The 57671-nt window shown below is 67.5% G+C and carries 46 protein-coding genes, 2 tRNA genes and 1 pseudogene (1 of these 49 running past the window's edge); 16 read left to right on the forward strand and 33 right to left on the reverse strand.

Annotation, left to right across the window (positions count from 1 at the left end):
- Positions 1-59: 59 nt before the first annotated feature.
- The 4 genes from RWX87_RS00950 to RWX87_RS00965 form a co-directional block, all read right to left on the reverse strand.
- Positions 60-962 (reverse strand): Nif3-like dinuclear metal center hexameric protein, encoded by a 903-nt coding sequence (locus tag RWX87_RS00950; RefSeq protein WP_314685933.1) that lies wholly within the window; start codon positions 960-962, stop codon positions 60-62.
- Positions 963-1006: 44 nt separating this feature from the next.
- The gene (gene polA / locus RWX87_RS00955) at positions 1007-3931 is read right to left on the reverse strand and encodes a DNA polymerase I (protein ID WP_314685935.1); all 2925 of its coding nucleotides are present in this window, start codon (positions 3929-3931) and stop codon (positions 1007-1009) included.
- Complete coding sequence (locus tag RWX87_RS00960; protein ID WP_314685937.1) at positions 3921-4736, reverse strand: response regulator; 816 nt, start codon at positions 4734-4736, stop codon at positions 3921-3923. Before RWX87_RS00960 ends, polA begins: the two co-directional genes overlap by 11 nt.
- An 80-nt stretch (positions 4737-4816) precedes the next feature.
- Positions 4817-4890: transfer RNA gene (locus RWX87_RS00965), tRNA-Leu, on the reverse strand.
- 192 nt (positions 4891-5082) lie between these two features.
- Between RWX87_RS00965 and RWX87_RS00970 the strand changes: the two genes are divergently transcribed.
- On the forward strand, positions 5083-5685 hold the full coding sequence (locus RWX87_RS00970; RefSeq protein ID WP_314685938.1) for an NUDIX hydrolase: 603 nt from the start codon (positions 5083-5085) through the stop codon (positions 5683-5685).
- 138 nt (positions 5686-5823) lie between these two features.
- Here RWX87_RS00970 and pyk read toward each other — a convergent pair whose 3' ends face one another.
- The 6 genes from pyk to RWX87_RS01000 form a co-directional block, all read right to left on the reverse strand.
- Positions 5824-7269 (reverse strand): pyruvate kinase, encoded by a 1446-nt coding sequence (gene pyk / locus RWX87_RS00975; protein WP_314685940.1) that lies wholly within the window; start codon positions 7267-7269, stop codon positions 5824-5826.
- 258 nt (positions 7270-7527) lie between these two features.
- Positions 7528-8562, reverse strand: a complete 1035-nt coding sequence (locus RWX87_RS00980) for a TerC family protein (protein WP_314685942.1) — start codon at positions 8560-8562, stop codon at positions 7528-7530.
- 36 nt (positions 8563-8598) lie between these two features.
- Positions 8599-10710: an excinuclease ABC subunit UvrB gene (uvrB, locus tag RWX87_RS00985; protein ID WP_314685945.1), complete on the reverse strand. Its 2112-nt coding sequence runs from the start codon at positions 10708-10710 to the stop codon at positions 8599-8601.
- A 54-nt stretch (positions 10711-10764) separates the two neighbouring features.
- The gene (gene coaE / locus RWX87_RS00990) at positions 10765-11403 is read right to left on the reverse strand and encodes a dephospho-CoA kinase (protein WP_314686039.1); all 639 of its coding nucleotides are present in this window, start codon (positions 11401-11403) and stop codon (positions 10765-10767) included.
- A gap of 196 nt (positions 11404-11599) precedes the next feature.
- Complete coding sequence (gene rpsA / locus RWX87_RS00995; protein WP_314685947.1) at positions 11600-13078, reverse strand: 30S ribosomal protein S1; 1479 nt, start codon at positions 13076-13078, stop codon at positions 11600-11602.
- Between the two features lie 183 nt (positions 13079-13261).
- Entirely contained in the window at positions 13262-14149 is an 888-nt protein-coding gene (locus RWX87_RS01000) for a bifunctional methylenetetrahydrofolate dehydrogenase/methenyltetrahydrofolate cyclohydrolase (RefSeq protein WP_314685949.1), read from the reverse strand.
- 163 nt (positions 14150-14312) lie between these two features.
- On the opposite strand from RWX87_RS01000, the gene RWX87_RS01005 reads away from it, so the two are divergent.
- From RWX87_RS01005 to RWX87_RS01015, 3 genes are all read left to right on the forward strand, one after another.
- Positions 14313-15353 carry a metal ABC transporter solute-binding protein, Zn/Mn family gene (locus RWX87_RS01005; RefSeq protein ID WP_314685951.1) on the forward strand — a complete coding sequence of 347 codons (1041 nt, stop codon included), beginning with the start codon at positions 14313-14315 and terminating at the stop codon, positions 15351-15353.
- A 143-nt stretch (positions 15354-15496) separates the two neighbouring features.
- On the forward strand, positions 15497-16459 hold the full coding sequence (locus tag RWX87_RS01010) for an ABC transporter ATP-binding protein (RefSeq protein ID WP_314685954.1): 963 nt from the start codon (positions 15497-15499) through the stop codon (positions 16457-16459).
- Positions 16456-17331: a metal ABC transporter permease gene (locus RWX87_RS01015; RefSeq protein ID WP_314685956.1), complete on the forward strand. Its 876-nt coding sequence runs from the start codon at positions 16456-16458 to the stop codon at positions 17329-17331. Before RWX87_RS01010 ends, RWX87_RS01015 begins: the two co-directional genes overlap by 4 nt.
- Here the strand turns inward: RWX87_RS01015 and RWX87_RS01020 are convergent.
- Both RWX87_RS01020 and RWX87_RS01025 read right to left on the reverse strand, forming a co-directional pair.
- On the reverse strand, positions 17270-17734 hold the full coding sequence (locus RWX87_RS01020) for a 2-C-methyl-D-erythritol 2,4-cyclodiphosphate synthase (protein WP_314685959.1): 465 nt from the start codon (positions 17732-17734) through the stop codon (positions 17270-17272). The genes RWX87_RS01015 and RWX87_RS01020 overlap by 62 nt on opposite strands.
- Positions 17735-17835: 101 nt before the next feature.
- On the reverse strand, positions 17836-18432 hold the full coding sequence (locus RWX87_RS01025) for a CarD family transcriptional regulator (RefSeq protein WP_314685962.1): 597 nt from the start codon (positions 18430-18432) through the stop codon (positions 17836-17838).
- 137 nt (positions 18433-18569) lie between these two features.
- Between RWX87_RS01025 and glgB the strand changes: the two genes are divergently transcribed.
- The 5 genes from glgB (at position 18570) to RWX87_RS01050 (ending at position 24832) form a co-directional block, all read left to right on the forward strand.
- Entirely contained in the window at positions 18570-20846 is a 2277-nt protein-coding gene (gene glgB, locus RWX87_RS01030) for a 1,4-alpha-glucan branching protein GlgB (RefSeq protein WP_314685965.1), read from the forward strand.
- Between the two features lie 15 nt (positions 20847-20861).
- Entirely contained in the window at positions 20862-21629 is a 768-nt protein-coding gene (locus RWX87_RS01035; RefSeq protein WP_314685968.1) for a response regulator transcription factor, read from the forward strand.
- A gap of 116 nt (positions 21630-21745) precedes the next feature.
- Positions 21746-22738: a HAMP domain-containing sensor histidine kinase gene (locus RWX87_RS01040; protein WP_314685970.1), complete on the forward strand. Its 993-nt coding sequence runs from the start codon at positions 21746-21748 to the stop codon at positions 22736-22738.
- 127 nt (positions 22739-22865) lie between these two features.
- Positions 22866-23489: a S24 family peptidase gene (locus RWX87_RS01045; RefSeq protein ID WP_314685971.1), complete on the forward strand. Its 624-nt coding sequence runs from the start codon at positions 22866-22868 to the stop codon at positions 23487-23489.
- Positions 23486-24832, forward strand: a complete 1347-nt coding sequence (locus tag RWX87_RS01050) for a Y-family DNA polymerase (RefSeq protein ID WP_314685973.1) — start codon at positions 23486-23488, stop codon at positions 24830-24832. Before RWX87_RS01045 ends, RWX87_RS01050 begins: the two co-directional genes overlap by 4 nt.
- Here the strand turns inward: RWX87_RS01050 and RWX87_RS01055 are convergent.
- On the reverse strand, positions 24829-25623 hold the full coding sequence (locus RWX87_RS01055) for a ComF family protein (protein ID WP_314685975.1): 795 nt from the start codon (positions 25621-25623) through the stop codon (positions 24829-24831). The genes RWX87_RS01050 and RWX87_RS01055 overlap by 4 nt on opposite strands.
- A gap of 123 nt (positions 25624-25746) precedes the next feature.
- Complete coding sequence (locus tag RWX87_RS01060; RefSeq protein WP_314685977.1) at positions 25747-26583, reverse strand: HAD-IIB family hydrolase; 837 nt, start codon at positions 26581-26583, stop codon at positions 25747-25749.
- Positions 26584-26648: 65 nt separating this feature from the next.
- Between RWX87_RS01060 and RWX87_RS01065 the strand changes: the two genes are divergently transcribed.
- Positions 26649-27092 carry a metallopeptidase family protein gene (locus RWX87_RS01065; protein ID WP_314685980.1) on the forward strand — a complete coding sequence of 148 codons (444 nt, stop codon included), beginning with the start codon at positions 26649-26651 and terminating at the stop codon, positions 27090-27092.
- 95 nt (positions 27093-27187) lie between these two features.
- Here the strand turns inward: RWX87_RS01065 and RWX87_RS01070 are convergent, their stop codons facing one another.
- The gene (locus tag RWX87_RS01070; protein WP_314685982.1) at positions 27188-28690 is read right to left on the reverse strand and encodes a DUF5719 family protein; all 1503 of its coding nucleotides are present in this window, start codon (positions 28688-28690) and stop codon (positions 27188-27190) included.
- A complete protein-coding gene (locus tag RWX87_RS01075) occupies positions 28690-31806 on the reverse strand; it encodes a glycosyltransferase family 2 protein (RefSeq protein ID WP_314685984.1) in 3117 nt (1038 codons plus the stop codon). The genes RWX87_RS01070 and RWX87_RS01075 overlap by 1 nt, the downstream gene beginning before the upstream one ends.
- A 264-nt stretch (positions 31807-32070) precedes the next feature.
- Between RWX87_RS01075 and RWX87_RS01080 the strand changes: the two genes are divergently transcribed.
- The 4 genes from RWX87_RS01080 (at position 32071) to RWX87_RS01095 (ending at position 37175) form a co-directional block, all read left to right on the forward strand.
- Positions 32071-33396 (forward strand): LCP family protein, encoded by a 1326-nt coding sequence (locus tag RWX87_RS01080; RefSeq protein WP_314685986.1) that lies wholly within the window; start codon positions 32071-32073, stop codon positions 33394-33396.
- Positions 33397-33465: 69 nt separating this feature from the next.
- A complete protein-coding gene (locus RWX87_RS01085) occupies positions 33466-34830 on the forward strand; it encodes an LCP family protein (protein WP_314685988.1) in 1365 nt (454 codons plus the stop codon).
- Positions 34831-34940: 110 nt separating this feature from the next.
- Positions 34941-36815 carry an FtsK/SpoIIIE domain-containing protein gene (locus RWX87_RS01090; RefSeq protein ID WP_314685990.1) on the forward strand — a complete coding sequence of 625 codons (1875 nt, stop codon included), beginning with the start codon at positions 34941-34943 and terminating at the stop codon, positions 36813-36815.
- 81 nt (positions 36816-36896) lie between these two features.
- Positions 36897-37175, forward strand: a complete 279-nt coding sequence (locus RWX87_RS01095; RefSeq protein ID WP_314685992.1) for a WhiB family transcriptional regulator — start codon at positions 36897-36899, stop codon at positions 37173-37175.
- Between the two features lie 274 nt (positions 37176-37449).
- Here the strand turns inward: RWX87_RS01095 and RWX87_RS01100 are convergent, their stop codons facing one another.
- Positions 37450-38943 carry a histidine kinase N-terminal domain-containing protein gene (locus tag RWX87_RS01100; RefSeq protein ID WP_314685995.1) on the reverse strand — a complete coding sequence of 498 codons (1494 nt, stop codon included), beginning with the start codon at positions 38941-38943 and terminating at the stop codon, positions 37450-37452.
- Between the two features lie 290 nt (positions 38944-39233).
- Between RWX87_RS01100 and RWX87_RS01105 the strand changes: the two genes are divergently transcribed.
- Positions 39234-40124, forward strand: a complete 891-nt coding sequence (locus RWX87_RS01105) for a hemolysin III family protein (RefSeq protein WP_314686042.1) — start codon at positions 39234-39236, stop codon at positions 40122-40124.
- 270 nt (positions 40125-40394) lie between these two features.
- On the opposite strand, the gene RWX87_RS01110 is transcribed toward RWX87_RS01105, so the two are convergent.
- The 14 genes from RWX87_RS01110 to RWX87_RS01175 form a co-directional block, all read right to left on the reverse strand.
- The gene (locus RWX87_RS01110) at positions 40395-40874 is read right to left on the reverse strand and encodes a transcription elongation factor GreA (RefSeq protein ID WP_314685998.1); all 480 of its coding nucleotides are present in this window, start codon (positions 40872-40874) and stop codon (positions 40395-40397) included.
- Positions 40875-40985: 111 nt separating this feature from the next.
- Positions 40986-41393 (reverse strand): FKBP-type peptidyl-prolyl cis-trans isomerase, encoded by a 408-nt coding sequence (locus RWX87_RS01115; RefSeq protein ID WP_314685999.1) that lies wholly within the window; start codon positions 41391-41393, stop codon positions 40986-40988.
- Between the two features lie 109 nt (positions 41394-41502).
- On the reverse strand, positions 41503-42078 hold the full coding sequence (locus RWX87_RS01120; protein ID WP_314686001.1) for a cadmium transporter: 576 nt from the start codon (positions 42076-42078) through the stop codon (positions 41503-41505).
- A gap of 123 nt (positions 42079-42201) precedes the next feature.
- Positions 42202-42283 (reverse strand) — tRNA-Leu (locus RWX87_RS01125).
- Between the two features lie 101 nt (positions 42284-42384).
- A complete protein-coding gene (locus RWX87_RS01130; RefSeq protein WP_314686003.1) occupies positions 42385-43392 on the reverse strand; it encodes a Ppx/GppA family phosphatase in 1008 nt (335 codons plus the stop codon).
- Between the two features lie 80 nt (positions 43393-43472).
- Positions 43473-44066 carry a DUF501 domain-containing protein gene (locus tag RWX87_RS01135; RefSeq protein WP_314686004.1) on the reverse strand — a complete coding sequence of 198 codons (594 nt, stop codon included), beginning with the start codon at positions 44064-44066 and terminating at the stop codon, positions 43473-43475.
- Positions 44067-44072: 6 nt separating this feature from the next.
- Positions 44073-44585, reverse strand: a complete 513-nt coding sequence (locus RWX87_RS01140; RefSeq protein ID WP_314686006.1) for a septum formation initiator family protein — start codon at positions 44583-44585, stop codon at positions 44073-44075.
- A gap of 81 nt (positions 44586-44666) precedes the next feature.
- Positions 44667-45962 carry a phosphopyruvate hydratase gene (eno, locus tag RWX87_RS01145; protein WP_314686008.1) on the reverse strand — a complete coding sequence of 432 codons (1296 nt, stop codon included), beginning with the start codon at positions 45960-45962 and terminating at the stop codon, positions 44667-44669.
- 165 nt (positions 45963-46127) lie between these two features.
- Positions 46128-46811 (reverse strand): hypothetical protein, encoded by a 684-nt coding sequence (locus tag RWX87_RS01150; RefSeq protein ID WP_314686010.1) that lies wholly within the window; start codon positions 46809-46811, stop codon positions 46128-46130.
- A 70-nt stretch (positions 46812-46881) separates the two neighbouring features.
- Positions 46882-50508, reverse strand: coding sequence for a transcription-repair coupling factor (gene mfd / locus RWX87_RS01155; protein ID WP_314686012.1), 3627 nt, complete (start codon positions 50506-50508; stop codon positions 46882-46884).
- On the reverse strand, positions 50498-51097 hold the full coding sequence (pth, locus tag RWX87_RS01160; RefSeq protein WP_314686013.1) for an aminoacyl-tRNA hydrolase: 600 nt from the start codon (positions 51095-51097) through the stop codon (positions 50498-50500). The genes mfd and pth overlap by 11 nt, the downstream gene beginning before the upstream one ends.
- Positions 51098-51226: 129 nt before the next feature.
- Positions 51227-51781, reverse strand: a complete 555-nt coding sequence (locus tag RWX87_RS01165; protein WP_314686045.1) for a GNAT family N-acetyltransferase — start codon at positions 51779-51781, stop codon at positions 51227-51229.
- Positions 51782-51867: 86 nt separating this feature from the next.
- On the reverse strand, positions 51868-54993 hold the full coding sequence (locus tag RWX87_RS01170) for a UPF0182 family protein (protein ID WP_314686046.1): 3126 nt from the start codon (positions 54991-54993) through the stop codon (positions 51868-51870).
- Between the two features lie 292 nt (positions 54994-55285).
- Positions 55286-55558 (reverse strand): hypothetical protein, encoded by a 273-nt coding sequence (locus tag RWX87_RS01175; protein WP_314686014.1) that lies wholly within the window; start codon positions 55556-55558, stop codon positions 55286-55288.
- Positions 55559-55587: 29 nt separating this feature from the next.
- Between RWX87_RS01175 and RWX87_RS01180 the strand changes: the two are divergent.
- Positions 55588-56075: pseudogene (locus RWX87_RS01180) on the forward strand (glycoside hydrolase family 3 N-terminal domain-containing protein); the annotation flags it as partial.
- 76 nt (positions 56076-56151) lie between these two features.
- Here RWX87_RS01180 and RWX87_RS01185 read toward each other — a convergent pair.
- Positions 56152-57429 carry a solute carrier family 23 protein gene (locus RWX87_RS01185; protein WP_314686017.1) on the reverse strand — a complete coding sequence of 426 codons (1278 nt, stop codon included), beginning with the start codon at positions 57427-57429 and terminating at the stop codon, positions 56152-56154.
- Positions 57430-57595: 166 nt separating this feature from the next.
- A protein-coding gene (locus tag RWX87_RS01190) for a histidine phosphatase family protein (protein WP_314686018.1) crosses the window boundary here: on the reverse strand, positions 57596-57671 show its 3' portion. It continues 752 nt past the right edge of the window; only the last 76 of its 828 coding nucleotides appear in the window; its start codon lies off the right edge, out of view — the gene reads right to left on this strand; it ends in the stop codon at positions 57596-57598.

Consider the following 57671-nt stretch of genomic DNA (forward strand, 5'->3'; position numbering starts at 1 on the left):
GGTTCCGCGACATGGGTTCCATGACGTCGGTTCCACGAATGGCCTTCAGCGGATGTCCTTCAGCGGATGGCGAGCGTCCAGGGGTCGGTGACCTGGTCGATGCGCAGCGTCCGGGGACGGACCCCCGTCATCGCCTCGACGCGGTCCGGCACGTCCCGGACCGCATAGCGGAGCCACAGCGATTCGATGGCCGAATGGGGGGTGTCCACCAGCAGGGGACGGGCGGTCGCCGCATGGCCCGCAGGGTCCGCAGGGTCCGCGCCGGCGAGCGAGGCCTCGTAGCGGGCGCGTTCACGAGCGTCGAGGGCGGGATGATGCCGCAGATCGCTCGTCACGTAGACGTCCGCGCCCGATGCCCGGACCTCGTCGAACAGGGAGTCTCCGGAGCCGGGAAGCACCGCCACGCGGCTCACCGGGGCCTCGGGGTCGCCGGCGACGAGCACCCCGCGCTTGGTATGTGGCAGGGCCGCGGCCACGCGTCCGGCGAAGTCGCGCAGCGTCATCGGCTCGGGAAGCGTCCCCACCCGTCCGAGGCCGAAGGTCCCGGTCTCATCCCCCGGCGCGGGCACCAGAGGCCGCTGGTCGACGAGTCCGAAGGCGTCCGCCGCGGCCTGCCCGACGCCACGCGGCGCCACGTCGGCGTTCGTATGCCCCACCCACAGGGCGCAGCCGGCGCGGTACAGACGCGCGATGACGGCGCCATGCGCACCGCCGTCCGCCCCCGCCAGCCCCGAGACCTCGTGGACGGAGCGGAAAAGAAGCGGATGATGGCACACGAGCAGGTCGGCGCCGCGCCGGACGGCCTCCTCGACGACGGCCCGCGTCGGGTCGACGGCGAAGGCGACGACCGAGACCTCGTCATGCGGCAGCCCGACGACAAGACCCGGATGGTCCCAGTCCTCGGCGTAGCGCAGCGGATACAGCTCCTCCAGGGCCTTGACGACCCTGACCAGTTCGACCATCCCATCCTCCTTCGGCGTCTTCGGGACGTCGCGGAAAAAGACGCTCAGTGCGCGGCCTGCTGCCAGTCCGCGCCGACGCCGACGGCGACGTCCAGCGGAACCGCCAGAGTCACCGCATGCTCCATGGCGTCCTTCACCAGCGCGGTGGCCTTCCCGGTCTCCCCCGGAGCCACCTCGAGCACCAGCTCGTCGTGGATCTGCAGAATGATGCGGCTGCGCAGACCCGAGGACTCGAGGGCGGTCGCGGCGCGAATCATCGCCAGCTTCATGATGTCGGCCGCGGACCCCTGGATGGGCGCGTTGAGGGCGCCGCGCTCCGCGGCGTCGCGCGCGGTGCGGTTCGTCGAACGCAGGGCCGGGAAGTAGCGTCGACGACCGAACATCGTCTCGGTGTAGCCCTTCTCTCGCGCCCCCGCGACCAGCGACTCGAGGTAGTCGTGCACCTCGCCGAAGGTCGCGAAGTACTTGTCGCGCAGCACGTCGGCGGCCGCCGGGCTCACGCCCAGCTGCCGGGCGAGACCATAGGTGCTCAGCCCGTACGCCAGGCCGTAGCTCATCGCCTTGACGTGGCTGCGCTGGTCGGGGGTGATCTCCTCGACCGGCACGCGGTACACGAGGCTGGCCACGAAACGGTGGAAGTCGGCGCCGGAGCGGAAGGCCTCGATGAGGGCGTCGTCCCCCGACAGGTCGGCCATGATGCGCAGCTCCACCTGCGAGTAGTCGCAGCTCAACAGGGCCTCGAAGCCCTCCCCCGGTACGAACGCCGAGCGGATCTCCCGTCCGGCGGCGTTGCGGTTGGGGATGTTCTGCAGGTTCGGGTCCACGGAGCTCAGGCGCCCCGTGGCGGCCACGGTCTGTTCGAAGGTCGTGTGGATGCGCCCGTCGCCTGGATTGACGGCGTCCATCAGGGTGCGCACGATCTGGCTGAGCTTGATGGTCTCACGGTAGCGCAGCAGAGCCCCGAGGAAGGTGTTGGCCCGCTCGTTGCCGGCGGACCTCAGATACAGGTCCTGCAGGGCCTGGGCGCTCGTGGTGTAGGACCCCGTCTTGGTGCGGCGCGTGGGCCGCAGGCCCATGTCGTCGAACAGCACCGCCTGCAGCTGCTTGGGGCTCTGGAGGTTGACCTCCGTCCCTGCGGCCTGCCAGGCGATGGACTGGGCCTGCTCGGCGTCAGCGGCGAACTGGCCGTGCAGCGCGTCGAGCCGGCTCTGATCCACGGCCGCACCCACCGTCTCCATGCCATGAAGAACATGGGAGGCGGGAAGCTCGATGGACTCCAGCAACCCGTACTGGCGGCGCTCGTCGACCACCGGCGCCAGGCGAGCGGCCAGGGCGGAGACGATTCCGGCATGGAGGACGGCCTGGGCGAGCTCGGCCTTCGCGGCGGCCTCGTCGCAGGCCGGTCCCGCATCGAGGTCGAGCATGCCCTGGTCCGCATCGGCGGCCCGTCCCTTCCCGTCGGATTCGTCGCCGGGCTCCTCGGGATGCAGGTCGAGGAAGCGGGCGGCCGCCTGCTCGAGTGAATCGGCATGGAAGTCGGGCTGGACGAGATAGGCGGCGAGCTTGGTGTCGAACAGCGGGCGTCCCATCGACAGCCCCCAGGACCCGAGCAGGTGGAGATGCTCCTTGTAGCCATGCACGACGACCTCGCCATGCCGGGCGTCAAGCAGCCCCTGCAGGGCCTCGCGCAGGTCGTCGTCCGGACGCCCCACGACGGCCGCGGCCGACGCGCCGAGCTCCAGAACGAGGATGTCGGCGCGAGCCTGCCCGGGACGGGCCGACCCCTCGATGTGGACCACCAGCGATCGCGCCATGCGGCCGTTGCAGGTCGCATCCCCGTCCACGACGCCCGCCGGCGCGGCGGTGGTCCGAGCCGGCTCCCCTCCGGCTCCTCCGGCGTCCTCGTGCGTGTCGGCCCCCTCGGGGGACGACGCATCGTCCTCTTCGACGACCTTCCCGATCCAGGCGCGCAGCCCCTCGGCGCCCGTCACCGTCACGGGCTCCGGCCTGGGGATCTCCACGGCGACGGCGTGCTCCGCGACCGTCGCCTGCGAGGCCGCCCCGAAGGCGTCGAGCACCCGCCTGCGCGTGGTGGCGCCGAACTCGAGCTCGGTGAAAAGGGCGTCCAGGGCCCTGACGTCCGGGGTGCCGAAGCCGAGGTCGTCGACCGTGACCCCGAGGTCCAGATCGCGCACCAGGGCGTTGACCCTCCTGTTGAGCCTCACCTGGTCGATGCTCGCGCGCAGGGCCTCGCCCTTCTTGCCGCCGATCTCGTCGGCATGCTCGATGATCCCCGACAGCGAGCCGTACTGCCCCAGCCATTTGGCCGCGTAGCCGTCGCCGACGCCCGGCACGCCGGGGATGTTGTCCGCGGTCTCGCCGCGCAGCGCCGCAAGATCGGGGTATCGGTCCGGGCCGACGTGATACTTCTCCTCGACCGCGTCGGGGGTCATATGCTTGAGATCCTTGAAATGATGCCCGGGGTACAGCACGGTGACGTCGTCGTCGATCAGCTGGAAGGCGTCGCGGTCACCGGACAGGACCAGCGTGCGGCATCCGGCCGTCTCGCCCATGCTCGCCAGAGTGCCGATGACGTCGTCGCCCTCGTAGCCGGGCTTCTCGATGAAGGTGACCCCCAGAGCGGTGAGCATGCGCTGGATGATCGGCAGCTGCGTGAGCAGGTCCTCCGGCGCGGCGTCCCGGGTCCCCTTGTACTGGGGCAGCAGCGTATTGCGGAAGGTGCCGCCCTTGACGTCGAAGGCCACCGCGAGATGGTCGGGACGCTCCGCCTGGATGACCTGGGCGAGCATCGTCGCGAAGCCCCATACAGCGTTGGTGGGCTGACCGGAGGCGGTGCTGAAGTTCTCCACCGGAAGCGCGAAGAACGCCCGGAACGCGAGGGAGTGCCCATCGACCGCCAGAAGGGTTCCGCGGTCGCCGCCCGCCGCGGAACCCCGGCTAGCGCTCATCCCCCTCGTCGCCGCCGTCGCCGTCCTCGTCGGACTTGGTGTCGCCGTACTTGGCGATGATGGCGAGAGCCAGCCGCCTCTTGGGGATGCGCTGGTCCATGGAGGTCTTCTGGATCCAGCGGAAGGCGCCCTGCTCGGAGAAGTCGGCCTTGTCCATGAGCAGGCCCTTGGCGCGGTCGACGAGCTTGCGCTCCTCGAGCGTCTCCTCGCTTTTGCGCAGCTTCTCCTCGGCCTGCCGCAGACTCTCCTCGACGTCCTTGAGCCGCTTCTCGCTGCGCTCGACGCTGTCGAGAAGGTCATTGATCTCGCTGAAGCGCCCCATGGCGACCTCAAGGGCCGGGAGAAGCTTGGACTCCTCGTACGGCTTGGTGACGTAGGCCATGGCCCCCGCGCCGGTGGCCTTCCTCACCAGATCGGTCTGCGAGTACGCGGTGAGCATGACGACCGGGGCGATGTTCTCATCGCAGATCGTTCCCGCGGCGGCGATGCCGTCCATCCGGGGCATCTTCACGTCCATGCACACGACGTCGGGACGCAGCTTGCGGGTGAGTTCGACGGCCTCCTCGCCGTTGGCGGCCTGGCCGACGACCTCGTAGCCGTTGTCCTCGAGCATCGACACGAGGTCCATGCGGTTGATGGACTCGTCCTCCGCGACCACGACCCGCGGCTTGCGGGAGCCGTCCCTGGCGGGGGTCTGCGTCTTCGCCGCGTCCCCCCCGGCCTGCGCGGCCGCCCGGAGCTCGTCCTCCGTCAGCACCTCGTCGGCAGCGATCTGCGGCTCGGTGGTCCTCTTCCTTGCAGGCATCTCAACCTCTTTCCACACAGGCGCGGGTCATACGCGCCGGCATCGTCGGTGACGTCGATGACCGTCCATCCGATGTCACGTGCCCCCGGTGGGACTCGAACCCACACTGCGCAGATTTTGAGGCTGCTTCCTCTACCAATTGGGATACAGGGGCGAGGCCCGCCGACGGCGCCGACCGCGGTCTCACGGCACCCAAGCATATCAGCAGCCCCGACGCCCCCGCCGGTCCTGCCCCGCGCCGACGCGACCACGGCGTTTCGACGCCTCCACGCGGTCCATATTCCCTTCGCGCGCATACAATGAGGCCAGTGCGGGGACTTTCGCAGAACCTCGAGAAGGAGCGGATATGAGCACCAGGACGTATCGTCGTTTCGATCCGTGGAGGCCGGCCCCGGTCAGGGAGGAGTCTCGCCGCCAGATCGTCTCCAGCCACTACTTCAACGTGGACCGCGTGGCCTTCTCCTCGGCGCCGGTCGGTCAGTTCGAGCGCTTCCTCCTCGAGGAGAACAACGGGGACACCGTCGGGGTCATCGCACGGACCCCGGACGGCCGGATCCCGTTCGTCGAGCAGTACCGGATCCCCACGCACCGCTGGACGCTGGAGATCCCGGCGGGGCACGCCTCCTCCCCCGAGGAGCGCCCACGCGACGTGGCCCTGCGCAAGCTGCGCGAGGAGGCCGGATACGAGGCCGACCATCTGTCGCAGTTCGCGCGCATCATCAACACGCCAAGCTTCTCCACGCAGCATACGGCGCTGTTCTACGCCAGCGGTCTGACCCCCGCCGAACGCTCGACGATCGGACCGGAGACCCCGCGTTCCGAGGTGCGGCTGTACACCCTGGACGAGGCCTATGCGATGGTGCTCGATGGCACGATCCTCGACGCCAAGTCGGTGATCGCCGTGCTGCGGCTCCATGAGGGCCTCGCCGACCCCGAGCCTCTGGACTGAGGTCTTCCGGACTCGCCTCCATCGTCGGAAGGACGGACTGAGGCCCCGGCGCAGTACGCCGGGGCCTCAGTCCGTCCATTCCATCCCTCGGCGTGCCGCGGGTCGATCCGCCGGCACGCCCGTCAGGGACGAATCGGCTCAGTCGTCGCAGGCGCCGACCGTGTGGACGTAGATCGAATCGGTGCGGCCGGGCTGATGATCGCCCTGGGCGGAGCTGAGAACGACGATCTTGTCGCCGTCGGCGACCTTCCCGGCGTCGCGCAGGACGCCGTCGGTGAAGACCATGAGATCCTTGCGGCTCTTGTCGTGGTAGTCCTCGTCGATGTAGAAGGCCTCGGTGCCCCAGCTCAGAGCGAGCCAGTGGTAGGTGTGCCTGTTGTTCGTCACGCCGTAGATCGGGGCGGCCGGACGCTCGCGGGAGACGCGGTGCACGGTGCTGCCGGTCTGCGTGTAGGCGACGATGGCCTTGGCGTTGAGCTTGTCGGCCAGGTCGACGGCGGCGGAGGACACCGCGCCGGTGCTGGACATGTCGAGGTTCTTCAGCGCCGGGATGCGGTCGTAGCCGTGCTCGGTGGCATAGCCGGAGATGCGGCTCATGGTGCTGACGGTCTCGACCGGATACTCGCCGACGGCGGTCTCGTTCGAGGTCATGGTGGCGTCGGCGCCGTCGAGGATGGCGTTGGCGCAGTCGGAGGCCTCGGCGCGGGACGGCACCGGGGAGTGGACCATGGACCCGAGCACCTCGGTGGCGACGATGACGGGCTTGGCGTACTGCCGAGCCAGCTCGATGCACCTCTTGGTGACGAGCGGAACCTCCTCGAAGGGCATCTCCACGGCCATGTCGCCGCGGGCGACCATGATGCCGTCGAAGGCCTTGACGATCTCCTCGAGGTTCTCGACGGCCTGGGGCTTCTCGATCTTGGCGACGATCGGGATGCGGCGTCCCTCCTCGTCCATGATCTCATGGGCGCGGTCGATGTCGGTGGCGAAGCGCACGAAGGACATGGCGATGATGTCGGCGCCGGTGCGGATGCCCCAGCGCAGATCGGTCTCGTCCTTCTCGGTCAGGGCCGGCAGGCTCACGGCGACGCCGGGGAGGTTGATGCCCTTGTGGCTGGAGACCGGTCCGGCCACGATGACCTTGGTATGGACGTTGGATCCCTCGACCGAGGTGACCTCGAGACGGACCTTGCCGTCGTCGATGAGGATCGGGTCGCCGGCGTGGCAGTCGCCCGGCAGACCCTTGAAGGTCGTCGAGGTGATGTGCTCGTCGCCCTCGACGTCGTCGGTGGTGATGGTGAACTCCTGGCCCTCGGTGAGCTGGACCTTGTCCTCGCCCTCGGCGTTCTTCCTGAACCAGCCGCAGCGGATCTTCGGTCCCTGGAGGTCCACGAGCACCGCGACGTTGCGGCCCGTGGTCTTGGATGCCTGACGGACGTTGTTGTAGACCTTGAGATGATCCTCGGGGGTTCCATGGGAACGATTGAGACGCGCGACGTCCATCCCGGCCTCGACGAGCCTGGTGAGCTCCTCCAGTGATTCCGTGGCGGGACCGATGGTGTCGACGATCTTGGCTTTACGCATATGCCTGCCTATTCCTGTTCCTGTGTGTTCTGACCATCCGGGGCACGGGCTCCGGACTCGCCTTCGAGTCTACTCGGCCCCTCCTGGGCATGAACGACCGTCACGGCGCGTGTTGTGAACGCGCACACCGGATGTTCATCCGGCCGTCACCGTCCCGTCATGACCGCCCCGCATGCATGCCTGGACCATGGGATGCCCATCCGGGTCCGTGCCGGCGGGCGCCGCGACGTGAGGGTCTCCGTGCCCGTTTCGGGCCGGCTATCTCCCGAGGGAGGGGCTCCCCGTCGGACGTCCCCCGGCCTCGTCCTGGACGGACCGGCGACGTCCGGCGCGTCTCATCGCCGCGAGGCTGGCGAGGGAGGCGCCGCCGAGGGCGACGACGATCACCGCCAGGGAGACCCAGGTGGGTATCTCCGGGACGGCCTCGATCGGGCGGCCGCCGTTGATGAAAGGCAGGGAGTTGCCGTGCAGGGCCTCCATGATGAGCTTGACGCCGATGAACCCGAGCACCGTCGACAGGCCGATCGGCAGGTAGACGAGTTTGTCGAGCAGCGAGCCGAGAAGGAAGTACAGCTGCTGGAGCCCCAGAAGCGCGAACACGTTCGAGGTGAACACGATGAAGGGGTCCTTCGTCAGGCCGAAGATCGCGGGGATCGAGTCGAAGGCGAACATGACGTCCGTGGTGCCGATGGCGAGGAAGACGATGAGCATGGGCGTCCAGTAGCGGCGCCCATCCTTGCGGGTGCGCAGCCTCTCCCCGTCGTACTTGTCGGTGAGGGGGACGACCCGGCGCAGCAGCCGGATGACGGCGTTCTCGTGGTACTCCTCGTCCTCGTCGCCGCCGGTGACGAGCCTGATGGCGGTGATGATGAGGAAGGCGCCGAAGAGGAAGAACACCCAGGTGAAGCGCGTGATGATGGCCGCGCCGATGAGTATGAAGACGCCCCGCAGCACAAGCGCGACGGTGATGCCGATGCTCAGCACGTAGCGCTGGAGAACCTTGGGCACGGCGAAGTTCGACATGATGACGACGAAGACGAAGAGGTTGTCGATGCTCAGCGAGTATTCGGTGAGCCATCCCGAGTAGAACTCCACCGCGGGCCTCGACCCGGCGAACGCCCAGACGAGCACGCCGAAGACCAGGGCCGCCGCGACGAAGAAGGCGATATGCCTGACGCATTCGGCCGTCGACGGCACATGCGGGCGCCTGCCGATGACGAGGATGTCCACGACGAAGAAGACCGCCAGGACGACGAAGGTGACGATCATGAACGCGAGAGGGGTTTCCGACATGCCCTCCAGCATACGGAGCGCCGGTGACCCGCCCGACTACCGGCTGGCGTCGGTGATCTGCCGCAGCTCCTTCTTGAGGTCGCGGATCTCGTCGCGCAGCCGCGCGGCCAGCTCGAACTGCAGCTGCCTCGCGGCGGTGTGCATCTGCTCGCTGAGCTGGCGGATGAGGTCGGTGAGGTCCTCGGCGGGAAGCCCCGCGCCAAGGATCTCCTCGTGTCGGCGGCGGATCTCCTCGTCGTCCTCCTTCGGCACGCCCAGATGGGTGTTTCCGGCCTTCCCGGCGTTCCGGTAGCCTCCGGCGAGCAGGGTCTCGGTGTCCACGTCCTCCTTGGCGATCATGTCGTTGACGTCGCTGATCTTCTTGACCAGGGGCCTGGGGTCGATGTGATGCTCGCGGTTGTAGGCCATCTGCCTCTCCCGGCGACGGTTCGTCTCGTCGATGGCCTTGCGCATGGCGTCCGTGGTCTGGTCCGCGTACATGATGACCGTGCCCGACACGTTCCTCGCCGCGCGGCCGATGGTCTGGATCAGCGAGCGGTAGGAGCGCAGGAAGCCCTCCTTGTCGGCATCCAGGATGGCCACCAGCGAGACCTCGGGGAGGTCGAGGCCCTCTCGCAGCAGGTTGATGCCGACGATGACGTCGATCTTCCCCTGACGCAGCTGGCGGAGCAGCTCGACGCGCCGCAGGGTGTCCACGTCGGAATGCAGGTACTCGACCTTGATGCCCCGCTCGAGAAGGTAGTCGGTGAGGTCCTCCGCCATCTTCTTCGTCAGGGTGGTCACGAGCACGCGCTCGTCGCGGTCCACGCGGTCCTTGATCTCGGCGAGCAGGTCGTCGACCTGCCCCTTGACGGGTCGGACCTCGATTTTCGGGTCGAGCAGCCCCGTCGGGCGGATGATCTGCTCGACGACCCCGTCGGACAGACCCAGCTCATAGTCGCCGGGCGTGGCGGACAGATACACGGTCTGCCCCACGCGGTCGAGGAACTCGGGCCACTTCAGCGGGCGGTTGTCCATCGCGGAGGGCAGACGAAAGCCATGCTCGACAAGCGTCCTCTTGCGGCTGGCGTCGCCCTCGTACATCGCCCCGATCTGCGGGACGGTGACATGCGACTCGTCGATGACGAGCAGGAAGTCGTCGGGGAAGAAGTCGAGCAGGGTATGCGGCGGCGTTCCGGGATCCCGGCCGTCGAAGTGGCGCGAATAGTTCTCGACGCCCGAGCACACGCCGACCTGGGTGAGCATCTCGAGGTCGTAGGTCGTGCGCATCGTCAGACGCTGCGCCTCGAGCTCCCTGCCCTGGCGGCGGAGTTCGGCGGTGCGGTCCTTGAGCTCCTCGCGGATCGTCCCCAGGGCCCGCGCCATGCGCTCGGGACCGGCGATGTAGTGGGAGGCCGGGAAGATGTGCACCTCGGTCTCATGGTCGATGACGTCGCCGGTGAGGGGGTGGAGGGTCGAGATGCGGTCGATCTCGTCGCCGAAGAACTCGATGCGGATGGCGAGCTCCTCGTAGACGGGGATGATCTCCACCGTGTCGCCGCGCGCGCGGAAGGTGCCTCGCGTGAAGGCGATGTCGTTGCGCTTGTACTGCATGTCGACGAAGCGGCGCAGCAGCTGGTCGCGGTCGATCCGCTGCCCCTCATGCAGGAACAGCATCCTTCCCGCGTACTCCTCAGGGGTGCCGAGGCCGTAGATGCAGGAGACGGTGGCGACGACGACGCAGTCCCTGCGCGTCAGAAGGCTGGCCGTGGCGGCATGGCGGAGACGTTCGACGTCATCGTTGATGTTCGAGTCCTTCTCGATGTACGTGTCCGTCTGGGGGATGTAGGCCTCCGGCTGGTAGTAGTCGTAGTACGACACGAAGTAGCTCACGGCGTTGTCGGGCATGAGTTCGCGGAACTCGGCGCACAGCTGGGCCGCCAGGGTCTTGTTGGGCTCGATGATGAGGGTCGGGCGCTGCAGGCGCTCGATGAGCCAGGCCGTGGTGGCGGTTTTCCCCGTGCCCGTCGCACCCATGAGCACCACGTCGTTCTCGCCGTTCTCCAGGCGCCTGTCAAGCTCGTCGATGGCCTGCGGCTGGTCCCCCGAGGGCTTGTAGGGCGCCTTGACGACGAAGGGCCTGTTGCTGCGCTCGATGGTGACTCCCATGCGTTCCGTCCCGTTTCTTTCCGTAGCCGACGCCCGTCGGAGTCTCCGACGGCGTCACCGTCCAGTATGACGCCGCGACGCCTCGAGGGTCCATTGCGCGGCAAGCGAATCGACCCGTGCCAGCATCTCCTCCATCGGCCGCGCCGAGTCGACGACGACGTCGGCGATGCGCCGGCGCGCCCGGGCCGTGGACTGCCCGGCGATGCGGCCGAGGGCCTGGTCGCGGGTCATTCCGCGCGTGGCGAGCATGCGCGCCACGCGCACGCCCTCGGGCGCCTCGACGGTGACGACATGGTCGAAGCGGAAGGGGATGCGGCCGATGACCTCGACGAGAAGAGGGACGTCATGGACCACCACACCGGAGGTGGAGGAGGATGACCGGGCCTCCTCCTCGGCGGCGAGGCGGAAGACGATCGGATGGACGATCCCGTTCAGCGCCTCCCGCGCGCCCGGGGCGGCGTCCCGTCCGAAGACATGGTTCGCCATCCAACGCCGGTCCAGACCGCCGGCCGAGTCAAGCGCTCCGGCGCCGAAGCTCCGGACGATCGACCGCAGCCCCTCGCCGCCCGGCTCCACCGCCCTGCGCGCCAGCAGGTCGTAGTCGATGACGGGGATGCCGAGACCGGACAGGCGCCGGGCGACGGTGCTCTTCCCGGCCGCGATGCCACCGGTCAGAGCCACTCTCAGCGCGATAGCCATACCGTCATGCTAGCTGGACGCATGACGCGACCCAGTCCGCCGCGACGAAGGACCCGAACGAAGCGGTCCGCGCATATGACGCAAGGACAACGGGACCCGGGCAACGAACATGGAACGGGCGATGGCCCGGCCGCGAACGAACGCGGACCGGGCCATCGGGCTGCCAGGGCGTCTCAGGGACGCCGAAGGCTCACTTCTTCTCGCTGAGCAGCTGCTCGCGCAGGGCGGCAAGCTGGTCGGAATCGGCGAGGGTTCCGGACGACGCGGGATCGGAGGAGTAGTTGGAGACGGACTCCACCTTCTCCTCGCTCGGGCCCTGGCCATCCTCGGCGGCCGACTCGGCGGCGTTCTCGATCTCCTTGGTGGCGAAGGCCTTGTGCTCCTCCCACAGGTCGTGGGCGGCGGCGTACTGGGACTCCCACTGCTCGCGCTGCTTCTCGTAGCCGGGGATCCACTCGTTGGTGGTCGGGTCGAAGCCCTCGGGGTACTTGTAGTTGCCGCTTTCGTCGTACTCGGCGGGCATGCCGTAGATCGCCGGGTCGAAGTCCTCGGAGGCCGGGTCGACGGAATCGTTGGCCTGCTTGAGGGACAGGGAGATGCGGCGACGGTCGAGATCCACGTCGATGACCTTGACGAAAATGGTCTCGCCGGTCTTGACGACGGACTCGGGGTTGTCGACATGGCGGTTGGCGAGCTCGGAGATGTGCACCAGGCCCTCGATGCCGTCCTCGACGGAGACGAAGACGCCGAACTGGACGATCTTCGTGACCTTGCCCTTGACGATCTGCCCGGGGATGTGGGTGCGCGCGAAGCGCTGCCACGGATCCTCCTGCGTCGCCTTGAGGGAGAGGGAGATGCGTTCGCGGTCGAGATCCACGTCGAGCACCTCGACGGTGACCTTGTCCCCGACCTTGACGACCTCGGACGGATGATCGATATGCTTCCACGACAGCTCGGAGACATGGATGAGCCCGTCCACGCCGCCCAGGTCGACGAAGGCGCCGAAGTTGACGATGGAGGACACGACGCCCTCGCGGATCTGCCCCTTCTTGAGCTGGGACAGGAAGGTCTCGCGGACCTCGGACTGGGTCTCCTCGAGGTACTGGCGACGGGAGAGGACCACGTTGTTGCGGTTCTTGTCGAGCTCGAGGATCTTGGCCTTGATCTTCTGTCCGATGTACGGGGACAGGTCGCGCACACGCCGCATCTCGACCAGGGAGGCCGGCAGGAAGCCGCGCAGGCCGATGTCAACGATGAGACCGCCCTTGACCGCCTCGATGACGGTGCCCTCAACGACGCCGTCGTCCGCCTTGATCTTCTCGATGTCGCCCCAGGCGCGCTCGTACTGGGCGCGCTTCTTGGACAGGATCAGACGACCTTCCTTGTCCTCCTTGGTGACGACGAGCGCCTCGACGCTGTCGCCCACCTGGACGACGTCGTCGGGATCCACGTCCTTCTTGATGGACAGCTCGCGGGAGGGGATGACCCCCTCGGTCTTGTAGCCGATGTCGAGGAGCACCTCGTCGCGATCGATCTTGACGACGGTTCCCTCGACGAGATCACCATCATCGAAGTTCTTGATGGTGGAATCGACTGCCTTGATGAAGTCCTCCTCGGTGCCGATGTCGTTAATCGCTACCGTGGTGACTTCGCTATTGTTCTCTGCCATTAACTGTGGTTTCTGTGAGATTGTGGTGGATGTTATCGATGTTCAGTTGTGGGTGCGGCCTTGCGGACGCATACGAGAGCCAATCATAGGGACACCCCTCCACCGCTCGAGGGGCGCCAGCCCGGGCGTGTCGTGCCATGCCGAGCCACCGGGTCCTTCGGAAAGGTCTTTCCACCGCCGTCGTCACGGTCGAAGGCCCGCGGAACGCTCGGCCATCTCGACGACGTTCTCCAGCAGCATGGCGCGGGTCATCGGCCCCACCCCACCCGGATTCGGCGAGTAGGCGGAGCTCCTCTCATGGCACGCCGGATCGATGTCGCCCTTCACCCGGTAGCGTCCGGCGGCCTCGTCATAGACCCGGGAGACCCCGACGTCGACGAGGACGGCGCCCTCGCGCACGTCCTCGGGGCGGACGAATCCCGCCTTGCCCACGGCCGCGACGACCACATCGGCCCGGCGGATATGGCCGGGGATGTCCCTGGTTCCCGTATGGCACTGGGTGACCGTGGCGTCCACGCCGCGTCCGGACAGCAGCAGACCGATCGTCCTGCCGATGGTGATTCCCCGCCCGAGCACGCACACCTCCCTGCCGGACAGATCGATGCCGTAGTGGTCGAGCAGCCTGAGCACGCCACGCGGCGTGCACGGCTGGGGCGTCGTGATCCCGCCGCCCACATGAAGCACGAGCTGGCCGAGGTTGTAGGGGTGCATCCCGTCGGCGTCCTTCGCCGGATCGATGAGGTCGAGTATCGCCGCGGAGTCCACGCCCCGGGGAAGAGGGAGCTGGACGATGAACCCCGTGCAGGCGGGGTCGGCATTGAGCTCGCGCACCGCGTCCGCGACAAGGCCGGCATCGGCGTCCGCGGGCAGGTCGCGGCGGATGGACCGAATCCCGACCTCCGCGCAGTCGGCATGCTTCCCGGCCACGTAGCGCACGGATCCGGGATCGTCGCCCACCAGGATCGTTCCGAGCCCCGGATGGACGCCTCGGACCCCGAGTCTTTCCACGCGGCTCGCCAGATTCCTTCTGATCCCGGCAGCCACCGTCCCGCCATCCATTCTGACCGCCATGAACCCGCTCCCTTCGTCAGTTTTCCCGCGGCCTCCGCATCGGGCCTCGTCGGGCGTTTTACGGACCACCGTCGCAGACGACGCACGCGCGGCTAGGCTATCGTGGGGTCAGGTCATGCGGGGGACCCATGGACATCGCAGCCCGCATCCGAGGAGGGGCCGAATGAACGTCATACGAAGGGCCATGGCCGTCGTGGCCGCCCTGTCCATGACCCTGGCCGCAGGGGCCTGCGGCGCCGACGAATCGTCCTCCTCCGACCCGACGACGTCGTCCACCGGTCCTCTGACCGTGGTGGCGTCGGTCAGCCAGTGGGGATCGCTCGCCCGGCAGATAGGCGGCGACGACGTCACCGTCACCTCCATCCTGTCCTCCTCCGACGTCGACGCCCACTCCTTCGAGCCGACCACCTCGGACGTCGCCCGGATCCGCAAGGCGGGGATCCTCATCGTCAACGGCGCCGGGTACGACTCCTGGGCCACGAAGAACGTCTCCTCCTCGACCACGACGGTCTCCGCCGCGGAGACCGTGGGCGCCATGGACGGCGACAATCCTCATCTGTGGTTCTCCAAGGAGGCGCGGAACGGCATGGCCAAGGAGATGGCCGAGACGTTCTCCCGCGCCCTTCCCTCGAGGAAGAAGGCCTTCGCGGCCCGACTGAGATCCTGGCAGTCCAAGGAGAAGACGCTCGAGACGACGATGGCGACCTTCCGTTCCCAGCATGACGATCCCGTGTACGGGGCCACCGAGGCCGTGGCGTACTATCTCATGTCCGACCTCGGATTCACCGACGCCACGCCCAAGGGCTACGCCGAGGCCGTCGCCGCGGAGGACGAGCCGTCAGCCTCCGACCTGCAGACCTTCCAGGGGCTCATCGAGAAAAGGACGATTGACGTCCTCATCGACAACACGCAGGAGACCAGCGATTCCGGCTCCCTGCTGCTCGGCACCGCCGGCCGCAGCGACGTCCCCGTCGTCGACGTCACCGAACAGATCCCCTCGGATTTCCAGGGCCTCGTCTCGTGGATCAGCTCCCTCGTGACGTCCATCTCCCAGGCCCTGGATTCGTCGTCGTCGACGGATTCCACATCGCCGAGCGCGTCCTCCTCTTCCGATGCCTCGTCCACCACCTCCTCGTCATCGGCATCCGGGTCGTCGACGTCGACGACCCCCTCCAACGAGGGCCAGACCGACCCGGGCAGGTAGCGGCGGGGGGGCAAATCGCGACGTCGACGGGTTCCAGGAGCCGTCGAGTGGACCGTCGGCCGCATGTCCATGAACGTGCCCAGAGAATGCGCGACGGAAGTAAATGAGAACGATTGTCAGCAGTGCCTGCCACAGTGGACCGCATGACAGTCGATAAGACGCGGCGGGCCGTCCAGGACGACCCTGCCGCGGTGGAGTTCCACGATGCCGCGATCGCCCTATCCGGACGGACGGTCTGGAGCCACGCGGACTTCCGCATCCCCGCGGGATCGGTCACGGCCATCGTCGGCACCAACGGCACGGGCAAGACGACCATGCTCAGGGCCGAGCTGGGGCTCATCCCCCTGGCCTCCGGCACGGCCGGAATCCTCGGAAGAGCGCCCGGGGAGTCCAACCGCCTCATCGGCTACGTCCCTCAGACCTACGCCTCGGACGGCGACTCCCCCATCACCGCCGAACAATCCGTGCTGCTCGGCATGGTCGGCGACCGTTTCGGCTGGCATGCGGCAAGTCGACGACAGCGCGCGCATGCGGCCGAGATGCTCCGCTTCGTCGGGGTCGAGGAGCAGGCCTCGCGTCGGCTGTCGGAACTGTCGGGGGGGCAGCGCCAGCGCGTGGCCATCGCCCAGGCCCTGGCCTCGGACCCCCGGCTGCTCATGCTCGACGAGCCTCTCGCCAACCTCGACCCCGCCAGCCAACGCGAGGTCGTCGACGTCCTGGCGCGACTCAACGAAAGACTCGGCATGACGATTCAGATCGTCGCCCACGACCTCAACATGCTTCTGCCCATCCTCGACGGAGCGGTCTACCTGCTTGACGGACACGCCCACTACGCGGCCATGGACGCGGTGCTCGACCCCGATCTGCTCACCCATCTGTACGGCACGTCGATAGGCGTCGTCACCACCCCGCAGGGGGACATGTACATCACGCCCCGCCACGGCCATGCCGTGGGCAGACCCCTCGGCCCTCGACCCAGGACGGCGGGGACGGCGACGGACCGGGATTCCCCGGATGATTCCCCGGATGACATCTCCCGGCCCCAGGGCACGGGGAAGACCGGGACGATGACGCGGACGGCATGGAGCAGGGAGGAACCTCGATGACGGGACTGGCCTTCGATCCGGAATGGATGTCGACCCTGTCGGCCTCCTTCATGGCCAACGCCTTCGCGGCCGGGATGTGCATCGCCGTCGCCGCGGGCGTCATGGGCTACTTCACCATCGCAAGGCATTCGACCTTCGCCGCGCATGCGCTCGCCCACATCGGCCTGCCTGGGGCGACGGGCGCCGTGCTTCTGGGACTGCCCGTCTGGGCCGGCATGGGGGCCTTCGCGATGGCCGGGGCGCTGATCATCGGGGCCCTGGGCAGGCGGGCCTCGCAGCGGGAGATCGCCACGGGGACCGTTCTCGCCTTCGCCACCGGACTCGGGCTGTTCTTCGCGCGGATGTCGACGGCGGCCACGCAGCAGATGCAGTCGATCCTCTTCGGCTCGATCCTCACGATCACACGTGACCAGGTGATCGGCTTCGCCGTCTTCGACGCCGTTCTGCTCCTCGTCATTTCGCTGATCTGGCATCCCCTGCTGTTCAGCTCCCTGGACGACCAGGTCGCCGCGGCGCGCGGCGTGCCCACCATGGCCATGAACGTGGCCTTCATGGCGATCATGGCCGGCGTCATCACCATCTCGGTGCCCGCGGTGGGAACCCTGCTCGTCTTCGCCCTCGTGGTCACCCCCGCCGCGACGGCCGAGATCCTCACAGCCTCGCCCCCCAAGGCCATGCTCGCATCAGGGATCCTGTGCCTGGTCTCCATCTGGGGCGGTCTGGTGATCTCGGCGATGGTCCCGCTCCCGCCGAGCTTCGTCATCGTCACGCTGTCCACGCTGTTCTGGGCGCTGGCGCGGGCGGGCGCGGCTATTCGCCGGCGCTCACCATGGCGGTCGCCATCGCGGCCAGCCCCTCGCCTCTCCCGGTGAAACCCATGCCGTCGGTGGTGGTCGCCGTCAGGGAGATCCGACAGCCCGCGACCCGGGACATGACGTCCTCGGCCTCCGTCCGACGCGATCCGATGCGAGGTCGGTTGCCGATGACGACGACCGAGGCCTGGACCGGTCGCAGGCCGTGACGGACGAGCTCCGCGACGCATGTCCGGAGCAGCTCCTCGCCCGACATCCCGGCGCCGCGGGACCGGGCGCCCACGCCCACCAGCCCGCCGATGTCGCCCAGACGGGCGGCCGAGAGGAAGGCGTCGGCAAGGGCATGGACGGCGACGTCGCCATCGGAATCCGCCTCGACCCCGGTCCCCGGCCAGGTCAGACAGGCCAGACGCAGCGGACGGGGCGAACCCTCGGGGGCGAAGCGATGGGCATCAAACCCCATGCCCGTCAGGAACCCGGGGATTTCGGGACGATTCACCTCGTGATCGCGATTCGCCGCGCGACCATCCGCATCGGATGAGTCGTACTCTGCCGAGGACGGCGTCATTTGCGCTTGGGGCGACTGTTCTCGGCCTCAAGCCTCGCCAACGTGCGCGACGCAGGCTCCTCGGGGGCCTTGGTGTGATGCTTTTCGTCGCCGGACTGCGGTTCGGCGTAGCCGAGGTTGACGTCGAGCAGACGCTGCGTCTCCTCCTCGTCGATGCCCTCGGACAGGGCGATCTCGGAGGTCAGGATGCTGCGGGCGCGGGTGAGCATGCGCTTCTCTCCCGCCGACAGGCCATGCTCGTCGACGTCGCGCTGCGAGAGGTCCCGCACGACCTCGGCGATCTTGTTGACGTCTCCCGTGGCGATCTTCTCGACGTTGAGCTTGTAGCGCCGCGACCAGTTCATCTCCTTCTCGACGACCGGGGTGCGCAGGATCCCGAAGACCTTCGACACCTCGGAGGCGCCCACGATGTCGCGCACGCCGACCTTCGCGGCGTTGTCGATGGGAACGTTGATGACGAGTCCGTCGGACGACAGAACCGAAAGCTGAAGGTATCTGCGGGTCACTCCCTTGACGGTTCGCTCGGTGATGGCCTCGACCCTCGCCGCGCCGTGCCGTGGATAGACGACCATGTCGCCGACCTTGTACCCCATGAAGCCTCCATGCCTGCCGTGAACCCACTAAGGATGCCATCACCCCTGGACCGCCGCCTCGGGCGAGGGGACGTGCGACGCTCGGTTTTCCGCGACACGACGCCCGTTACCGGGCCTTCCGGGCCTATGCTGGTGACATGGCTGGAAGAACGACAATCAATGACGATCAGGTCGCTGCGCCCACCCGGGATCCGGCGATGGTGCCGGTCGATTCGGGGGTGCTCGACGCCGTGGGCAACGCGACCTACTACAACCCGCATGAGGTGCTCGGCGGACATCTCGGAACGAAGGGGCACGACGACACGACGACCGTGCGCGTCCTGCGGCCGCTGGCCGCGGATGTGACCATCATCACCCCCGACGGCGAGTACCCGGCACGGCACGAACGCAACGGCGTGTTCGTGGCCCTCGTGCCCTCGACGGCGTCGTCCGCGGGCTGGAGCGTGCCGGACTACCGGGTGCGCGTCCGCTACGGCACGGAGACCCCCCTGGTGGAGGACGACCCCTACCGCTATCTGCCCACCATCGGGGACCTGGACCTGTACCTCTTCGGCGAGGGGCGGCACGAACGTCTCTGGGAGGCCATGGGAGCCCGCGTGACGCGCTACGACGACCCGATGGGCTCCGAGAACGGCACCCCGGGCCAGGTGTCCGGCACGGCGTTCACCGTCTGGGCCCCCAACGCCCGCGCCGTCAGGGTGGTGGGGGACTTCAACGGCTGGGACGGGCGCCGCCACGCGATGCGCGAGATCGGGTCGTCGGGGGTGTGGGAGCTTTTCGTCCCGGGCGCGCACGCCGGCCAGACCTACAAGTTCCAGATCCTCAACGCCGCAGGCCAGTGGGTGATGAAGGCCGACCCCATGGAGCGCTCCCATGAGGTCCCGCCGAGGACGGCCTCCGTCATCGTGGACTCGAGGCACTCCTGGCACGACTCCGAGTGGCTGTCCCGCCGGGCGTCCCGCGACCCGCACGCCGGCCCCATCAGCATCTACGAGGTCCATGCCGGAAGCTGGCGGGCGGGGATCCGCTCGTACCGGGAGCTCGCGGACCAGCTCGTCGGCTACGTGGCGAAGGAGGGCTTCACCCATGTGGAGTTCATGCCGCTGGCCGAGCACCCCTTCTCCGGATCATGGGGCTACCAGGTCACGGGCTACTACGCCATCGACTCCCGCCTCGGCGGGCCGGACGACTTCAAGTACATGGTGGACCGCTTCCACGCGGCCGGCATCGGCGTGATCATGGACTGGGTCCCCGCCCACTTCCCCAAGGACGAGTTCGCCCTCGGGCGCTTCGACGGCACCCCGCTGTACGAGGACCCCGATCCCCTGCGCGGCGAGCATCCGGACTGGGGCACCTACGTGTTCAACTTCGGGCGGCGCGAGGTGCGCAACTTCCTCGTGGCCAACGCGTGCTTCTGGCTCGACGAGTACCACGTGGACGCCCTGCGCGTCGACGCCGTCTCCTCGATGCTCTACCTCGACTACAGCCGCAAGCCCGGCCAGTGGCATCCGAACATCCACGGCGGGCGCGACAACCTCGAGGCCATCGACTTCATCAAGGAGGCCAACGCCACGGCCTACAAGAACAACCCCGGCATCATGATGATCGCCGAGGAGTCCACGGCCTACCCGGGGGTGACCAGGCCGACGAGCATGGGCGGCCTGGGCTTCGGCCTCAAATGGAACATGGGCTGGATGCACGACACCCTGCGGTATCTGCACGAGGACCCCATCAACCGCAGGTGGCACCACAACGAGATCACCTTCTCCCTCGTCTACGCCTACTCGGAGCATTACGTCCTGCCCATCAGCCATGACGAGGTCGTCTACGGCAAGGGGTCGCTGTTCGGCAAGATGCCGGGAGACGACTGGCAGCGGTACGCGGGCGTGCGATGCCTGTTCGCCTACCAGTGGGCGCATCCCGGCAAGAAGCTGACCTTCATGGGCAACGAGATCGCGCAGTACGGCGAATGGGACCACGACGGCTCCGTCGACTGGGACTCCCTCACATGGGCCGAGCACCGCCAGGTGCAGGCCCTTGTGGCGGACCTCAACGCCCTGTACAAGGACTCGCCGGCCCTGTGGAGCCAGGACTTCGACCCCGCGGGCTTCCAGTGGCTGACCAGCGACGATGCCGACCATGACACCCTGAGCTTCGTGCGGACCGGCACGCATGGCGAGCAGATGGTGGTCGTCGTGAACTTCTCCGGCGAGGCCTGGCAGGACTACCAGGTGCCCCTCACGCGGGGCGGCACATGGACGGAGGTGCTCACCACCGACGACGAGAGGTACGGCGGTTCGGGGATCCATAACGGCAGCGTCACGGCGCTACCGGGCGCCTTCCACTCACGCGACTGGTCCGCCAGGCTCACGATTCCGGCTCTGGGGGCGGTATTCTTGAAGCCGCAAGACTGAAAGGCGGACCTGGGCATGCTCACTTCTTCGACACGACGGAATGCTCCGCGAACCATTCTCGTGGTCGAGGACGAGCCCGACCTGGCGACGGCGATAGCCCAGCGGATCAGCGCCCAGGGGTGGAACGCCCGGGTCGCCTCCGACGGGGCCAGCGCCGTCCGGGCGGCCTCGCAGCTGAAGCCGGACCTGGTGATCATGGACATCATGCTGCCGGTGATGGACGGCATCGAGGCCACCAAGCGGATCGTCGCCGAGCGTCCCGTTCCCGTGCTCATCCTCACGGCCCGCGACGCCGAATCCGACAAGGTGATGGGCCTGGGCGCCGGCGCCGACGACTACATGACCAAGCCGTTCTCCCCCCGCGAGCTCATCGCCCGCTGCGAGGCGCTGTTCCGTCGGGTGGACCGTGCGGCGTCCATCGCAAAGACGATGGAGAACGAGAAGGTGCTTGACTTCGGCTCCCTCGTCATCGACCCTCGGCAGCGCATCGTCACGCTTGACGGCGACGAGGTGCATCTGACGCCCACGGAGTTCGATCTTCTGGCCACGCTGGCCCGTCGTCCCCGCTCCGTCTTCAAGCGCGAGAAGCTGCTCGAGGAGGTCTGGGACTGGCCGGACGCCTCCGGGACGCGCACCGTGGACTCCCACGTCAAGGCTCTGCGCCACAAGCTCGGCGCCTCCACCATCCGCACGGCCCACGGCGTGGGATACGCCTTCGAACCCCCTGAGCCCCCGGACGCGCACGCTCCCTCGCAGACCGGGGCACAGACGGCGGCGCGATGAGCGCGCGCCCCGTCACGACCCCCGCCGAGGGGGCCGGCCCCCAGTCCCACCGAATCGGAAGACTCCCGCGGAACCTCGTTTCCGGCCGCCCCATCGGGCATTTCTCCTCGCTGAAGATGGAACTGAGCATCCTCATCGTCATCGCCACCTCCATCGCCTTCGTCATGGCGTGGTTCCTGCTCAAGGTCGGCTGGAGCGGGTGGATCGCCATGCCTCTGACCCTGGCGGTGGCGCTGGGCATCACCTATGTCTTCGCCCGCGGCCTGACCGTCCCCCTGCGTCAGATGCGCGACGCGGCGGAGGCCATGGCCGACGGCGACTACAGCGTCCGCGTGCGCACGGGGACGACGAGCAACGACGAGGTGGGCCAGCTCGCGCGCTCCTTCAACGACATGGCCGAGGAGCTCCAGCACGCCGACCGGATGCGCACCGACATGGTGGCGAACGTCAGTCATGAGCTGCGGACCCCCGTCTCGGCCCTGCAGGCCATGGTGGAGAACCTCGCCGATGACGTGGTGGAGCCCACCCACGCCAATCTCGACAGCATCCTCAACCAGACGCATCGCCTGTCCGACCTCATCGCCTTCCTTCTGGACCTGTCCCGCATGGAGGCGGGGGCGGCAAGCCTCGAGATCGAAAGGTTCAACGTCGCCGACTTCGTCGACGACACCGTCGAGCCCCTGGAGATCGCCGACTCGGGCCACGCCCACGTCATCCGTCTGGACGTGCCGAAGGACATCACCATGGAGGGCGACCAGGACCGTCTCCGGCAGCTGTTCACCAACGTCATCTCCAACGCCTTCAAGCACTCCCCCGACGGATCCACCGTGCTCATCGCGGTACGGGAGGATGCCTCGACGGGCGTCATCGTCACCAACGTGGTGAACTTCGGCTCGCAGATTCCCGCCGAGGCGCGCTCCGACATCTTCCGCCGCTTCGTCAAGGGGCGCACCGGTCCCGGAACGGAGTCCGGCGGCACCGGACTCGGGCTGTCCATCGCCCGCTGGGCGGCCCAGCTGCACGGCGGCACCGTGCGCGTGGTCGACGACCCTCGAGGCGCCGACTTCGAGATCACCCTGCCCAAGTACCACATCTCCGCCGAACGCTAGGCAGGGCAAGGTCTGCGGGCTCCCGCCACCCCGAGGCCCGCGCATCCGTCCACCGCGCGTCCCGGCTCATCCGTCATCCTCCCCGCAGCCTACAATCGAACATATGTTCGAATACAAGGAGGATGACATGCCCGTACGAACCCTCTCCCCCTTCGTCGGCACGATCGAGGGAAGACCGGATCCCCTGTTCCGACGAGCCGCCCGGGTCAAGGGGACAACGTCCTCGCCGCCCGACGGGGAGGACGGCGGGGACGCCCCCCGCCCGTCCGTCCTCTGCCGCGTCACCGCCATCGGACGGCCCGGCGCCGGGAACCCGCCGGTGAGCAGAACGCTGGAGGCCGTGCACGCCGGATTCCCTTCGGTGGCGCAGGACTACATGGTGGACGACTTCAGCTTCGACGAGCATGTCATGCCCCATCCCGAGACGACCTTCGTCGTCACGGTCGCCGGCGACTCCATGCAGGGCGCCGGGATATGGGATGGCGACCTGCTTATCGTGGACCGTTCGCTGAACCCCGAGGACGGGGACGTCGTCATCGCCGCGCTGGACGGCGAGCTGACGGTCAAACGTCTTCTGGCGACGGATGCCGGACCGGTCCTGCACGCCGAGAATCCGCGGTATCCCGACTTCCGGCCCTCGCGACTCCAGGAGCTCATGATCTGGGGCGTGGTGACGGGAAGCTACCATCCCCAGAAACGGGTCGCGCACCGGCGCTCGGAGGGAGACCCTCCGAAGGGAACGCTTCGATGAGAGACGCGGTGGTCCTGGCGGACGCCGACAACTTCTTCGCCTCCTGCGAAACCGTCTTCCACCCCGCGCTGCGGGGACGTCCTCTCGTCGTCCTGTCCAACAACGACGGCTGCGTGGTCTCGAGATCCGCGGCGGCCAAGGCACTCGGCCTGGCGAACGGCGTCCCGTGGTTCGTCATACGCGATCAGGCCTCGCGTCTGGGCGTGGTCGCACGCAGCTCCAACTATGAGCTCTATGCGAGCCTGTCCCGACGCATGATGATCCTGATGTCGCATTTCTTCGCCGACCAGGAGAGATATTCGATCGATGAGTGCTTCCTGCGCTCGTCCCTGGGCGTCATCCGCACACGCCATCACGCCGCCGTCATGCGCGAGACGGTGCTGCACGGTCTGGGGATTCCGGTCAGCATAGGGATAGCCCCCACCCGGACCCTTGCCAAGATCGTCATACGGCTGGCCAAGCATGACCCTCACCGAGGCGGGGTCGCGACATGGCCGTCATGTCAGGAGGGCGACATCGCCCGGGCGACATCCCCGTCCCGTACGGCCGACGACCTGCTGGCCCAAACCCCCATAGGCGACGTCTGGGGGGTAGGGCGGCGGCTGTCGAAGCGTCTCCTCGCGGCGGGCATACCGGACGCCCTGCATCTGCGGGACGCCGATCCGGTTCTTATCCGACGGCGGCATTCCGTCGTTCTCGAGCGCACGGTGCTCGAGCTGCGGGGAATACCCTGCCCCCAGCCCCCCTCCGACGCCTCGGACGGCCGCCGGACAGGCCGAATCCTGTGCTCGCGGATGTTCTCGCACCCCCTCGGGGGAACCGACGACGCCATCGCAGGCGCGCTGTCCGTCTACGCCCAGCGCGCCTGCACACGTCTGAGACGTCAGGGATCCGTATGCTCCCGCGTATCCGCCTTCTGTTCCGGACGGCCGAGGTCCCCCTCGGATCCCGGCGCCTGGGCGGAGCGGACCGTCATCCTTGACGACCCCAGCGACGATCCCCTCGTCGTCGCGGCCGCGGCCTGCGGCGCCCTGCGCGGACGACTCGACCCGGACTCCCGGTATGTCCGCGCCGGGGTGATGCTGACGGGCCTGTCCGACCGCATGACATACGACTCGACGCTGAACGGTCTGGGCGCCCGACGGGATGACCATAGGCTCGGATCCGTTCTCGATCTGGTCACCGGACGCTACGGACCGAGCCGCATAGGAATCGGATGCGCCGGCATACGCTCCGTCAGCAGAGACCACGACATCGCGGACGACTGGGGCATGCGCCGCTCCCTGCTGTCACCACGATCCACGACGCACTGGGAGGAGATGGCCGTCGTCCACGCCGTCTAGACGGCTGAAGGACCCGTCGGCGCGGACAATCCCCTCTGGGGTCCCTCCTTCGGCGTCGAGGCCAGCGCCACTCCCGCCGCAACCTCGACGCCTGCTCCCCGGAGCGCGGAAACGCAGCCTCTCATCGTCGCCCCCGTGGTCATGATGTCGTCCACCAGCAGAACCATCGGACGAGGCCTTATCGCCCACAGCCGTTCCAGTTCGGATCGGACCACCACCACGCCCGCGGACAGCCTTCTGGCCCTCTGGTCCGCGCGAGAGGCCTCCACCGATCTCGCCAGCCCGGCGGATAGCCGAAGCAGCGGCAGAACGGCGGCGTCCACTCCCCGCCGTCGAAGCAGAACGGCAAGAAGCCGTGCGAGCGAGAGGATATGCCACCGCCCCCGTCTGCGAAGAGAGGACGGCGAGGAGGGAAGGGGGATCAGAACGATGCGCGGACTCTCGCAGTACGGGTCCGGCCGCGCACCGAGCGTGGCATCCCCAATCATCAGTCCCGCCAGAGCCGATGCGAAGCAGCGCGTACACTCCTCGTCGCCATGGTCCTTCCATTCGAGCATCGCGCGGCGGACGGCTCCCCGATAGTCCGCGCAGCACAGGCAGACGCCCAGGGAGGTCCCCTCCAGAGGACGCTCGCACCGACGGTCCAGCAGACCCCGGCAGACCTCGCAGAGGATCCGGTCCGGTCTGCCGCAGCCTGCGCAGGCCCGTGGAAGAAGGACGTCGCGGCAGGACGCAAGCAGGGCCGTCAGGCCCGATCGGTGACGACAGGCCGCATCCGCACGCATCTCCATCGTCCGATCATCCGCCCTCGGAAGAGAATCCATCGTCCCGTCACGCCACGTGGACGCAAGGACGTGCGTATCCGCAGAAACGCGGCCAGGAGGACGATGGCGCGCATGATGATGGAACCGCGGCTAGAACGACGAAACGGAGGGTGCGCCAAGCGTCGCCGACTCATGCAGGCGGGACTTCAGGACATCGCAGACCCGCAGCGTCTGGCTGGGTCCGCTCACCCGGACCGCGAACACCCCGGCGGCGATGACGGGATGGTCGTTGCCGTCGGGGTCCATGCGGTCACCGACGAAGACGATCGAGGGGACGTCGATGCGCAGAAGGGCGGCAAGACGACGCACCGCATAGGCCTTGTCGATGCCCTTCAGGGAGACGTCGACGCTGGTCGACCCTCCCGACCGCACCTCGAGATGGGGCAGATCGGCCGCCACGGCCTCGGCAAGACGGTTCTTGAGCACGTTGGTCGGATCCCATGATTCCTTGACCGGAGAGGGGGCCAGCTGTCCAAGCGCCGAGAAGGTGATCTGGCTTCCCCTGTCCTCGATGCGATCCCCCCAGACGTCATCGAACCATATGCCCTGCTCCCGTGCATGGCGCTGCAGCGACTCGGCCGCCGCTGCGCGATCCTCGGGACTGAGGTCATACGAATACAGGCATCGCCATGACGACCCGTCCCATCGATAGCAACGGGTGCCGCTCGTGGGCATAAGCACCATGGCCGAACGGTTCGTGGAGGGGCCGAGAACGTCAAGCACCTGATGGCGGACCAGACTGAGACGACCTCCCGTGATGACGGCGACCGTGGTCAGGGCCGTGAGCTCCGACAGACGCCGGCCCATCGCCTCGCTCATCGGCTGCTTGGATCGGGCGAGCGTGTTGTCCAGGTCGAAGGCGACGGCGCGGACGCTCCCGGGAAAATCCGCGGGAACGAGATCCATCCCCTCATGCGCCCTCGGCATCGCTTCGCCTCCCCGTCCTCACGGCTGATGGGGTCATCGTATCGCATCCGTTCGTCGCCTTGGCTATGGTTGAGGTCATGCACACCAGACCGCCATGGGAGTCCCGAATCTACCGGAACCGGCACGGCCGCGGGCTGAGAACCCCGATGTTCGGGGTCCGGCTCCCCCGCTATCGCACAAGGAGCGGCATGTTCGACGACATGGCCGCCGCGCAGATACGACGTCTGCATGACGCATGGCCCGAGCTCATCGACCCGGTGCAGTTCGCCGTGGAGGACGTCCCTCCCTCGACGCCGGCCCCCTGGGAGGACGAGCCCGACCTCATGTCGCGCAGCTTCGCCGCGGGCCGCGGCACGCCCGCGCGCATCGTGCTGTACCGCCTTCCGCTGCAGACCCACAATCCCGACCACACGGACCTGCAGTGGGCGATACGCGACGAACTCGTCTCCCGTCTCGCCGATCTTGCGGGCCGCCGCCCCGAGGAGATAGACCCCGACTGGGGCATGTAGGGAGATCGCTCGAAGTCCGCATCCGAAAGCCCACATCCGATGGGTTCACATGGGACGAGGCCGACGCCGCATGGTCTTCGGGTGGACCTCACGCCTCATTGGAGAATGTTCTGGTTCCTGGACGTCCGTACGGTGACGAGCGTGGGTTCCAGAGCCGTCGCACCGAGGAAGGCGACGGCCGCGACGGATCGGCGGGACAGATCGGCGCTCGATGCGCGCACGCCCCAGGACAGCCCGCCGGAGGACTGCATCGCCACCGCCGCCGCCGACCCATCGAAGGAGGACAGGTCCAGACCGGTCGCTGATCCCGCCGCGACCGTCAGACTCCGCGAGCCGTCGGGATTCCCCGATGAGTCGTAGACCCGCACGGTGGCCGTGACGTCGACGTCCGAGGCATTGACCGCGACCAGGGTGCCCGACAAACCCGCGGGAAGCGCCACGGCGCCATCCTTGGATGCCGATGAGGCGGGAAGATAGGCGAAGTCCGACTGTCCCGACCCGTTCGACCTGGTCGCCACCGCGGATGCGATCAGCGCCGAATCCGAGGACACGGCGAGCGCGTAGGCGCCTTTCGGGGCCGTTCCCAGATCGACGGAGGACACCTGCGAGGCGGTCAAGGTCACGGTGCCGGCCCGGGAGGACCCCGAGGAGGTGAGCCAGCTCAGCGTCGCATGACCAGACCGCCGGGAGAACAGAACCACGCGCACGGCGTCCCCGGCGGCCACGCCCGGAAGGGACTCCGACCGTGAGGCGGCCGCGGCCGGCAGCGCGTAGTCGGATCCTCCCACGGACAGGCCGTCCATGACGACGCTGCGCACCACCGCGGCGACGGGGGTCTGGGTGCTGGACAGGGTGACGACAAGCCCCTCCTGCCCGGAGGCCGCGGCGGACAGGTCGACCGTCTTCTCCCCGTCCGCGGGAACCGTGACCGTGCTTCCCGTCGAGGGAGTCATCCGTCCGGCCGAATCCGTCCCCCAGATGGTCATTCCGACCGCCGTCGACTTCGCCGAGGGGTTGGCCACGACAAGCTGCTGCGTCGTGCCGGTCCGTGTGCCCGACAGCACGAGGGTCTGCGTCAGCGCGGGAACGACGCAGGACGCCGCCGACATCCCACGCAGGTCGCCGCTTGTCGCCCACGAGGCGGTGGATGCCGCCAGACCGGTCCCCGATTCCACGTCGAGGGATGAAGCCGACAGAAGCCGGGAATCACCCGAGGAGTCATTCTGCAGGGCGAGACCGCCGTCATCCAGGGAGGAGGATGACAGATCACGCGAAGCCGACGATCCGTCCAGTGACGAGACGATGGCCTGATACACCGATCCGCTGGCGAGATACCGCGATGCCGAGGCAATGTTCCCTTCGGAGGGACGGAATTCGCTGTCGCCGTACTCGGCGGTATCGGCCAGCGTCATGCGCGCAGGACAGTAGAGATCGGTCTGGGCCGCCGTGACGCGGCTGATTCTCGTGGACGTGCCGGTTATGGCATCGACCCAGGCCGATGCGGGGCGGTACAGGGCGAGACCGGCCATCACCATGACGATGGCGACCACCGTGGCGGCCGCGATGACGATTCTCCAGGCGGAATGCATCCGACGCATCACAGCATCCCCCTCCGCGATTTCGATGGGGTCGGAACGGCCACGAGAAGGAAGCATATGCCCGTGACGACGAGTGCCCCCAGCCATGCCCGACGCCAGGGATCCGCGAGGGCCCGCTTCTCTCCCTCGGCCATTCCCGACGAGCCGCCTGCTGCCGACAACCGGTAGTAGACCCCCGCGTCATCGCTGACGACGACCTGCACCCCGTCGCTTGCGGTGATGTTCGCGATCAGCCTTTCCGAGGCCTTCGACGTGGAGTCCGACGAGTCGTCCGTCACGACGTAGATGCCGCCGAACCCGGAGGCGGCGATTCTGGCGACGGCGTCGTCGTCCTCGCGCTCGACGAGGCCGGCGACCGCCGACGAGACGTCGGAGCCGATCCCGGTGGATCCATCGAGCATCAGGCGCACGCGCGCCGACGGGGAGGAATCGACGAGATCCCCACGCGCGGTGCGCATCACCCCGATCTCGGCGACGGAGCCGGCATCCATGCGGAGCACCAGTATCCTCCGCCCGGCGGAGCGTCCAAGATAGTCCTGGGCGATCATGGGAAGCCCCCGATCGACGATCGTCGCCGTCGTCCCCACGTTTCGTGCGAGGCCGTAGGCCGACCAGAGGAGGGCGCAGGCCATCAGAAGCAGCACAAGACCTCCGCGGGCAGCACGAACAACCGCCGGCCCCACCCCGAAGCGATTCCCGCTGCCACGGCGGGAGGCGCCGGGAAGAGGATCGAAGCGCCGGACGGCACCTCCTGCGACCATGCAGGAGCAGGACAGCAGGCCGAGGATCATGAAGGCGACGCCAGGAAGCGTCGATCCCGCCACGACCCCGCCGGAATCCACACCCACTCCGATGCGTGCCGAGACCATCGCCAGCAGGGTCCCGGACAGAATGACCACCCACATCATCCGCGAGACGCGCAGGACGAAGGGAAGCACCAGCGCAAGCACCGACAGCAGCGTCAGAACCCCGATGACGATCCACGAGGACGCGGCCATCATTCCCGACCTGGTCGAGAAGGCATTGGAGCCCCAGCCCCCTATCGCACGCTCCAGCATCCCCACCAGACTCAGCGCGGAGGGATGTCCGTCCAGGCGCATGGTGGGCACGGCGACGTCGCCGAAAAGCTGCCGCCATGTTCCCGCCGAGGCTCCGCGAAACGAATCCACGAGAAGCGGCGCGAGCACGAGCACCCAGGGAAGGGGAATGAGCAGCAGCATCACCCGATGCCCTCTGACGAGGATGAGGAAGGCGATCAGCACCACGGCGAACGCGAGGACCAGCTGGGGCTCGGCGGCCACCACGGGAATTCCGCAGAGCCCGGCGCAGGCGGCCGCCTGGACGGAGGCGTGAGGTCGGCGAGGGTCCTCGGTGTGGTACATCGCCACGGCCCGGAAGACGAATGCCATGGTGGCGGGAAGGAACACCATGACGGTGAGCATGGCGAGGTTCGCCGACTGGTACAGGCCCAGAAGCGCGGCGGTGCCGGCCCAGACGAGTCCGCCGGCGACGCGCACCCCGTCGGATCGCGTGAACACTCCGGCGAGAGCCCAGAAGGAGAGAGCCGCGGCTGGGGCCGAAAGGAAGAAGAGCAGGACGAGCGCCGCGGACATGTTGCCCAGGGTGAGCGCGGACAGACACGCCCAGACCCACATCCACGGGGTCGACGGCATGGCGAATCCCGTCGTGTCGCCCAGGAACCAGCCCATATCCGCCGCACGAAGAACCTGCGTGAAGTCCGCGGCCGTGGCAAGCCAGCCGCCCGAGGACAGGGACCCTCCCGAGAACGCGGCCCTGAGAAGATCGATGCGGACCATCACAAGGGCGGCCAGCGACGCGAGGGCCATCAGGGCGGCGGCGAGAAATCGGCTCACGGCCCGACGGTGCAGATGAGACCTCTCCAGCGGTCCGGCCATCGCCGGTCCGTTCTGTATGACGTAGGCCGTCCTCCTGTCGCGCCATCGGGACATCTGACGACGGTCCACGATCAGCATGGGAAGACGTGACAGCGGAAGACTCGCGTGACGGCGCAGACGCCGGCGCGCGGCCACGGCCCTGACAGGAGACGCCCACGCCAGCCACGGAAGCCTCAGACGACACCAGGCCTCGTAGGGGCGTTTACCGACGAGGCAGACAACGGCATGCACGACCGAAGCGGGAAGACTCATCAGCCACACCAGAAGCCACCACGCAAGGGGGATGTCCGTGTAGCGGTAGCGCTGCTCGGCGACAAGCCGCGCCATGGTCGCGCGCCTCGGACTCCCCTCCTCAAGCGGCATCCCCGACCTGCTTCTGACTCCTTCGAACCGGGCGCGACGATGGGCCACCGCGACCTGCGGAACGATGAGGACGCGCCCCCCGCTCCGGCAGACGCGACGACAGAAGTCGAAGGATTCCCCGAAGGTGCCGAACCATGGGTCGATGCCGCCGAAACGAGTAAGCGCCGACAGCGGAACAAGCGCACCGGCCAGGGAGACGGCGAAGACATCCCGTCTGTCGTCGTACTGCTCCTGATCCCTCTCCCCGTCGATGACCAGCGTCTCGCACCGATGGCCGTGGGCGTAGTAGCCGACCTCATGCAGTCGCTTTCCATCCCAGGACAGCTGCTTGACGCCGATGACCCCGACTCCGGGAGTGTTGCTGCGGGCGTCGAGGAGGCGTTCGAGACAGCGTGGGCCGACGGGGCGCGAATCGTCGTGCAGCATCCACAGAGCGCTCGTCTCCGGACCGAGCTCGGCATGTCTGAGGGCGCGGGACGTGGCGTCGGCGAAGGATCGGGCACCGGCCGTCGACACGATCCGGACGAGCACCCGCCCTCCTGTCTGGAGAGCCGTATGGGAGGGATCGCCCTCCTCGCCCGTCGTCGGCGCCGAGACGTCGACGTCCAGCGCAGCCGGGCGAAATACCGGCGATCCGCAGTCGGCGATCACCACCGTGGCGGGAAGAACGCTCTGGGACAGCACCGACGACAAGGTCTCGGGAAGAAACCGACGATCCCCCTCGCAGGCTATGACCGCGGCGACCATGGAATCGACCTTAGGACGTCCCTCCGGCCGAAGGTCTGCGGCAAGACGCGTGACGAGGGCCTCGATGTCGGTGGTATCGGTCGAATGCACCACTCCAGTGTACGCAGAAGACCCCACGGGCTTCCAGAGGCATCGGCGTCTCTCGTCCGAAGCCGGATCACGGCCGCGGATGGTCCCCGCTCCCGAAGGGATGACAGGGACCATCCGCGGCTTCACATGATTCTCCAATGTTTTGCCGTATCATTTAGTGGTTCGTTGCACGATGGACGGGAACTAGCCGCGCTCAGAATGTCATGAGGGCCGTTCGCGTCCCTGGAGGAAGGCCGTATCGTGGCTTCTCACAGGCGAAGGGTCATGAGACCCACGATCCTCACCGGCTGGAGGACGCAGGCTCCGCGTCACGGGAGGAACTTCCTCGTCCGCCACCGGCTGCGCACCATCCTCGCGGCGGCAATCGCCGCGGTTCTCGCCTTTCCCGCGTCAATCGCCGCGGCGACATGGCTGGACTTCGATTCGTCGGTGAACAACGGCAAGGTGAACGTCATCCTCCAGAGCACGGCCTCATCGACGCCCACCCTTGTGGATCCCAACGCGGGCAAGGCCATCAACCTTCTGCTGCTCGGCCAGGACACGCGGGACGGCTCGGGCAACAGCTCGATCGGCGGCTCGGACGACAGCGGCCTGCACAACGCCGATACCACGATGGTGGTCCAGATCAGCGCGGACCGCTCCTACATCAACCTCGTGTCCATCCCCCGCGACTCCCTCGTGGACGTGCCGAGCTGCAAAACGTCCAACGGCACGATCCCCGCGCAGTACGACGTCATGTTCAATTCGATCTTCGCCACCGCCTGGGCCAAGGGCGGCGATCTCGCCTCGGCGGCGAGCTGCACGATGAACGCCGTCAACTCCCTGACGGGACTGGATCTGCAGAACTTCATCGTGGTCGACTTCGCGGGACTGCGCGACATGATCGATGCCATCGGAGGCGTGAACCTCTGCATCCCCGTCACCACCAAGGACTCCTACACGGGCCTGAGCCTGAGCAAGGGCCTGCATCATCTCAACGGCACGCAGGCGACGCAGTACGCGAGGATGCGCCACGGGACGGGAACCGATGGCTCCGACATCATGCGCACCACGCGTCAGCAGTACCTCATCAAGGAGCTTCTCAAGCAGGCCAGCGAGAAGAACCTCTTCACGCAGACCAGCCAGCTGTACCAGCTGGCGAAGGCCGCCCTCGACTCGCTGAACATCAGCAGCGGCATGGCGAGCACCACCACGCTTGCCGGTCTGGCGATGAGCCTGAAGAACCTCAATACATCGAAGCTGTACATGCGCACGGTACCCGTCGAAACCGCCCCGCAGAACGTCAACCGGGTGGTCTGGACGTCCTCCGCGGACGCGGTATGGGCGAAGCTGCGCGAGGAGAAGCCGCTCACGGACCAGAGCACGTCCTCGTCGTCCTCGTCGTCCTCGTCCTCGTCCTCGTCATCCTCGACCGTGAATCCCACGACCGGCCTGATCACCACCTCCTCCGGGACCCTTATCGACCCCGCCACCGGAGGAGTGGTCGACCCCGAGACCGGAACGATCAGGGACGCCTCGACCGGCGAGTACATCGGCATCGCCGACCGCTATCTCAACGCCACCATATGTGCCGTTCCTGCGCAGGATTGATGCATCCCAACGCCTCGTCATCGTCTCGACGTGTAGATGTGTGCTGAAGGGCGTCACGACGGAGGCAACATGGGCGAAGGAACCACCGGATCACAGTCCGACGAGAATCCGCCCAGCTTCATCCCCTCAGGACTGCACAGGCAGCCTCGTGAGACCCGTGGACGCATGGTCCGCCACGCCATCCCGGACGCCGGCGGCGGGCTCCCGCCCAGTTTCACGCCCTCATCCCCGTCACGCCATGACGACGCGCCGGACTCCTTCCACGCCGGTTCCTCGCGCACGCCGTCATATGCTCCGGCGCCGCACGAGCGACGTCCGAGCGGTCATGGCGGCCCGGCATCGTCCTCCTCCGGACGGACGACCGGCTCCACCGGCACGAGACCAGCGCGTCCCGTCGAGGGGAGATCCCCACTCGGCGCGAGACCACGGGGGGTCTCCTCACATGGAACGCAGCGGAATCCTTCGGAGGGCCATAGACCGCGCAAGGGACGAATCGGGCGTCGGATTCTCCTCGCCCTTCTCGTCGTTCTGGCGCTGCTCGCCCTGCTTGTGTTCGGTGCATGGAACTGGGTGAACGGCCGCCTGGAGAAGGAATCCTGGCTCACTTCCGCCTCCGACGACACCAGCGCGACCACCTGGCTCATTCTCGGGTCCGACGAACGCGACGGCACGGCCGGTGGAAGCGCCTCGGCCACGCCCGGGTCACGAACGGACACGATCCTCGTCCTCGTCAAGCCGAGAAGCGGTCCCAGCTCCCTGATCTCGATCCCACGGGATTCGCTGGTGACGGTGTCCGGAACGTCGATGAAGATCAATGCGGTGTCCGAGACCGATGGACGCTCGGCGCTGGTCGGCGCGGTCGAGGGCATCACCGGACACAAGATCGACCATGTGGCGGAGATCAAATTCGGTGGTCTCAAAGACGTCGTGGATGCTCTGGGCGGCGTGACTCTCTGCTACGACCAGACGGTGAACGACTCCTATTCCGGACTGGACTGGACGGCCGGATGCCATCACGCCAATGGGACCACCGCGCTCGCCTTCTCACGCATGAGGTATGCGGACTCCGAAGGGGACTTCGGACGCTCCGCGCGGCAGCGCAAGGTCATCGCGGCGATCGTCAGCAAGGCCACGTCGGCCAGCATTCTGTCCAATCCCTCGAAGGTGACGTCGGTTGCATCCACCGCTCTGGACTCCGTCACCGTGGACGAGGACACCTCGCCCTCCACCCTGCTGAGCATGGCGCTGGCCTTCCGGTCCGCCACCGGCTCCGGCGGAGTGACGGGAAGCGTGTACTGGACCAATCCCGGCTACTACGTCAGCGGCGTCGGTTCCTGCGTGCTTCTCGACGCGACCAGGAACACGACGCTGTTCGATTCCCTCGTGGACGGCACGCATGACGCCGGAACCGTGGGCACACTCGCCGAATCCTGACGCGGACGGGACGTCCGAACTCCCGCTTCGACGCACACCGGTCGCATACGCCCGCGACCACGGAAAACCCATGGCGCAGGATTCCGGCCGATCACCCACATGATGGGTCCATGTCGCCATCACCCGCTGACCCGCCGAACGGACCGGGCTCCGGCGCGTCTTCGGAGCCCCACAGAAACCGGATCTCCGGGGATGAGACGTCGCCCGTTCTTCTGGCGGCCGCTCCGCTGACCGGCCAGATCCTGCTGCTGGTCATGATGATCGTCCAGCGTCAGTGGACCTTCGCCGCGATGACCGCCGTCGGACTCACGGCCCCGGCGGTCTGGCTGGTCGCGACGATACGACGAAGGCGCCGCCTGCACGACCGGGCGACGGAACCCCCGCCATCAGCCCCTCTCATCGAACCGGGCCAGACGATCCTCTGTCCATCCCTCGAGGAGCTGATGGACATCTCCCCCGCCCCCCTGGACGCCTGGAGAGGTCTTGTCCGCCGCTGGGTCTCGCAGGCAGCGACCACGGCGATGCGGGCGACCATCGGCACGGACGCGCATGGCTCGCCCTTCTCCCTGGATCTTGGCGCCAACGGGCCCCATGCCCTGGTCGCGGGCACGACCGGATCGGGGAAATCCGTCCTTCTGCGGTCATGGTGCCTTGCGCTTGCGGCGGCGAACCCCCCGGACCGTCTGCTGTTCGTGTTCCTCGATTTCAAGGGCGGAGCGGCGATGACCGACCTCGAGGCGCTCCCGCATGTGGTCGGCAGCGTCAGCGACCTTGACCTCTCCCATGCGCGCCGCGCCCTGCGGGCGCTGGAATCCGAACTCACACGCCGGGAGCGCCTGGCCGCGCGGCATCGGGTTCCGGACATACGCCGGATCGATCCTCCGCCGCCGGCGATCGTCGTGGTCATCGATGAGTTCCATGCCCTTCGGGGCCGTCTGCCCGGCTACATGGACCGTCTGGACCGTCTCGCCTCGCTCGGCCGGTCCCTGGGCATGCATGTGATCGCCTGCACGCAGAGTCCTCTGGGACAGGTGGGAGGGGAGATGAAGGCGAACATGTCGCTCAACATCTGCCTCAGGGTCAGGGACTCCCTGCAGTCCGTCGAGCTGATCGGCGATGCCAGGGCCGCGGCCATCAGTCCCCGCGAACCGGGAACGGCCTACTGCAACGACGGCGAAGGCATCACGCGCTTCCGCTGCGCGGATGCAGGGGACGCCGCCGCCCTCGTCACCGCGATACGACGCGCGGCCGACGTCCAGGGGTCTCCCCCGCCGCCGCGGCTGTTCAGCGAACCGCTGCCGCGCAGTCTTCCCGTCCTGCGAGCCGCAGACGGCGACCGCGGGAGGCGCGAGGGGCATGGCATCGACGTGGTCTTCGGACTGGCCGATGACGGAGTCCGGCTGTCCCCCGCCGTTCTTCGGCTTGTTCCCGGCGAGGCCGTCATGATCGTGGGGGGACCCGGAAGCGGACGCGACATCCTGCTGCGGACCGTCACGCAGGCGATGAGGCGTTGTCGCGGCCTGCGCCTCCTCCGTCCGATGCGGGACGGCGACGCGGGAGGCCTTTCCACCCGCATTAAAACCTCCGACGACGACCGGCATCCTCAGGATTCGTCGCCTCACGACGGGGAAAAGCGGTCCGGAGTCACGACCGTATGGCTGATGGAGGACGCGGACGCGCTGCTCGATCCCGCGTCTCCACCGGATCTCCTTGCCGACCTGAACCGCGCCCTGGCGACGGGACGTTCGGCCGCCGTGCTGGCGACGGCCCATCCAGACAGGATCCGTCTGGATGGCGCGACGACGCGCATCGTCTTCCCTTCCATGGACCGGGCGGCGAATCTCATGAACGGCATCCCCTCAGCCCTCCTGGACGAACTCGGTGACGATGCCGGCCTGCCCGGCAGAGCGGTGATGATCGGCCACGGCGGGACTATGTCCGTGCAATGCGCTCTGCGGGTGGAGCCGGAGAGTGAAAAACCTTGAAAAGTCGGGGTGTTCGTGCTTTCCTGATACAGGATTACATATATCGGTCATCGTCGGATGACTCGGGGAAGGCAAGACGTTATGAGCAGTGCTTTCGACTGGAGGGCCAGGGCCGCGTGCCGAGACAAGGATCCGGAGCTGTTCTTCCCGGTGGGCAACACGGGCGCCGCATATCAGCAGATCGAGGAGGCCAAGGCCGTGTGCCGCACCTGCAAGGTCATCGATGCCTGCCTCAAATGCGCTCTGGACACCAATCAGGACTATGGCGTATGGGGCGGTCTGAGCGAGGACGAGCGCCGCGCGCTTAAGCGGCGCGCCATGCGGGCGCGCCGGTCGCAGAATTTGCAGATGCAGATCTGACCGGTCTGAAGGGACGGCTAGCCCGTGCCCTTTTCGGTGAAGCAGCGGGTGTTCCGACGTGTCTCCGCCGGAACACCCGTTTCGTTAATCGTCATCGAATCGCCTTCGATGGCATGTCATCGTTTCGCAGGAGAGGCACGGAACTCATGGCCGCGACCTCGGACACCGCGTCCACGCCCCTCCATCCCGCGTCGGCCATGAATCCGCGGGACCGGCGCGATGAACGCCGCGCATGCGCGTCATCCCTATTCCCACAAGCGCGTCCCGGACGTCATCAGCCCTCCGTCTCCCGTGCCGCGCGCAGGCGGATGTCGAGCACCACGCGCGTGCCGCCCTCCCGTCGTGGCTCCCACCGCACGGATCCCCCGAAGTCGTTGGTGACGAAGGTGTGGATGATCTGCGTGCCGAGCCCCGAACCGGATGACCTGGCCATCCCATGGTCCTCCTCGGCGCCCATGCCGGATCCGTCATCCTCCACGACGACGTTGAGGTTGTTCCCGCTACGTCCCACGGACACGGTGATCGTCCCCTCCGTCCGCCCTTCGAATCCATGCTCGACGGAGTTGGTGATGAGTTCGGTGAGCACGAGCGAAAGAGGGGTGGCGTCCTGGGCGGGCATCATCCCGAAGCGTCCGAGGTAGCTGATGCGGATGTGCTGGTCGTTCATCGAGGCGAGCTCAACGCTCATATGGAGGAGATTGGCGATGACCTTGTCGAAGTCGACGATCTCATCAGCCGTCTGGCTCAGGCCTTCGTGCACCATGGCGATGGTCTGGATGCGACGCTGCGCCTCGGCCAGCTCCTTGCGCACCTCCTCGGACCTGGTGTTGCGGGCCTGAAGACGCAGCAGAGCGGAGACCGCCTGGAGGTTGTTCTTCACGCGGTGGTGTATCTCCGAAATCGTCGCGTCCTTCGTCTCCAGCTCCTGCTCGTGTCGTCGGATCTCGGTGACGTCCCGACACAGCACGATGGCCCCGGTGCGTCCGACGGCGTCGAACAGGGGTAGAGATCTGAGCGAGACCGCCGAGCTCCTGGCGTCGAGCTCCGAGTCCACGGCGGCCTTGCCACTGAGGACGAGAGGCAGCACCTCCGGCACCGGATCCTTGGCCTGCAGTAGCTCGGTGCCCAGCTCGCTAAGATAGTGGCCCTGCATGGTGACGAGGGATCCGAGCCGACGGAAGCAGCTGATGGCGTTCGGCGAGGCGTAGCGGACGATGCCGTCGTTGGTGACGAGGATGAATCCGTCCGCGACGCGGGCGACATGCCTCTGGCTCATGACGGGGTTGCTGTAGGGGAACTGCTCGCGGGAGATCATGTCGAAAAGAAGCTTGCCGGCGTTGATGCTTTCCGTCTCATAGCGTCCGTTCGATTCGCGGGTCGCCATGTTGGTCTGCCTCACCACCAGTCCCAGCGTCCTTCGCTCGTGATGGACGGGGGCGTAGACGTTGCACACGTCCGCCCGACCGACCCGGCACAGACGGTGCGATTTGACGGGAGCCTCGGAGAGCATGGCGGCGTCGATCTCCGGAACGAGCGCGTCGTCGACCTCCTCGCCGACGGCGTCATCGATGCGAAGCGTCATCACCGTCGAGGGACGGCACTGCTCCGCGACGACATAGCGGCCGTCCCCGCGCCGCATGACGAGAAGAAGATCCGCGAAGCTCAGGTCGGCGATGACCTGCCAGTCGGCGACGAGCTGGTGGAGCCATTCCCTGTCCCCATCGGACAGGTCGGGACGCGTGGACAGAATCTGCGTGAAATCGGCCATGGCTCCCTATCCTACCCAGCACGATTCCACCGGGGACGCCGCCGACCGAGCTGAAGCACGACTCTGATTGACAGCGGGGAATGATGCGGTAACGTTTGTTACGGTAGCGTAGGTTACGGTTCCGTAGTCAAGCGGAGGTACGGATGCGATTCCTGGAAGAATCCGACAGAACAGACGATCCCCATGGCGCGACGCCGGCCGGAACAGCCGCGATGACGCCGGGGCCGAAGCCGATCGACGACGAGGTCGCCGCCGCCGCATCCACCGATTCAGGCACGCGAAAGACGAACATGACGACGTCCGACCCGGCGAGGGGGGACGCGCACGACTCCTCAGCCATCCGGGGCGCCACCGAAGCGCTGCGGAGATCCCGCCATGCCCGCGCCGAGGAGATCAGGGCGCGGTCCGAGCTGACGGCCGCCAGGATCCGCCGGAAGGCCGACGCCCGAATCGACAGGACCCTGAGGAAGGCGGAGACCCGCGCCCGGGACATCGAAAATCCCGACAGGCCGCCCCGCAAGGTGCGGCTCGACGTCCATGGGCGCCCCAAGCCGCTGCTGCGCGGATGGATTCACGCCGTCACCGCCCCCCTGGCCCTGGCGGCGGGAATCGTCCTCATCTGCATAGCGCATGGCGCCGGCCTCAAATGGGCGTGCGCCGTGTTCATGACGGCCTCGCTCATCCTCTTCGGCAACTCCGCCGCGTATCATCTCGGCGACTGGTCGGCGCGCGTCACCGACGTGCTGCGTCGCATCGACCATGTCAACATCTTCCTGCTCATCGCCGGCACGTACACGCCCGTCGCCTTCGCCCTCTCCCCCTTCTGGCGCGACGCCATCATCGTGGGCATGTGGTCCTGCACCCTAGTGGCGCTGGCCATCCACGTCGTATGGATCACCGCGCCCCGATGGCTCTACGTCATCGTCTACATCGTCTTCGGGGTGTCCGGGGTGTCCTTCATGGGCATGTTCTGGACCTCGGCGGCGGCGGGACCCGCGGTCGTCGCACTCATCGCGGCCGGCGGCGCCTGCTACATCGCCGGCGCCATCGTCTATGGCCTGCGGCATCCGGACCCCTGGCCACGGGTGTTCGGATTCCACGAGATCTTCCATCTGGGGACGGTCGCCGGATTCGCCTGCCATATGGTGGCCATCTACCTCGTCGTCGTGCAGCTGGGATAGACTCCGACGTCCGCGACCGCCGGACATCGGCCCGTGGAGGAATCCGAGGCGGTCGGACCCCTCCACGGCGGCCATGATCACCCGCCCCCGTCATCCCCGACCGATCGTCCCCGGGCATGAAAATCCCGCACCCCTGTTCCGGGTGCGGGACAACTGACCGTCATCGCATGCGGCCGCGACGGCATTGCAGGAGACGGCAGGGCAGGGTGTCTCGAGCTTGCCGCAAGAGAGCAGGGGCAAGGCTCGAGACCACCGGCCGGATGCCACGCGCTAGGCGAGCGGATGCGCCTCCTTGATGGTCACGGTGATCTCGCGACCGTTCGGAGCCTTGTAGCTGACCTCGTCGCCGGCGTGCGCGCCCATGATGGCGGCACCGATCGGCGATTCGGGGCTCACCACGTCGTAGTCGGTGGCGACGGTGATCTCGCGGGCGCCCAGCACGTACACCATCTCGCGCCCGGCGAGCTCCAGCGTCACCACGGAGCCGTTGCCGACCGTCCCGGCGGCGGGCGGGCGCAGGATCTTGGCGTTGCGGAGCTTGACGGTCAGCTCGTTCACGCGTCCCTCGTTCTTCCCCTGCTCCTCGCGGGCCGCCTGGTATCCGCCGTTCTCGGACAGGTCGCCCTCGGCCCTCGCGGCCGCGATGCGCTCGGTGATCTCGTCGCGGTACTGTCCCTCGCGCCACGTGAGCTCTTCCTTGAGCTTGTCGTAGGCCTTCTGCGTGAGCAGAACCACTTTCTCCTCAGCCATATCGATAACCTCCTGATCGTGATGATGTTTTCCGGGAACGACGTCCTCGAACGCCCCGTACGATGGCGAAAGGCGCCGGTGTCGAGCCGGCGCCTTCCTCGATTCCCCCGTCTAGCGCGTCGCGATGACGTCGATCACGAAGACGAGGGTGTCGCCGCCGCCGATGCCGGCCTGGGGCACCCCGCGGGATCCATAGGCGTATGCCGGCGGTATGGACACGACGAGCCTGGAACCGACGTTATGGCCGGGAACCGTGCGATCCCATCCGCGGATGACCTGCCCGACGCCGATGCCGAAGCTCGCCGGCTGATGCCTGACGAAGCTCGAGTCGAAGGGCTTGTCCGTTCCCCAGACGACCCCGTGGTAGTTCACGGTCACGGTGTCTCCGACCCGCACGACCGGACCGTCGCCCTCGACGAGCTGAGCGACCTTAAGACCCTCGGGAGGCTCCTCTCCGGGAAAGGCGATGACGGGCGTGGCGCCGAACTCGGCGTTCACCTCAGGCATGGACGTGTCCATCCGGTCTCCTTCCAGACAATGTCACCCAGCGTAGCACCACCCGGTTCTGCCGGATATGCGGAATCGCGGCGAACGCCGCCACGGGCCGTCATCGCGACCGACAGGGCCCTCAGTAAAGCCTCGAGAACATGAGGAAGGCGACGGCCGCTCCGGCCAGCGTCAGCAGCAGCGTCACCACGCCGGCGAGGATGATGCCCCTTCGCCTCGCGGCGAAACGCGAGCCGAGATAGGACGCCAGGAAGAAGGCCATGAAGCCCAGCGCCCCCCCGTTGACGGTGACCGCCAGAACGTCCGATGTCCCCAGCGCCGCGTAGCCGAACGGCGACAGCACCACGTCGATGACGGACACCACGACCAGGCGGCTCCAGACGCCGAAGCCGACCATGCCCACCACGGCGTAGACGAAGGGGACCGCCCGGTGCGGGGCCTTCATCGCCAGCGACTCGGCGCACCACAGCAGGGCGAATCCCGGAACGAAGACGAACACCGAGGACAGCAGGCAGGCCAGAAGCGCCCAGGGGACCAGAGCCACCACCATGCGGGCCAACTGGAAGTACAGCGGCGCGCAGACGATCTCCCCGGCGCACAGCACGGCCGCGGCCAGCACGGCCTGGGCCAGCATCTCCGGAACCGCGCCCGGACCCACGGATCCGTCATCGTCCGTCACCGCTCTGCGATCGCTCATTCCCGCTCCTTCCGCGGATTTCCCTCCGGTGCACCACATTCGGTCTGTGTTCGATGTGTGTTCGATGCGTCGACGCAGCCGTCGTCTTCCGACATGCCGTGAGCCCTACTGCCGCAAGGCCCGTGCCCCCTGCGGGACTCGAACCCGCAAGCCCGAAGGCGGCTGATTTTAAGTCAGCTGCGTCTACCGATTTCGCCAAGGGGGCCCGCCGGAGCGATCCGGCCCTCTCCACTCTACCGCCCGGGAGCGGGGAAACCCGGAACACGGGAACCGGTGATGGACGTCCATCCATCCGCTGTCCGTCCATCACCGCCGAATGAGCAGATGCCTGCCATAGTCGAGGACGATGCCGTCCAGCAGACCATGCTCGCTGGCCATGAAGGCATCGAGACGCACCCCCCGCGACCGCCATACCGCTTCGGACACCCGACGCAGCACACGGCTCCACACAAGGGCTCCGCCGCCGACCACGTCGATGCGGCCGGGGTGAATCGTGCGGTACGTGGCGCGGTCGGCGCGGGACATGCGCAGGAAGCGGTCATCGACCTCATAGGCCTGGTCGAAGGGAATCGTCACCCCGTCGACCGCGGCATGGTCGTACTCCTTCAGTCCCATGGCGAGGGCGGCCATGGTGGTCACGGTTCCGGAGACCCCGATGATGGTCCCCGTCTCCCCCGCCGGCACCACCGTCATGGCCTCATCGATATGCCGGTCGACGTCGGCGACGGCCTCGTCGATCTGGCCCTGCGTGGGAGGGTCGGACACGAGATGGCGCTCGGTCATCCGCACGGATCCGATGTTCATCGAGAAGGCGGCGCGAACCCTCGTCGAGGGAACCGTCACGCCGTCCCCACCGATCACCATCTCGGTGGACCCTCCCCCGAGGTCGACGACGAGATAGGGTGCCGTGACGGCATCCCTGCGCACGACGCTGGTGGCTCCGAGGAAGCTCAGATCCGCCTCCTCCGTACCGGGGATGACCTCCGGGGTCACCCCAAGTATCGACCTGACGCCGTACTCGAAATCCTCCCGGTTCAAGGCGTCGCGAGTGGCCGAGGTGGCGACGAATCGCAGGCCGTCGACGCGATGCGCGGCCAGAACGTCGGCGAACTCCCGGCATGCGGCATACGCCCTGTCAAGCGCCTCGTCGGCGAATCGGTGCGTGCGATCCACGTCCTGACCCAGACGGACGACCCGGAGAACCCTCGGCACCACGTCACGGACGGAGCCGTCGGAGGAGACCTCGGAGACCTTCAGCCTGATGGAGTTCGTCCCGCAGTCGATCCCCGCCACCGTCACCGTATCCGTCATCATTCTTCCTTCCGCTTCGCGATCATGGCCCGGACGCGGGCCTCACGCCGGAACCATTCCTCCGGCTCCACGCCCGGGGCAATCTACCGTCCCCCGGCGACCGTCCCCGTCTCGCAGCGGCAGACGGCCGGATCGAACTCGCCCTTCATCCGCTCCAGCGCGAGGTCGCCGATGGGATTGACCCCCGGACCCATCACAAGGCTTTGGGCCACCAGCGCGTGCAGGCATTTGACGCGCGTCGGCATGCCTCCGGCGCTTACGGACGCGATGCGCGTCTCGTCGTCGCCGAGACGCCGCGCAAGGGCATGCCGGAAGGCCAGATACAGCCTATGGGCCCGCCCATAGGAGCGGGCCAGGACCGGATCCGCGGCGATGCTCTCGGACAGCTCCCTCATGACCCCCGCGGCCTCGAGATGGGAAACGGCGCGCACCGCACGGGTACCGGTCAGATAGCAGGTGGTGGGGAAGGGGATCCCTCCGGGTAGGAGAGGCCTGGTGACGACTGCGAGCGGCCGGCCGCATGCGCATCGGGCGCCGACGGCCACGATGCCACGGGGATAGCGGCCGAGCTGGGACTGGACGTCATCAATATCCCGTTCGCTCGCCGGATGCTCCATGACCCGGTCCACGAGGAGACGGACGAGCATGTCATCGGATGCGTCAGGACCTGCTGGCATCGGGAATCACCTTTGCGTTGAGGAGGAGGACGAGGAAGAACCCGACGACGACGAAGCCGACGACGAGGACGATTTCAGGGCGGCGGCGTCATCGGCCTTCTCGATGCCGTTGGCCAGTTCCGTGTACCACGGCAGCACCGTCGTGGACGTCTGGCCCGAGGATGAGGACGACGAGGAGGACGAGGATCCCTCCACGGCCTCCGGATGCTCGACATGAACGGAGACCTCACCGGGGAAGACGAAGCCCAGACGCTCCCGCGCCTGCGCCGTGACGTAGGCCTTGTCGTCCCAGCGGGCGATCTCCTCCTCCAGGGACCTCTTCTGGGCGATCAGAGAGGCCTCCTGCCGTTTGAGCCCATTGAGCTGGGCCACGTCAAGGGCATAGGTATGGAAGGCGGACACCAGCTGGATGGCCCCCAGCGCCACGATGATGAGCGAGACGAAGAACGCCAGCGGCCCCGATCCGGCACGATGCCCCCCGGTGCCGTCCTTCCGACGGGTGCGTCGTGATGAGCTCATGACAACGACCGTACCCGCCGCATTCGACGGAACGCGGCGGGCACGGGGAAGGGCCGAAGCCCGGATTCGAAGCCTGGACGACTACTTCACGTACTTCTTGCAGGCCTTGAACGCGCTGTAGCCGGCGTACTGAGCGGTGGAGCCCAGCTCGTCCTCGATCTCCAGCAGGCGGTTGTACTTGGCGATGCGCTCGCCGCGGGCCGGAGCGCCGGTCTTGATCTGGCGGGTGTTCTTGGCGACCGCCAGGTCGGAGATCGTCGTGTCCGGGGTCTCGCCGGAACGGTGGGACACCATCGAGGTGTAGCCGTTGGCCGTGGCCAGCTCGATGGCGTCGAGGGTTTCGGTGACGGTTCCGATCTGGTTGAGCTTGACGAGCAGCGAGTTCGCCGCACCCATGTCGATGGCCTTCTGCAGGCGCTTGGGGTTCGTCACCAGCAGGTCGTCGCCGACGAACTGCAGGCGGCCGCCGAGACGCTCGGTGATGGACGCCCAGTCATCCCATCCCTCCTCCTCGAAGGGATCCTCGATGGAGACGATCGGGTACTCGTTGATGAGCTTCTCGTAGTAGTCGAGCATGTACTCGGCGTCGCGGTCCGCGCCGTCGAAGCGGTACTTGCCGGTCTGCTTGCTGTAGAACTCGGAGGAGGCCACGTCGAGGCAGATGCCGATCTGACGTCCAGGCTCGTAGCCGGCGGCGGAGATGGCGTCGACGATGTACTTGAGCGAGTCCTCGTTGGACTTCATCTTCGGGGCGAAGCCGCCCTCATCCCCGAGACCGGTGGCCAGGCCGTCCTTCTTGAGGACGTTCCTGAGGGTGTGGTACACCTCGACGCCGGCGCGCAGGGCCTCATGGTAGGAGTCGAAGCCGTACGGGGAGATCATGTACTCCTGGATGTCGGTGGCGAAGTCGGCATGGGCGCCGCCGTTCATGATGTTCATGTTCGGCACCGGCAGGATATGCCCGTTGGTTCCGCCGATGTAGCGGTACAGGGGAAGCTCGGCGGATTCGGCCGACGCGTAAAGGGCCGCGAGCGAGACGCCGAGGATGGCGTTGGCGCCCAGCTTGCCCTTGTTCGGGGTGCCGTCGAGCTCGATCATGGTGTCGTCGAGGGCGCGCTGATCGGTGGCGTCCATGCCGATGACCTTGGGCGCGATGACCTCGTTGACGGCCTTGACGGCATCCAGCACGCCCTTGCCCTGATAGCGCGACTTGTCGCCGTCGCGACGCTCCCAGGCCTCGGCCTCGCCGGTGGAGGCGCCGGAGGGAACAAGACCGTGTCCGAACGCGCCGTCCTCGGTCTCCAGATAGACCTCGACGGTCGGGTTTCCGCGGGAATCGAGGATCTCACGCGCATAGACGCTTTCAATTGCTGCCACAACTACTCCTTCAACATTGGGTTGTGCTGTCGCTGCCAGAATAGTGGGGCTGATGGACGATGCCCGCCGCCCAGGACGGCGGTTCGTGCGCGTTCACGGGACATGTCGTGCGGCGGGTGGTAGTGACGGCGCCGGACGATCACATGAGACGCATCGGGAACGACGTCATCGCACGAGGCATGAGGCGTAGTCGGCGACGGCGGCGACGACCCTCCGAAGATGCGTCAGCGACGTCCGCCAGTCACCGGGCACCTCGATCGAATGGTTTCCTCCGGACAGCACGAGAACCCTGTCCGTCAGCCTCCGCGCGAGGCCGGCGTCGAAATAGGGGTCGGCGTCCCCGGCGCATACAAGAGGCGGGACCCGCACGGCGGAGGAACCTCGGAGGTCGACCGCCGATCCGCCGGCATTCATGGCGTCGGGGACGGGGATGACGGAACGATGGGGATCGAAGGGCGGCGGGTTGAGCACCGGAGTCATGAGGACCGCGGGAATCCCTCGCTCGGCCAGATGCGGATAGGTCAGCGTCGACAGGGACTTGGTGACGACGAGACGGGGAAGCGACGCATCCCCGTCCGGCGCCGCGTCCGCGTCATCCTGCGCCCATCTGTCGATGACGCGGTCCATAACCCTGATGGTGGAGGGGAAGTCGACGGGATCCTGCAGGCCGAGATCGAGGCGGTCCACCTGCCATCCCTGCCATAACAGGGCCCTGGCCGACCAGTACAGCAGCGGACGGTCCACCGTGTATCCGATGCCCGGCATGACCAGCGCCCGTCCCACGGGACGAGAACGCCCGAGTCCCGTCGTCCAGGACCGCACCGAAACCGTCACGCCGCTGTCGCTCATCGTCGCATCCCTCCCATACCGATCACCTGCAGATCATTCAGCGGAACCCTGGGGATCCTCCGGATCCGTCCTACGAGCGTCCCGACGGCCTCCACTGCAGGTCGTCGAGCAGACCATCCACCCAGCGCACGACCTCGGAGGAATCCATGGGCGCGGAGCCGAGCGACCCGGCGAAGGGCGCCGGGAAGAGATAGGTACGCGTGACGGGACGGTACTGGCTGCCGCGATAGACCCGCGACAGGCGCATCTGCACCGAGTCCGGTGGCTCGACGGGGCGCACCCGGACGCGCGAGCCCTGCTGGGCGATCTCCTCGATGCCCATGTCCCGCGCGCGGGCCCGCAGACGAGCCACCGAGAACAGGGCGTCGAAATCCTTCGGCGGCGTGCCGTAGCGGTCCGTGAGCTCCTCGCGCAGATCGCGCAGGTCGTCCTCGGTGCGGGCCGCCGCGAGCTTGCGGTAGGACTCGAGCCGAAGCTTGTCGGAATCGATGTAGTCCACGGGGATGGAGGCCTCGATCGGCAGGTCGATGCTCACGGAGACCGGTTCGGCCCTCCCGGGGTTGCGGTACTCCTCGACTGCCTCGGAGACCATGCGCACGTAGAGGTCGAAGCCGACGCCCTCGATATGCCCGCTCTGCTCGTCGCCGAGGAGATTGCCCGTGCCGCGCAGTTCGAGGTCCTTCATCGCGACGTCGTAGCCTGAGCCAAGCGCCGTGTGCTGGGCGATGGTGGAGAGCCGGTCATGCGCCTCCTGCGTCATGGGATGGCCAGCGTCGTAGAGGAAGTACGCGTAGGCCCGCTCCCGGCCGCGCCCGACGCGGCCGCGCAGCTGGTGGAGCTGACTGAGGCCGAACCGGTCGGCGTGGTCGACGATGAGGGTGTTGGCGTTGGAGATGTCAAGTCCGGTCTCGATGATCGTCGTGCACACGAGCACGTCGATGTCCCTGTGCCAGAAGTCGCGGATGACCTGGTCGAGCTGCCGCTCCCCCATCTTGCCGTGCGCGATGGCGACGCGCGCGTCGGGGACGAGCTCCTTGACCTTCGCCGCCACGCGCGAGATGTCCTCGACGCGGTTGTGGACGTAGAAGACCTGCCCGCCGCGGAGCATCTCGCGGCGGATGGCCGCGGCGATCTGCGCGTCCTCCGACGCGCCCACGTAGGTGAGGACGGGAAGACGGTCCTCGGGGGGCGTGGCCAGCGTCGACATCTCACGGATCCCCGTCACCGCCATCTCCAGCGTTCGGGGAATCGGCGTGGCGGACAGCGACAGCACGTCGACGTTCGTGCGCAGCGCCTTGAGGCTCTCCTTGTGCTCGACGCCGAAGCGCTGCTCCTCGTCGATGATCAGCAGACCGAGGTCCTTGAAGCGGATCGAGGGATTGAGCAGCTTATGCGTGCCGATGACGACGTCCACCTCGCCCGTGGCAAGCCCCGCCATGGTCTTTCGCACCTCGGCCGCCGTCTGGAAGCGGCTGAGCGCGGCCACGGTGACCGGGAAGCCCTCGTAGCGCTCGGTGAAGGTCTCGTAGTGCTGCTGCACAAGCAGGGTGGTGGGGACGAGCACGGCCACCTGCTTGCCGTCCTGAACGGCCTTGAAGGCGGCTCGGACGGCGATCTCCGTCTTGCCGAAGCCCACGTCCCCGCAGATGAGCCGATCCATGGGCACGGGCCGCTCCATGTCGGCCTTCACCTCGTCGATGGTGGTGAGCTGGTCGGGGGTCTCCTGGTAGGGGAAGGCGTCCTCCAGCTCGCGCTGCCAGGGCGTATCGGGGCTGAAGGCGAATCCGGACGTCCTCTGCCGAGCGGAGTACAGGCGCACGAGGTCCTGCGCGATCTCATGGACGTGTTTGCGGGCCTTGGCCTTCGTCGCCGCCCAGTCCGATCCTCCGAGCCTGTTGAGCTTGGGCGCGTCGGAGCCGATGTAGCGCCCCAGCTGGTCGAGCTGGTCGGTGGGGATGTACAGCTTGTCGGCAGGAGCGTTGCGCTTGGAAGGCGCGTATTCGATGACGAGGTATTCGCGCGTGGCTGCGCCGTCCCGCGAGCCCGATCCCACCGGCCTGCGCTTCATACCGAGGAAGCGGCCGATGCCATGCTGCTCGTGGACGACGTAGTCGCCGGGCTTGAGCTCCATGAGGTCGATCGCGCGACGGCGCCTTTTCGGCGTCCCGGACCGCCCTGCAACGCCGTTGCGGCCCGTCAGGTCGCGTTCGGTGAGCAGGGCGACATGCGCCGCATGGTCGACGAAGCCCTCATAGGCCTGGGATCTCAGGGCATGGAAGGCCGTCGTCCCGGTGGCGGAGACGACGCGCGACAGACGGTTCAGCGTGCCCTGGCCGGCCGCGGTGATCGTCAGGTCGTAGCCGGAGTCCACCAGGCCCCTGAGCCCCGCCGCGGCGCGGCTCTCCTCCCCCCGATACTCGTCGGGGGGCACGGCCTCGAGGCGCACATGGCCCGGAGAGTCCTCGTCGACGCCGAAGTCGGTGAGCCTCCACACGGGATGAGCCGACAGCGACAGCGCCGACAGCGTCTCGTCGATGTCGAGGAAGCTCGCCTTCTCGAAGCTCAGCGGCGCCCCGGCGCCATGTCCGCTGGCGGCCACATGCCAGCTGGCGGCCAGGAACTCGTTGGCCGTGGCGGTCAGATCCGTCGCCGCGCGACGCAGACGCTCGACGTCGTCGAGCATGACGAGGGCGTCGGACCTCAGCAGGGAGGGGATGGACTCCATGTCCTCGACGAGGACCGGCATGAGGGATTCCATGCCCTCGACGGGAATCGCATCCGCCAGGGACTGCAGCATGTCGTCGGCGTTGGCGATGCGGCCCATGAGGGAGCGCGCCCGCCTTCTGACGGCCGAGGTGAGCTGCAGCTCCCGGCAGGGAGTCGCCCAGACCGGCTCCGTGACGTCCTCGAAGGTGCGCTGGTCGGCGGCATGGAAGCGACGGATCCCGTCGATGTCATCACCGAAGAACTCGATGCGCACCGGGTAGGGGGCGGTCGGGGGGAAGACGTCCAGGATGCCGCCGCGCACGGCGAACTCGCCGCGGTCCATGACGAGATCGACGCGGGAGTAGGCGTTCTCGACGAGCCGACGGGAGGCCTCCTCAAGAGGCAGCGTCGCATCGACGGAGAACACGAGGGGCTCGACGTCCCCCAGACCGGCGACGACGGGCTGGACGAGCGACCTCACCGGCATGACGAGAAGCCGGATGGGTCCGAAGATCGGGGAATCGGGCCGGGGATGCCTCAGCCGCCGGAACACCGCCATGCGGGAGGCCACGGTGTCGGCCCGCGGGGAGAGGCGCTCATGCGGCAGCGTCTCCCACGAGGGCAGCAGGGCCACGTCGGTCTCGGGCCCGTCATACCAGGACCGCAGGGAATCGACGGTCTCCCTCGCCTGTCTGTCGGAGGCGACGACGATCACGACCGGGCGGGAGGAGGCCGCGGCGGCCGCAAGCGCCGGACGGATGCCCGAGGGCGCCTGGACGATAACGTCCCCCTCCAGGCCGTGCTTCGACACCCCCGCTGCGGGAACGCCTACGGACCGAACGGACGCCGTGAGGTCGTCGAAGGCGCGGTCCTTCCGCAGACGCGTCAGCAGGCCGTGAAGCGACCCCTCAAGCGGGTCCGATGACGCCTGTCCCGCGGCCAGCGCCATCGAGGCCTTGGCCGCCGCCGTGCTCGTCGCCTCAGCGGCCATTGAACCGCTCCTGCGCCTCGGCAAGCCCATGGATGACGACCGTCTCGACGGCGTCGGCGCCGTCGGCGAGCACATCGGGAAGCTGATGGCGCTGCGCGGCGTCGAAGCCGCTGAGCACCCAGTCGATGACCTTCTCGTGGGCGTCCGGGCCGCGCCGGGGGTGGCCGGTGCCCATGCGCACGCGGGAGTAGGAGTTGTCTCCGAGGGAGCGGTCGATGGAGCGGATGCCGTTGTGGCCGCCTGAGGATCCTCCGGTCTTGACCTTGATGCGTCCGAAGTCAAGGTCCATGTCGTCATGGACCACGACGATGCGCTTCACGTCGATGCCGTAGTAGCTCGCGATGGAGGAGACGGCGTCCCCCGAGTCGTTCATGTAGGTGAGCGGCCTGGCCAGAAGGAACTTGGCCATCCGCCCGTCCAGCCTCATGACCCCGCGGCCGAGGCGTGCAAGCCCCTTGTGATCCGACAGGCTCACGTCCCAGCGCTCGGCGAGGACGTCGACGACCATGAAGCCCATGTTGTGCCGGGTGCCCTCGTACTTCGCTCCCGGATTCCCCAGACCCGCGATGAGCCAGAACTCCGATGCCATGCGTCCTCTCCCCGTCGCTTCCTCGCCGCCTGGGAGCATGGCTCCCTGCCGTCTTCGCCTCGATGCCGCCGGACCGCGTCGCCATCCCGCGCACCGTCGGGCCATGCTACCCAGCGCGACGGACGGGAGTCACAGGGAGCGCAGGTCGCGGTACCAGTAGCTCATATCAGCGAGCCGGGGGCTCCCCGTCCGCCACCCCGGGTCGCGGCCGTCGACGCAGGCGTGCGGGAGAAGACCGAAGCGCGTGAATCCGAATCGCCGCATCAGGGCGATCGAGGCCGCATTGTCGGCGTAGATGATGGCCGTGGCCATGCGATGTCCCTGGGCCACGGCCTCGTGCAGGAGGCGGTCGACGATCATCGTTCCGCAGCCCCGGCCTCGGGCCCGCGACGCCACGTAGTAGCTCAGCTCGACCACCCCGTCATAGCCAGTACGGGGATGAAAGCGCGACAACGATCCGAAGCCCTCGATGCGGCTCCCCTCCCGGGGCGCCGGGGCGGCTCCTGGATCTTGTACGAGAACGAGAATGGGATAGAGCCGGCGTGGGACGTGCGAGGACATCCACTCACGGCGCTGCCCGACGCTGCAGGGCTTCAGGTCGGCGGTCGACCCGCCGGCCGCGACGGCCTCGTTGTAGACGTCGGTGATGCCCCGAACGTCATCCTCCTCGGCGGGACGCAGCAGGAAGCCCGGAACGTCCGAGACCGGGCCGGTATCCGACCGGTCGGGGTCGAATCCCGTCGCCCCGCCACGGACAACGCCCGGGCCGTTCACTTCTCGAGCTCCATCGCCTTGCTGAGCGCCTCGCTGAGCTGCTTCTGGGCCTGGCCATAGGCGGTCCAGTCACCGGATTTCATCGCCGAGTCGGAGTCCTGCATGGCCTGGTTCGCCTGCTCGAGCAGCTTCTTCAGCTGCGATGCGGTTGCCGAATCGGAGGAGGAGCCCGAGGACGCCGTGGAGCCGGACGAGGATTCCGAGGACGACGAACCCGACGACGAGCCGGACGAGGACGAGACGTTCTCCGCATCACCCGCCGAGGCGCCGGAATCGCCGCCGAAGACCTGGTCGAGGGCCTGGTCGAGCGTGTCGGCGAAGCCGACCTGCTCGCCGAAGGCGACAAGCACCTTCTTGAGCAGGGGGAAGCGCGTGGAACCGCTCGACTGGACGTACACGGGCTGGACGTACACCAGCCCGCCGCCCAGCGGCAGCGTGAGCAGATTGCCTCGCGTCACCGTCGTCGAGCCCGATTCGAGAAGGTTGAGCTCCTTCGAGACGTCGGCATCGGCGTTGAAGTTGTTCTGGGCCTGGCCGGGACCGGGCACGTTCGAGTCCTTGGGAAGCTCCTCGAGACGGATGGTCCCGTAGCTCGTCCCCTTGACGCCCGCCGTGCTTCCGGCGTCGGAGTCCACCGACAGGAATCCGGTGAGGATCTCCCGGGTGGAGGTGCCGGCGGGAATGTACGAGGAGGTGAGCGAGAACACCGGCTTCTTCGATCCTCCGGTCTGCAGCGTCAGATAGTACGGGGGCTGCAGCACGTCCTCGTCCTGCTCCTTGGTGGATTCGGTCGGATCGACAGGCACCTGCCAGAAGTCCTCGCCCGAGAAGAACTGGCTGGCGCTGGTGACGTGGTAGTCGGCGAGAAGCTGCCGCTGGACCTTGAACAGGCTTTCGGGATAGCGCAGATGACTCATGAGGTCGCCCGAGATCTCCGATATGGAGTGGTACTGCCCCGGGAAGATCTTCTCCCAGGCCTTGAGCACCGGGTCGCTCGTGTCCCAGGCGTACAGCGTGACCGAACCGTCGTAGGCGTCCACGGTGGCCTTGACCGAGTTGCGGATGTAGTTGGCGTTCTGCGAGCCCAGACCCGACACCGTGCTGGACGAGCGCGTGGTGGAGTCCTCGGTGACGGACCCGAGGTCGGTGGTCTGCGAGTACGGGTAGGCGTCCGATGTCGTGTAGCCGTCGACGATCCACTTGACGCGGCCGTCCACCACCGCCGGATAGACGCGGCCGTCCAGCGTGAGGTAGGGCGCGACCTTGGCGACGCGCTCCTTGGGGCTGCGGTCGTAGAGGATCTGCGAGGCCGAGGTGACGCGGTCGGAGAAAAGGATCTGGTCGGAGCCGAATCGGACGGCGTACAGAAGCCGGGAGAACAGGTTGCCGACGCTGGGGCCCCCGTTGCCGGTGAAGGTCGTCGTCGCCCCGTCCGAGCCCGTGGGATAGTCGAACTCCCAGGAGGAGGTGCCCTTGGGGGCTCCCACGATGGAGTACTCGGGGGCGTTCGGGGAGAAGTAGATGCGCGGCTCGTATTTCTCGGATTCGGTGAGCTTGCCCTGGGTCGGGATGCCCGACTCGAAGAACTCGGGCTGACCGTCGGAGGTGACCTTGTTGCCGTAGGCGGCCACGACCCCGTAGCCATGCGTGTATACGGTGTGGTCGTTGACCCAGTTGCGGTTGTCGTTGCCGGACAGGTCGAGCTCGCGTGCGGCGATCACCGTGTCCTGGCTGACGCCGTCGATGTCGTACTTGTCGACGGCGAGCGTGTCGGCGAAGGTGTAGTACTGCTTGGACTGCTGCAGCTGCTTGAAGGTGGAGGACACGACCTGGGGGTCGAGAAGCCGGATCTGCGCCGTGCTTTCGGCCTCGGTGGCAAGAGCCCCCGATTTGCCGGTGGTGGTGGCCTTGTACTGCTCGACCTTGACCTTGTCGAGCCCGTAGGCCGCGCGAGTGGCGTCGATGTTGCGCTGGATGTACGTGGATTCGGCCTCCTGCGCGTTGGGGTTGACCTTGAAGCGCTGGATGATCGCCGGCCACAGTCCCGTCAGCAGCAGGCTGACGACGACGACCGCCCCCACCGCCACGGCCGGGACCCTCCAGGCGCGAAGGGCGACCGAAGCCCTGACGCCGATGGGGGCGGGACCGTCAATGGCATGCGAGCGGGCGAGCCACACGGCGAGCAGCACGCCAAGCGCCGCCGTGAGGGCGGCCATGAGGAATCCGATCGGGATGGTGGCATGCACCGTGGTGTAGGTGGCGCCGGTGATCCGGTCGCCCTCCTCGGTGAGCGTGCCGAAGACGGCGAGGACCTGCTGGACCGCCCACACCAGCATGGACAGCAGGATCCACACGGCTATCTGCCGTCGCGCCCGTGCGGTCATGGAAAACAGGCCGCGGCCCTTCACCGGCATGGTGAAGCGGATTCCGCCCATCGCCAGATGGGTGCCGAGGCCGAACAGCAGGCCGACGAGGACCAGCAGGGCCACGGCGGAGACCACGAGACGCAGACCGGGAAGAACGAAGACGTAGAAGCCGTCGTCGAGACCGAACTGAGGATCCCTGGTGCCGAAGGACTGGGCGTTGGCCATCAGCAGGATCTGGGCCCAGTGGGAGTTGAAGCGCGAGCCGAGCGCCACCCCCACGATGAGGGAGACGACGATGGTGACCCGCCGTGCGGTGCGCGAGCTGACGCCGTGGCCGATTTCGAGGACGTCGCCGCGAATGCGGATGGTGGAGCCGTCCGAGAAGTCCGGACGCGCCCGGATGGCCAGCCAGGCCGACCCGTAGCTGACGACGACCATGGCGAGGGCGTAGGCGGCCCACAGGCCGACCTTGGTCCACAGCTGGGTCCAGACGACGCTGGAGAAGCCGAGCTGCCCGTACCACATGAGGTCGGTGAGGAAACGGTCGAGTCCCAGGAAGAGACCGACGGCGAGAGCCAGCACCGCCACCACGCCGATGGCGACCTTCATGCCGCGACGCGGCCGCGGGGCCGCGGCGATGCGGGTCCGGTCCCTCCCCGGACGATGGGGTCCGCGTCCGGCTCCGGACTCGGGGTCGCCGTCGACGTGAACGTCGGTGACGACGGGGTCGTCCTTCCCGCGTGCGTTGCCGGACATCGCCGCTATGATTTTTCTCCACAGTTCTGTCAAACCCATGGGACCAGCCTATCCGCCGGCTGGGAATTCGCCGGGATTCACGCCGGCAGCATGACGGACGAACCGGAACGACGGGCGCCCATCACGACGGCCGCGCAACCTCCCGACCGACGACCATGAGGGGCCGGCCATCCTCGCCACCGCCTCGGGTGGGGCGCATGGCACGACACCATCCGCGACATGTCGTCTCCCCAGCGGAGGCGACGGACGACGGGCACGAGACCGTCCCGTCGTCGGTTCCGGACTCTCGGGGTCAGGAACCGACGACGTCCTGGCGGCGGGGGCAACGCCGGATCATGGCCCTCACCTCGCTGGCTCTCGCGGCCGCCGTCCTTCTGCCATCGACCGTCGCCCAGGCATGGAACCATCTCATGGCCTCCCCGCACGCGGCGTAGCCGACGATGACGGTCGCCTCGGATGCGCATTCGGCGCAGCCCGTCCCCTCCCGACTGGATAGGGCGTCGATGCCATCCGCGACCCTCTGGGCCGCGCCGACCGCCACGGCATCCCATCCCTCGGCGTCCACGACGCCCCCTCCGCAGCCTCTTCGACGCCGTCAAGCACTTCCCCGGTCTGGGCGCCGTGAACGGCACCACGGACTTCACCTCCTCGGGGGTCATGGACACGACGACGACCGCCCAAGGCGGCGAGGTGCAGGCCTTCGCCACGGCGATCGCCGCCGACCCGGGCATGGTCATGATGTCGGTGGCCACCTATGCGAGGATCGACTCCTCCGCGCCCGCCGCCTTCTCCTCGAAGGTGGTCGACGGACTGCTTCGCGGAGACCTCGGATACGACGGCGTCGTCATCTCCGACTCGCTGTCGGCCTCGGCTCTGAGCTCGACGGCGACGGACCAGCTGGGGGTGCGGCTCATCGAGGCCGGCGGCGACCTCGCCTGCATGGGAGCCGCCGCCTACAACCAGCCGGTGCTGGACGGCTCATCGCCAGGGCACGCACGGATGCGTCCTTCGCCTCCCGCGTCGAGCAGTCGGCGGTGCGCGTCATGACTCTCAAATTCCTCATGGGTCTGGCGAAGGCCTAGCCTCCGCAGGAAGCGGCAGGGGCCGGCGGAACGCATCCGCCGGCCCCTGCCATACGAGATCGGTCGCCGGGACGAATCAGTCGTCCGCGGAGATCGCCCCCGTCAGCCTCCCGAGGGCCTTGAGCCCGTGGTAGACGACGAGCACCACGATGGTGCCGATCGCGATGCCGTTGAACTGGACGCCGGAGACGGCGAACGAGAATCCGGCGATGCCGATGATCATCGTCACGGCGGCGGTCATGAGATTGAGCGGCTTGTCGAAGTCGACCTTGTTGTCCACCCAGATGCGCACGCCCATCATGCCGATCATGCCGTAGAGCAGGGTGGTGACGCCGCCGAGGACGCCGGTGGGGATGGTGTTGATGATCGCGCCGAACTTCGGGCACAGGCTGAGGATGAGCGCGAAGGCGGCGGCACACCAGTAGGCGGCCGTCGAATACACCTTCGTCGAGGCCATCACGCCGATGTTCTCCCCATAGGTCGTGGTTCCGGAACCGCCGCCGAAACCGGCGATGGCGGTGCCGACGCCATCGGCGAACAGCGCGGTGCCGATCTGGTCATCGTAGTTCCGGCCGGTCATCTGGGCCACGGACTTGACATGCCCGACGTTCTCGGCGACGAGCACGAGGACGACGGGGACGAACATGGCGAGGATGGAGAAGTCCACCTGCGGCAGATGGAAGGTGGGCAGGCCGATCCACGCCGCCTTGGACACGGTGGAGAAGTCGATCTGGCCTCGTATGCAGGCGTAGACGTAGCCGACGATCACGCCGAGCAGGATGTTGAGACGACCGAGAAGCCCCCGGAACAGCACGGCGATAAGAAGCACGGCGACGAGCGTGACGATCGCCGTGTCCGGCTGCTTCTGGAAGTTCGTCCAGACGGTGGGCGCGAGGTTGAAGCCGATGATCGCGACGATGGCGCCGTTGACGACGGGCGGGATGATGATGTCGATCCACTTGGCCCCGGCGAAGTGCACGAGCAGGCCGACGAGGGCGAGCAGCACGCCGGTGACCAGGATGCCGAAGCTCGCCACGGCGATGCCCTTGTGCGCCGTCGTGACGGCGGTGATGGGGGCGATGAAGCCGAAGGAGCTTCCCAGGTAGCTGGGGAGCTTGTTCCTGTTGATGAGCAGGAACAGCGCCGTCGACATGGCCGTGAAGAACAGCGTCGTCGACGGGTCGAACCCGGTGAGGATCGGGACGAGGAAGGTCGCCCCGAACATGGCGATGACATGCTGGGCGCCGATGCCCGCGGTCCGGCCCCAAGTCAGGCGCTCGTCGGGCGCGACCACCTCTCCGGGCTTGAGCGTCCTGCCGTCCCCATGCAGCTTCCAGGTGAATATGTTGCTCATCCGCCTTCTCCTTCTGGCCCGTCGCACGGACCATGATGCCGTGCGCACGTCGGGGCACATTGTACCGAGGGGATGCACCGGGATGTTTCCTCGACGCGGCGGCGGACCATCGCCTCCATGCCCGCCGGAGCACGTCCCGGGGACGGCCGGGGATCCACGGCCACGGTCAGCGCACGTAGCTTTCGAGATGCGGGTCGACGGCGTGGACGACGTCCACGAGGTCGCCGTTGGACAGCAGCGGC

Origin of the sequence: uncultured Bifidobacterium sp., from assembly GCF_963540075.1 — a bacterium.
Taxonomy (GTDB): domain Bacteria; phylum Actinomycetota; class Actinomycetes; order Actinomycetales; family Bifidobacteriaceae; genus Bifidobacterium.

Excerpts from the sequence above, each read along its gene's own strand:
- RWX87_RS00950 (WP_314685933.1), bottom strand. The coding sequence starts at position 962 with ATGGTCGAACTGGTCAGGGTCGTCAAGGCCCTGGAGGAGCTGTATCCG.
- polA (WP_314685935.1), bottom strand. The coding sequence starts at position 3,931 with ATGAGCGCTAGCCGGGGTTCCGCGGCGGGCGGCGACCGCGGAACCCTT.
- RWX87_RS00960 (WP_314685937.1), bottom strand. The coding sequence starts at position 4,736 with ATGCCTGCAAGGAAGAGGACCACCGAGCCGCAGATCGCTGCCGACGAG.
- RWX87_RS00970 (WP_314685938.1), top strand. The coding sequence starts at position 5,083 with ATGAGCACCAGGACGTATCGTCGTTTCGATCCGTGGAGGCCGGCCCCG.
- pyk (WP_314685940.1), bottom strand. The coding sequence starts at position 7,269 with ATGCGTAAAGCCAAGATCGTCGACACCATCGGTCCCGCCACGGAATCA.
- RWX87_RS00980 (WP_314685942.1), bottom strand. The coding sequence starts at position 8,562 with ATGTCGGAAACCCCTCTCGCGTTCATGATCGTCACCTTCGTCGTCCTG.
- uvrB (WP_314685945.1), bottom strand. The coding sequence starts at position 10,710 with ATGGGAGTCACCATCGAGCGCAGCAACAGGCCCTTCGTCGTCAAGGCG.
- rpsA (WP_314685947.1), bottom strand. The coding sequence starts at position 13,078 with ATGGCAGAGAACAATAGCGAAGTCACCACGGTAGCGATTAACGACATC.
- RWX87_RS01000 (WP_314685949.1), bottom strand. The coding sequence starts at position 14,149 with ATGGCGGTCAGAATGGATGGCGGGACGGTGGCTGCCGGGATCAGAAGG.
- RWX87_RS01005 (WP_314685951.1), top strand. The coding sequence starts at position 14,313 with ATGAACGTCATACGAAGGGCCATGGCCGTCGTGGCCGCCCTGTCCATG.
- RWX87_RS01010 (WP_314685954.1), top strand. The coding sequence starts at position 15,497 with ATGACAGTCGATAAGACGCGGCGGGCCGTCCAGGACGACCCTGCCGCG.
- RWX87_RS01015 (WP_314685956.1), top strand. The coding sequence starts at position 16,456 with ATGACGGGACTGGCCTTCGATCCGGAATGGATGTCGACCCTGTCGGCC.
- RWX87_RS01020 (WP_314685959.1), bottom strand. The coding sequence starts at position 17,734 with ATGGGGTTTGATGCCCATCGCTTCGCCCCCGAGGGTTCGCCCCGTCCG.
- RWX87_RS01025 (WP_314685962.1), bottom strand. The coding sequence starts at position 18,432 with ATGGGGTACAAGGTCGGCGACATGGTCGTCTATCCACGGCACGGCGCG.
- glgB (WP_314685965.1), top strand. The coding sequence starts at position 18,570 with ATGGCTGGAAGAACGACAATCAATGACGATCAGGTCGCTGCGCCCACC.
- RWX87_RS01035 (WP_314685968.1), top strand. The coding sequence starts at position 20,862 with ATGCTCACTTCTTCGACACGACGGAATGCTCCGCGAACCATTCTCGTG.
- RWX87_RS01040 (WP_314685970.1), top strand. The coding sequence starts at position 21,746 with ATGGAACTGAGCATCCTCATCGTCATCGCCACCTCCATCGCCTTCGTC.
- RWX87_RS01045 (WP_314685971.1), top strand. The coding sequence starts at position 22,866 with ATGCCCGTACGAACCCTCTCCCCCTTCGTCGGCACGATCGAGGGAAGA.
- RWX87_RS01050 (WP_314685973.1), top strand. The coding sequence starts at position 23,486 with ATGAGAGACGCGGTGGTCCTGGCGGACGCCGACAACTTCTTCGCCTCC.
- RWX87_RS01055 (WP_314685975.1), bottom strand. The coding sequence starts at position 25,623 with ATGGAGATGCGTGCGGATGCGGCCTGTCGTCACCGATCGGGCCTGACG.
- RWX87_RS01060 (WP_314685977.1), bottom strand. The coding sequence starts at position 26,583 with ATGCCGAGGGCGCATGAGGGGATGGATCTCGTTCCCGCGGATTTTCCC.
- RWX87_RS01065 (WP_314685980.1), top strand. The coding sequence starts at position 26,649 with ATGGTTGAGGTCATGCACACCAGACCGCCATGGGAGTCCCGAATCTAC.
- RWX87_RS01070 (WP_314685982.1), bottom strand. The coding sequence starts at position 28,690 with ATGCGTCGGATGCATTCCGCCTGGAGAATCGTCATCGCGGCCGCCACG.
- RWX87_RS01080 (WP_314685986.1), top strand. The coding sequence starts at position 32,071 with ATGAGACCCACGATCCTCACCGGCTGGAGGACGCAGGCTCCGCGTCAC.
- RWX87_RS01085 (WP_314685988.1), top strand. The coding sequence starts at position 33,466 with ATGGGCGAAGGAACCACCGGATCACAGTCCGACGAGAATCCGCCCAGC.
- RWX87_RS01090 (WP_314685990.1), top strand. The coding sequence starts at position 34,941 with ATGTCGCCATCACCCGCTGACCCGCCGAACGGACCGGGCTCCGGCGCG.
- RWX87_RS01095 (WP_314685992.1), top strand. The coding sequence starts at position 36,897 with ATGAGCAGTGCTTTCGACTGGAGGGCCAGGGCCGCGTGCCGAGACAAG.
- RWX87_RS01100 (WP_314685995.1), bottom strand. The coding sequence starts at position 38,943 with ATGGCCGATTTCACGCAGATTCTGTCCACGCGTCCCGACCTGTCCGAT.
- RWX87_RS01105 (WP_314686042.1), top strand. The coding sequence starts at position 39,234 with ATGACGACGTCCGACCCGGCGAGGGGGGACGCGCACGACTCCTCAGCC.
- RWX87_RS01110 (WP_314685998.1), bottom strand. The coding sequence starts at position 40,874 with ATGGCTGAGGAGAAAGTGGTTCTGCTCACGCAGAAGGCCTACGACAAG.
- RWX87_RS01115 (WP_314685999.1), bottom strand. The coding sequence starts at position 41,393 with ATGGACACGTCCATGCCTGAGGTGAACGCCGAGTTCGGCGCCACGCCC.
- RWX87_RS01120 (WP_314686001.1), bottom strand. The coding sequence starts at position 42,078 with ATGAGCGATCGCAGAGCGGTGACGGACGATGACGGATCCGTGGGTCCG.
- RWX87_RS01130 (WP_314686003.1), bottom strand. The coding sequence starts at position 43,392 with ATGATGACGGATACGGTGACGGTGGCGGGGATCGACTGCGGGACGAAC.
- RWX87_RS01135 (WP_314686004.1), bottom strand. The coding sequence starts at position 44,066 with ATGCCAGCAGGTCCTGACGCATCCGATGACATGCTCGTCCGTCTCCTC.
- RWX87_RS01140 (WP_314686006.1), bottom strand. The coding sequence starts at position 44,585 with ATGAGCTCATCACGACGCACCCGTCGGAAGGACGGCACCGGGGGGCAT.
- RWX87_RS01150 (WP_314686010.1), bottom strand. The coding sequence starts at position 46,811 with ATGAGCGACAGCGGCGTGACGGTTTCGGTGCGGTCCTGGACGACGGGA.
- mfd (WP_314686012.1), bottom strand. The coding sequence starts at position 50,508 with ATGGCCGCTGAGGCGACGAGCACGGCGGCGGCCAAGGCCTCGATGGCG.
- pth (WP_314686013.1), bottom strand. The coding sequence starts at position 51,097 with ATGGCATCGGAGTTCTGGCTCATCGCGGGTCTGGGGAATCCGGGAGCG.
- RWX87_RS01170 (WP_314686046.1), bottom strand. The coding sequence starts at position 54,993 with ATGTCCGGCAACGCACGCGGGAAGGACGACCCCGTCGTCACCGACGTT.
- RWX87_RS01185 (WP_314686017.1), bottom strand. The coding sequence starts at position 57,429 with ATGAGCAACATATTCACCTGGAAGCTGCATGGGGACGGCAGGACGCTC.